Annotated in this window: 48 protein-coding genes and 1 pseudogene (2 of these 49 running past the window's edge); 33 read left to right on the forward strand and 16 right to left on the reverse strand. The window is 73.7% G+C overall.

The window, feature by feature from the left end; genetic code table 11:
- Positions 1–310, forward strand: partial view of a suppressor of fused domain protein gene (locus tag ACSU6Z_RS19320; RefSeq protein ID WP_437047289.1) — the 3' portion only. It extends 287 nt beyond the left edge of the window; 310 of the gene's 597 nt are visible here — the last part of the coding sequence; its start codon lies off the left edge, out of view; its stop codon occupies positions 308–310.
- Positions 311–341: 31 nt separating this feature from the next.
- On the opposite strand, the gene ACSU6Z_RS19325 is transcribed toward ACSU6Z_RS19320, so the two are convergent.
- On the reverse strand, positions 342–1,565 hold the full coding sequence (locus ACSU6Z_RS19325; protein ID WP_437047290.1) for an MFS transporter: 1,224 nt from the start codon (positions 1,563–1,565) through the stop codon (positions 342–344).
- Positions 1,566–1,778: 213 nt separating this feature from the next.
- Between ACSU6Z_RS19325 and ACSU6Z_RS19330 the strand changes: the two genes are divergently transcribed.
- The 3 genes from ACSU6Z_RS19330 to ACSU6Z_RS19340 all read left to right on the forward strand — a co-directional run bounded on the left by ACSU6Z_RS19330 (position 1,779) and on the right by ACSU6Z_RS19340 (position 4,069).
- Positions 1,779–2,420: a DUF6758 family protein gene (locus tag ACSU6Z_RS19330; protein WP_437047292.1), complete on the forward strand. Its 642-nt coding sequence runs from the start codon at positions 1,779–1,781 to the stop codon at positions 2,418–2,420.
- 116 nt (positions 2,421–2,536) lie between these two features.
- The gene (locus ACSU6Z_RS19335) at positions 2,537–3,394 is read left to right on the forward strand and encodes a PHP domain-containing protein (RefSeq protein WP_437047294.1); all 858 of its coding nucleotides are present in this window, start codon (positions 2,537–2,539) and stop codon (positions 3,392–3,394) included.
- Positions 3,395–3,463: 69 nt separating this feature from the next.
- The gene (locus ACSU6Z_RS19340) at positions 3,464–4,069 is read left to right on the forward strand and encodes a MarC family protein (protein ID WP_437047295.1); all 606 of its coding nucleotides are present in this window, start codon (positions 3,464–3,466) and stop codon (positions 4,067–4,069) included.
- A gap of 107 nt (positions 4,070–4,176) precedes the next feature.
- On the opposite strand, the gene ACSU6Z_RS19345 is transcribed toward ACSU6Z_RS19340, so the two are convergent.
- Complete coding sequence (locus tag ACSU6Z_RS19345; RefSeq protein ID WP_216724727.1) at positions 4,177–4,329, reverse strand: hypothetical protein; 153 nt, start codon at positions 4,327–4,329, stop codon at positions 4,177–4,179.
- Between the two features lie 237 nt (positions 4,330–4,566).
- Between ACSU6Z_RS19345 and ACSU6Z_RS19350 the strand changes: the two genes are divergently transcribed.
- Positions 4,567–5,472 (forward strand): NYN domain-containing protein, encoded by a 906-nt coding sequence (locus ACSU6Z_RS19350; protein WP_437050392.1) that lies wholly within the window; start codon positions 4,567–4,569, stop codon positions 5,470–5,472.
- Positions 5,473–5,722: 250 nt separating this feature from the next.
- On the opposite strand, the gene ACSU6Z_RS19355 is transcribed toward ACSU6Z_RS19350, so the two are convergent.
- Entirely contained in the window at positions 5,723–6,616 is an 894-nt protein-coding gene (locus tag ACSU6Z_RS19355; protein ID WP_437047296.1) for an alpha/beta fold hydrolase, read from the reverse strand.
- A gap of 89 nt (positions 6,617–6,705) precedes the next feature.
- Positions 6,706–9,093 carry a DEAD/DEAH box helicase gene (locus ACSU6Z_RS19360; RefSeq protein ID WP_437047298.1) on the reverse strand — a complete coding sequence of 796 codons (2,388 nt, stop codon included), beginning with the start codon at positions 9,091–9,093 and terminating at the stop codon, positions 6,706–6,708.
- 520 nt (positions 9,094–9,613) lie between these two features.
- On the opposite strand from ACSU6Z_RS19360, the gene ACSU6Z_RS19365 reads away from it, so the two are divergent.
- Complete coding sequence (locus ACSU6Z_RS19365) at positions 9,614–10,378, forward strand: ferritin-like fold-containing protein (RefSeq protein WP_437047300.1); 765 nt, start codon at positions 9,614–9,616, stop codon at positions 10,376–10,378.
- 86 nt (positions 10,379–10,464) lie between these two features.
- Here ACSU6Z_RS19365 and ACSU6Z_RS19370 read toward each other — a convergent pair whose 3' ends face one another.
- The 4 genes from ACSU6Z_RS19370 to ACSU6Z_RS19385 form a co-directional block, all read right to left on the reverse strand.
- Positions 10,465–10,734, reverse strand: a complete 270-nt coding sequence (locus ACSU6Z_RS19370; RefSeq protein ID WP_437047301.1) for a hypothetical protein — start codon at positions 10,732–10,734, stop codon at positions 10,465–10,467.
- A gap of 209 nt (positions 10,735–10,943) precedes the next feature.
- Entirely contained in the window at positions 10,944–11,171 is a 228-nt protein-coding gene (locus ACSU6Z_RS19375; protein ID WP_437047302.1) for a DUF3107 domain-containing protein, read from the reverse strand.
- Positions 11,172–11,325: 154 nt separating this feature from the next.
- The gene (locus tag ACSU6Z_RS19380; RefSeq protein ID WP_437047304.1) at positions 11,326–11,970 is read right to left on the reverse strand and encodes a TetR/AcrR family transcriptional regulator; all 645 of its coding nucleotides are present in this window, start codon (positions 11,968–11,970) and stop codon (positions 11,326–11,328) included.
- Between the two features lie 264 nt (positions 11,971–12,234).
- Positions 12,235–12,459 (reverse strand): hypothetical protein, encoded by a 225-nt coding sequence (locus ACSU6Z_RS19385; RefSeq protein WP_437047306.1) that lies wholly within the window; start codon positions 12,457–12,459, stop codon positions 12,235–12,237.
- A 318-nt stretch (positions 12,460–12,777) separates the two neighbouring features.
- On the opposite strand from ACSU6Z_RS19385, the gene ACSU6Z_RS19390 reads away from it, so the two are divergent.
- The 6 genes from ACSU6Z_RS19390 (at position 12,778) to moeZ (ending at position 21,568) form a co-directional block, all read left to right on the forward strand.
- Positions 12,778–13,800 carry an alpha/beta fold hydrolase gene (locus ACSU6Z_RS19390; protein ID WP_437047308.1) on the forward strand — a complete coding sequence of 341 codons (1,023 nt, stop codon included), beginning with the start codon at positions 12,778–12,780 and terminating at the stop codon, positions 13,798–13,800.
- Positions 13,801–13,808: 8 nt separating this feature from the next.
- Entirely contained in the window at positions 13,809–15,350 is a 1,542-nt protein-coding gene (locus tag ACSU6Z_RS19395) for a DUF3152 domain-containing protein (RefSeq protein WP_437047309.1), read from the forward strand.
- A gap of 223 nt (positions 15,351–15,573) precedes the next feature.
- Complete coding sequence (locus ACSU6Z_RS19400) at positions 15,574–17,268, forward strand: DUF3492 domain-containing protein (RefSeq protein ID WP_437047311.1); 1,695 nt, start codon at positions 15,574–15,576, stop codon at positions 17,266–17,268.
- Positions 17,265–18,494, forward strand: a complete 1,230-nt coding sequence (locus ACSU6Z_RS19405) for a hypothetical protein (protein ID WP_437047313.1) — start codon at positions 17,265–17,267, stop codon at positions 18,492–18,494. Before ACSU6Z_RS19400 ends, ACSU6Z_RS19405 begins: the two co-directional genes overlap by 4 nt.
- 244 nt (positions 18,495–18,738) lie before the next feature.
- Complete coding sequence (locus ACSU6Z_RS19410) at positions 18,739–19,821, forward strand: NAD-dependent epimerase/dehydratase family protein (RefSeq protein WP_437047315.1); 1,083 nt, start codon at positions 18,739–18,741, stop codon at positions 19,819–19,821.
- 568 nt (positions 19,822–20,389) lie between these two features.
- A complete protein-coding gene (gene moeZ / locus ACSU6Z_RS19415) occupies positions 20,390–21,568 on the forward strand; it encodes an adenylyltransferase/sulfurtransferase MoeZ (protein ID WP_437047316.1) in 1,179 nt (392 codons plus the stop codon).
- A 275-nt stretch (positions 21,569–21,843) separates the two neighbouring features.
- Here moeZ and ACSU6Z_RS19420 read toward each other — a convergent pair whose 3' ends face one another.
- Positions 21,844–22,101 carry a DUF7660 family protein gene (locus tag ACSU6Z_RS19420; protein ID WP_437047318.1) on the reverse strand — a complete coding sequence of 86 codons (258 nt, stop codon included), beginning with the start codon at positions 22,099–22,101 and terminating at the stop codon, positions 21,844–21,846.
- 522 nt (positions 22,102–22,623) lie between these two features.
- Entirely contained in the window at positions 22,624–23,373 is a 750-nt protein-coding gene (locus ACSU6Z_RS19425) for a glycosyltransferase family 2 protein (RefSeq protein WP_437047319.1), read from the reverse strand.
- A gap of 2 nt (positions 23,374–23,375) precedes the next feature.
- On the opposite strand from ACSU6Z_RS19425, the pseudogene ACSU6Z_RS19430 reads away from it, so the two are divergent.
- The 7 genes and pseudogenes from ACSU6Z_RS19430 to ACSU6Z_RS19460 form a co-directional block, all read left to right on the forward strand.
- Positions 23,376–23,573: pseudogene (locus tag ACSU6Z_RS19430) on the forward strand (site-specific integrase); the annotation flags it as partial.
- Positions 23,574–23,839: 266 nt separating this feature from the next.
- Positions 23,840–24,250 carry a VOC family protein gene (locus ACSU6Z_RS19435; protein WP_437047321.1) on the forward strand — a complete coding sequence of 137 codons (411 nt, stop codon included), beginning with the start codon at positions 23,840–23,842 and terminating at the stop codon, positions 24,248–24,250.
- Positions 24,251–24,552: 302 nt separating this feature from the next.
- Positions 24,553–24,702: a metal-dependent phosphohydrolase gene (locus ACSU6Z_RS19440; RefSeq protein WP_437047322.1), complete on the forward strand. Its 150-nt coding sequence runs from the start codon at positions 24,553–24,555 to the stop codon at positions 24,700–24,702.
- A 441-nt stretch (positions 24,703–25,143) separates the two neighbouring features.
- Positions 25,144–25,746 carry a SigE family RNA polymerase sigma factor gene (locus tag ACSU6Z_RS19445; RefSeq protein ID WP_437047324.1) on the forward strand — a complete coding sequence of 201 codons (603 nt, stop codon included), beginning with the start codon at positions 25,144–25,146 and terminating at the stop codon, positions 25,744–25,746.
- Positions 25,743–26,591, forward strand: a complete 849-nt coding sequence (locus tag ACSU6Z_RS19450) for a hypothetical protein (protein ID WP_437047326.1) — start codon at positions 25,743–25,745, stop codon at positions 26,589–26,591. Before ACSU6Z_RS19445 ends, ACSU6Z_RS19450 begins: the two co-directional genes overlap by 4 nt.
- Before the next feature lie 107 nt (positions 26,592–26,698).
- A complete protein-coding gene (locus tag ACSU6Z_RS19455; protein WP_437047328.1) occupies positions 26,699–27,529 on the forward strand; it encodes a pectate lyase in 831 nt (276 codons plus the stop codon).
- 216 nt (positions 27,530–27,745) lie between these two features.
- Positions 27,746–29,959, forward strand: coding sequence for a family 43 glycosylhydrolase (locus ACSU6Z_RS19460; RefSeq protein ID WP_437047329.1), 2,214 nt, complete (start codon positions 27,746–27,748; stop codon positions 29,957–29,959).
- A 346-nt stretch (positions 29,960–30,305) separates the two neighbouring features.
- Here the strand turns inward: ACSU6Z_RS19460 and ACSU6Z_RS19465 are convergent, their stop codons facing one another.
- The gene (locus tag ACSU6Z_RS19465; protein ID WP_437047331.1) at positions 30,306–33,053 is read right to left on the reverse strand and encodes a lysylphosphatidylglycerol synthase domain-containing protein; all 2,748 of its coding nucleotides are present in this window, start codon (positions 33,051–33,053) and stop codon (positions 30,306–30,308) included.
- Between the two features lie 186 nt (positions 33,054–33,239).
- Between ACSU6Z_RS19465 and ACSU6Z_RS19470 the strand changes: the two genes are divergently transcribed.
- The 5 genes from ACSU6Z_RS19470 to nudC all read left to right on the forward strand — a co-directional run bounded on the left by ACSU6Z_RS19470 (position 33,240) and on the right by nudC (position 43,684).
- Entirely contained in the window at positions 33,240–33,629 is a 390-nt protein-coding gene (locus ACSU6Z_RS19470; RefSeq protein WP_437047333.1) for an MGMT family protein, read from the forward strand.
- Between the two features lie 275 nt (positions 33,630–33,904).
- Complete coding sequence (locus ACSU6Z_RS19475) at positions 33,905–37,270, forward strand: ATP-dependent helicase (protein ID WP_437047334.1); 3,366 nt, start codon at positions 33,905–33,907, stop codon at positions 37,268–37,270.
- A gap of 176 nt (positions 37,271–37,446) precedes the next feature.
- Entirely contained in the window at positions 37,447–41,148 is a 3,702-nt protein-coding gene (locus tag ACSU6Z_RS19480) for a UvrD-helicase domain-containing protein (protein WP_437047336.1), read from the forward strand.
- A 10-nt stretch (positions 41,149–41,158) separates the two neighbouring features.
- On the forward strand, positions 41,159–42,571 hold the full coding sequence (locus tag ACSU6Z_RS19485) for a dipeptidase (protein ID WP_437047338.1): 1,413 nt from the start codon (positions 41,159–41,161) through the stop codon (positions 42,569–42,571).
- 165 nt (positions 42,572–42,736) lie between these two features.
- Positions 42,737–43,684 (forward strand): NAD(+) diphosphatase, encoded by a 948-nt coding sequence (gene nudC, locus ACSU6Z_RS19490; protein WP_437047339.1) that lies wholly within the window; start codon positions 42,737–42,739, stop codon positions 43,682–43,684.
- A gap of 80 nt (positions 43,685–43,764) precedes the next feature.
- Here the strand turns inward: nudC and ACSU6Z_RS19495 are convergent, their stop codons facing one another.
- Positions 43,765–44,007, reverse strand: coding sequence for a mycoredoxin (locus ACSU6Z_RS19495; RefSeq protein WP_358781053.1), 243 nt, complete (start codon positions 44,005–44,007; stop codon positions 43,765–43,767).
- Positions 44,008–44,175: 168 nt separating this feature from the next.
- On the opposite strand from ACSU6Z_RS19495, the gene ACSU6Z_RS19500 reads away from it, so the two are divergent.
- The 4 genes from ACSU6Z_RS19500 (at position 44,176) to ACSU6Z_RS19515 (ending at position 47,724) form a co-directional block, all read left to right on the forward strand.
- On the forward strand, positions 44,176–46,380 hold the full coding sequence (locus ACSU6Z_RS19500) for an ATP-dependent DNA helicase UvrD2 (RefSeq protein WP_437047340.1): 2,205 nt from the start codon (positions 44,176–44,178) through the stop codon (positions 46,378–46,380).
- Positions 46,381–46,543: 163 nt separating this feature from the next.
- Positions 46,544–46,858: a hypothetical protein gene (locus tag ACSU6Z_RS19505; protein ID WP_437047341.1), complete on the forward strand. Its 315-nt coding sequence runs from the start codon at positions 46,544–46,546 to the stop codon at positions 46,856–46,858.
- 174 nt (positions 46,859–47,032) lie between these two features.
- Complete coding sequence (locus ACSU6Z_RS19510; RefSeq protein WP_437047343.1) at positions 47,033–47,401, forward strand: WhiB family transcriptional regulator; 369 nt, start codon at positions 47,033–47,035, stop codon at positions 47,399–47,401.
- Positions 47,398–47,724 (forward strand): hypothetical protein, encoded by a 327-nt coding sequence (locus ACSU6Z_RS19515; RefSeq protein ID WP_437047344.1) that lies wholly within the window; start codon positions 47,398–47,400, stop codon positions 47,722–47,724. Before ACSU6Z_RS19510 ends, ACSU6Z_RS19515 begins: the two co-directional genes overlap by 4 nt.
- 166 nt (positions 47,725–47,890) lie before the next feature.
- On the opposite strand, the gene ACSU6Z_RS19520 is transcribed toward ACSU6Z_RS19515, so the two are convergent.
- Both ACSU6Z_RS19520 and ACSU6Z_RS19525 read right to left on the reverse strand, forming a co-directional pair.
- Positions 47,891–49,258 carry an ABC1 kinase family protein gene (locus ACSU6Z_RS19520; protein ID WP_437047346.1) on the reverse strand — a complete coding sequence of 456 codons (1,368 nt, stop codon included), beginning with the start codon at positions 49,256–49,258 and terminating at the stop codon, positions 47,891–47,893.
- On the reverse strand, positions 49,251–50,486 hold the full coding sequence (locus ACSU6Z_RS19525; RefSeq protein ID WP_437047347.1) for a TOMM precursor leader peptide-binding protein: 1,236 nt from the start codon (positions 50,484–50,486) through the stop codon (positions 49,251–49,253). The genes ACSU6Z_RS19520 and ACSU6Z_RS19525 overlap by 8 nt, the downstream gene beginning before the upstream one ends.
- A 323-nt stretch (positions 50,487–50,809) precedes the next feature.
- Here ACSU6Z_RS19525 and ACSU6Z_RS19530 point away from each other — a divergent pair, with 323 nt between their 5' ends.
- The 4 genes from ACSU6Z_RS19530 to ACSU6Z_RS19545 all read left to right on the forward strand — a co-directional run bounded on the left by ACSU6Z_RS19530 (position 50,810) and on the right by ACSU6Z_RS19545 (position 54,834).
- On the forward strand, positions 50,810–51,406 hold the full coding sequence (locus ACSU6Z_RS19530; RefSeq protein WP_437047349.1) for a M48 metallopeptidase family protein: 597 nt from the start codon (positions 50,810–50,812) through the stop codon (positions 51,404–51,406).
- A gap of 297 nt (positions 51,407–51,703) precedes the next feature.
- Positions 51,704–53,368, forward strand: coding sequence for a TerD family protein (locus ACSU6Z_RS19535; protein ID WP_437047350.1), 1,665 nt, complete (start codon positions 51,704–51,706; stop codon positions 53,366–53,368).
- An 8-nt stretch (positions 53,369–53,376) separates the two neighbouring features.
- Positions 53,377–54,054 carry an AIM24 family protein gene (locus ACSU6Z_RS19540; RefSeq protein ID WP_437047352.1) on the forward strand — a complete coding sequence of 226 codons (678 nt, stop codon included), beginning with the start codon at positions 53,377–53,379 and terminating at the stop codon, positions 54,052–54,054.
- Positions 54,055–54,081: 27 nt separating this feature from the next.
- Complete coding sequence (locus ACSU6Z_RS19545) at positions 54,082–54,834, forward strand: AIM24 family protein (protein ID WP_437047354.1); 753 nt, start codon at positions 54,082–54,084, stop codon at positions 54,832–54,834.
- A gap of 76 nt (positions 54,835–54,910) precedes the next feature.
- On the opposite strand, the gene ACSU6Z_RS19550 is transcribed toward ACSU6Z_RS19545, so the two are convergent.
- Entirely contained in the window at positions 54,911–55,444 is a 534-nt protein-coding gene (locus ACSU6Z_RS19550; protein WP_437047356.1) for an NUDIX hydrolase, read from the reverse strand.
- On the reverse strand, positions 55,441–56,892 hold the full coding sequence (locus ACSU6Z_RS19555; protein WP_437047358.1) for a zinc-dependent metalloprotease: 1,452 nt from the start codon (positions 56,890–56,892) through the stop codon (positions 55,441–55,443). The genes ACSU6Z_RS19550 and ACSU6Z_RS19555 overlap by 4 nt, the downstream gene beginning before the upstream one ends.
- A 192-nt stretch (positions 56,893–57,084) precedes the next feature.
- On the opposite strand from ACSU6Z_RS19555, the gene ACSU6Z_RS19560 reads away from it, so the two are divergent.
- Positions 57,085–57,671: the 5' portion of an SDR family oxidoreductase gene (locus ACSU6Z_RS19560; RefSeq protein WP_437047360.1), read on the forward strand. 535 nt of this gene lie beyond the right edge of the window; 587 of the gene's 1,122 nt are visible here — the first part of the coding sequence; the start codon lies at positions 57,085–57,087; the stop codon falls past the right edge of the window.

A 57,671-nucleotide genomic window follows, 5' to 3' on the forward strand; every position in this document is an offset into this window, starting at 1 on the left:
CGCCGTCCTGGCCGCCTCCCCGCAGGTGGAGGGGCTGGTCGTCACTCCGGGCGCCTCCCTGGACGTCGGCGAACCGCTGTGGCCGGGCGCCCCGTTCACCTCGGTCCTGGTGGCCGAACCGGGCGGCCTGGTGGAGGACCTGGAGCTCGACGCCCCCCTGGACCCGGTGCGCTTCCTGCCGTTGCTGCCCATGACGCCGAACGAGGCCGCCTGGAAGCGGGTGCACGGCGCCCAGGCCCTCCGGGAGCGCTGGCTGACGCACGGCACGGACCTGCGGGACCCCTCCCGCCGGTCCGTGCCGCTCGAGTGACCGATCTCACCGAAGAAGAGCCCGGCGGAGGTCAGTTGGCGAACGCCGATACTCCCTCCCCGGCCGCGTGCTCCGGCTCCGCCCCCTCGGCTCCGTGGCCCAGCGCCCGGCGCCGTACGGCGACCACGGCCGCGCCCGCCAGCGCGGTGACGGCCGCCACCGCGAACGGGACGTGGACGTCGGTCCACTCCTCGATCTTCGGCGCGAGGTACGGGGCGGCGGCCGCCGCGAACCAGCGCACGAAGTTGTAGCCCGCGCTCGCCACCGGCCGCGGCGCGTCCGAGACGCCCAGGGCCAGCTCGGTGTAGACGGTGTTGTTCACGCCGATGAAGGCACCGGACAGGATCGTGCAGACGACGGCGGTGGTGTGGTCGCCGTACCCGAGCACGAGGACGTCGGCGGCGAGCAGCACCAGCGAGCCGCCCAGCACCCTCAGCGAGCCGAACCGCTCCTGCATCCGCGGTGCCACGATCACCGAGAAGACGGCGAGCAGCACGCCCCAGGCGAAGAACACGGCACCCGACTTGTACGGCGTCATGTTCAGCACGAACGGCGTGAAGGCCAGCACGGTGAAGAACGTGTAGTTGTAGAAGAACGCCGAGACCGCGGCGGAGGCCAGCCCGCCGTGGCCCAGGGCCCTGACCGGGTCCAGCAGCGAGGTCTTGCGGGCCGGCCGGGGCTGCTCCCTCAGGAACGCCGTGATGCACAGGAAGCCGACGGCCATCAGGAAGGCGGTGCCGAAGAACGGGTAGCGCCAGCTGGCGTCGCCGAGCAGCGCGCCCAGCAGCGGGCCGCAGGCCATGCCGAGGCCGAGGGCCGACTCGTACAGCAGGATCGCCGCGGCGCTCCCGCCCGCCGCCGCCCCGACGATGACCGCGAGGGCCGTCGACACGAACAGCGCGTTGCCCAGTCCCCAGCCGGCCCGGTAGCCGACCAGCTGGCCGACCGTGCCGGAGGTGCCCGACAGGCCCGCGAAGACCACGACGAACGCGAGGCCGAGCAGCAGGGTCTTGCGCCCGCCGATGCGGCTGGAGACGAACCCGGTGACCAGCATCGCGAAGGCGGTGATGAGGAAGTAGGAGGTGAACAGCAGGGAGACCTGGCTGGCGTCCGCGTCCAGTCCCTTGGCGATGGACGGCAGGATCGGGTCGACGAGTCCGATGCCCATGAAGGCGACGACGGACGCGCCGGCGGTCGCCCACACCGCCTTGGGCTGCTTCAGGACGCTGCCGGCTCCCGCGTCGAACGGGTCCATGCTTGGCTCCAATCCCGACCGGTCCCGAGGGGCGGGCAGACGGTCGGCGCAGAAGGTTACACAGATGGTTGGTGTATACACATAGTAATTTAGAGCTGCTAACTAATGCAAAGTGCATCTAGTTGTCCGGCGGGCGGTTCCGCCGCCGCTCCCACCCCCCGGACGGGTGATCGTCCTTGACGCGGCGGGACAGGGGGAGGACCGTGGAGCCCTATGAGGGGCGAACCCAGTTGCCCGAAGTGCGGTGGCCGGGTCAGGGCTCCCGGCCTCTTCACCGATTCGTGGCAGTGCGATGCGCACGGCTCCGTGTATCCGCTGCAGCCCGTGGTCCCGCCCAGCGTCGAGGCCTTGGGCGTCGTGGTGCACCGCACCCAGGTGCCGGTGTGGATGCCGTGGCCGCTGCCGGTCGGCTGGCTGTTCACGGGCGTGGCCTGCGCGGGCGACGACCGCAGCGGGGGGCGCGCCACGGCGGTGGCCTGCTCCGGCCCCGGCCCCCTCGGCGGCATGGGAGAGCTGATCCTGGTCGCCGAGGAACTCGGTGTCGGTCTCGGCGCGCGGTACGCGGGCATCGACGGCCCGGACCCGGGGCCGTACATGGACGTCGGGAAGCCGGCGCAGGCCAAGGTCCTGGCCGGCGGCCGGCCGACCCCGCTCTGGCACGTCTCCGGCGCCCCGGCCGACCGCGCCGTCTTCGCCGGCGAGGCGCTCGGCATGTGGTTGTGGGCCGTCGTGTGGCCCGAGCAGTCGGGGCTGCTGATGTACGACGAGCTGGTGCTGGCCGATCTGCGGGACGCCGGGGCCGAGGTGGAGCTGGTGCCGTGCGGGGCGCTGTCCCCCCGGCTGATCGAGCCATGACGGAGTGCGCGGCGGTGTAGGGGGCGTGCGGGTGATTCGGGTGTGACAGGGGCGAGTGGGAATCCGGTTATCCTGGAGCGTCCCCTTCCGTACCGTCACCGCCTGGAGTCAGCGTCGTGCGCATCGATCTGCACACCCACTCCACCGCGTCCGACGGTACCGACACCCCGGCCGAGCTGGTGCGCAAAGCCGCCGCGGCCGGTCTGGACGTCGTCGCGCTGACCGACCACGACACCACCCGCGGGCACGCCGAGGCCGCCGCCGCGCTGCCCGAGGGGCTGACGCTGGTCACCGGGGCCGAGCTCTCCTGCCGCCTCGACGGCGTCAGCATGCACATGCTGGCCTACCTCTTCGACCCCGCGGAGCCGGCCCTGCTGGCCGAGCGCGAGCTGGTCCGGGACGACCGGGTGCCGCGGGCCAAGGCCATGGTCGCCAGGCTCAACGAGCTGGGCGTGCCCGTCACCTGGGAGCAGGTCGCGCGCATCGCCGGCGACGGCTCGGTCGGCCGCCCCCACGTGGCCTCCGCCCTCGTCGAACTCGGCGTCGTGGCGACCGTGGGCGACGCCTTCACCCAGGAGTGGCTGGCCGACGGGGGACGGGCCTTCGTGGCCAAGCACGAGACCGATCCCTTCGAGGCGATCCGGCTGATCAAGGGGGCCGGCGGGGTCGCGGTGTTCGCGCACCCGGCCGCCGCCAAGCGCGGCCGTACGGTCCCGGAGTCCGCGATCGCGGAGATGGCCGCCGCCGGGCTCGACGGCATCGAGGTCGACCACATGGACCACGACGCCGACACGCGGGCGCGGCTGCGCGGGCTGGCCAAGGAGCTCGGGCTCCTGGTGACCGGCTCCAGCGACTACCACGGCAGCCGCAAGACCTGCGGGCTCGGCGAGTACACGACGGACCCCGAGGTGTACGGGGAGATCACGCGGCGGGCGTTCGGGGCGTTCCCGGTGCCGGGGGCCGGCGGAGCCTGAGGCCCGCCCCGCACGTCCACGTCAGTACGTCCCTCCCGGACTCCCCGTACCACTTCACAAGGCACACCCATGTTCGACGTCGCCGTCTTCGGCTCCCTCTTCCTCACCCTTTTCGTCATCATGGATCCCCCCGGGATCACCCCGATCTTCCTCGCGCTGACCGCCGGACGGACCGCCAAGGTGCAGAAGCGGATGGCCCTGCAGGCCGTCTGCGTCGCGGGCGGCGTCATCACCGTGTTCGGCGTGTTCGGGCACCGGATCCTCGACTACCTGCACGTGTCCGTGCCCGCGCTGATGATCGCGGGCGGGCTGCTGCTCCTGCTGATCGCGCTGGACCTGCTCACCGGCAAGACCGACGAGCCCAAGCAGACCAAGGACGTCAACGTCGCGCTCGTGCCGCTGGGCATGCCGCTGCTGGCCGGTCCCGGCGCGATCGTGTCGGTCATCCTCGCCGTGCAGAAGGCCCACACCGTCACCGCGCAGGTGTCGGTGTGGGCGGCGATCCTCGCCATCCACGTGGTGCTGTGGCTGGTGATGCGCTACTCGCTGCTGATCATCCGGGTCATCAAGGACGGCGGCGTGGTGCTGGTGACCCGGCTCGCGGGCATGATGCTCTCCGCCATCGCCGTGCAGCAGATCATCAACGGGCTCAGGCAGGTGATCCAGGGCGCGTGAGGCCCGCGACGGCGAAGCCCCCGTACGGCATGTCCGTACGGGGGCCCGGCGTCGTACCGCGGTCGTGTGCGGTGCGGTGGTGTGCGGCCGTGTGCGAAGGCTCCGCGCTACGAGGCCGAGGTGTCGGCCGGGCGGATCCACAGGCGCTGTCCGATGGCGGCGGCCTGCTGGACGATTCGGTTGACGGAGGCGGCGTCCACGACCGTGGTGTCGACGGGCGTACCGTCGACGTCGTCGAGTCGCATGACTTCAAAACGCATGTGTGCCTCTCCCTTCGTCTGGTCATCCTCCGAGGAGAACTACTGGTGAAGGACCGGGGGCAGTGGTGTCCCCGGTTCCGTTCATAGTCAACATGCCCTGTGTTACGAACATTCCCTACGCTAAAGAAATTTTTCGAACAACTAATTACTGATCGGTAAGCGTCCGGGTGCGGACCGGACAGTCACGCGGCGGGACCGATCGGGACCGGTTGTGTTCGCAGCGTGACGGCCAGGACAATGGAGGTGATGAACGACGACCTCGCGGCCCTCAGCGCCCGCATCGACCGCACCAACGAGCTGCTGCAACGCATGCTCGCCGAGGTGGCGAAGACGCCCTCGACCCATGCGATCTTCGTCGACGCCGGTTACCTCTACGCGGCGGCGGGACGGCTGGTGGCCGGGACGGAGGACCGCCGGGCCTTCGACCTGGACGCCGAGGGGCTGATCGAGGCGCTCATCGACCGGGCCCGCACGATCTTCGCGGACAGCAGGCTGCTGCGGGTCTACTGGTACGACGGCGCCCGGCGCCGCATCCACACCACCGAGCAGCAGTCCATCGCCGAGCTACCGGACGTCAAGGTCCGCCTGGGCAACCTCAACGCCAACAACCAGCAGAAGGGCGTCGACTCCCTCATCCGCTCCGACCTGGAGTCACTGGCCCGGCACCGCGCCATCAGCGACGCGGCCCTCCTGGGCGGCGACGAGGACCTGGTGTCGGCGGTCGAGGCGGCCCAGGGCTTCGGCGCCCGTGTCCACCTGTGGGGCATCGAGGCCCCCGAGGGCCGCAACCAGGCCGAACCCCTGCTCTGGGAGGTCGACAGCCAGCGCACCCTCGACCTGGACTTCTTCAAGCCCTACGTCTCCCGCCGCACGGCCTCCGCCTACGAGCCGGCCGGCGCGGCCCGGCCGGCCCGCGAGGACGTCCGCTTCGTCGGCGCGCAGATCGCGGCCAAGTGGCTGGCGGCCCGGGGCAGGGACGCCCTGGTGGAGCTGCTGCCCGGCCACCCCTACCTCCCCGGCTCGGTCGACCAGGACCTCCTGGTGGAGGCGGAGGGCCTGCTGCAGTACTCGCTGCGCGGCCAGGCCGACCTGCGGCGGGCGCTGCGGGACGGGTTCTGGGACCACCTGCAGACGCAGTACTAGGTTCTTTCGTTTGGATCAGGTCGGATCAGGCCCCGCGAGCCCGGCATGATCCGAACGAGAGGCCTAGGGCCCGCCGTTCGGGCCGGGGCACGGGAAGGCGACGTTGCCGGTCGGCGCCGGTGAGCCGGGTCCGGCGCGTGCGGCCGCCGGGCGGCGCGGAGCGTCGGCGGGGGACGACCGGGCGGCGGATGCGCGTGCCGGACCCCGCGTCCGCGGCACGATCCGAACGACGGACCCCCGGCGGCCGGGCCTACCGGCTCGCGGCGGCCGTCCGCGGACGCGGTACGCCGTCCCAGAAGTCGGCGAGGGCACGCGCGGTCGGCAGGGGCCGGTCCGTGTTGGGCGAATGCTCGGCACCGGGGACCACGGTCCGGCGCGCCCGCAGCCGTACGGCCATGTCGTCCAGGAGCGGCACCGGCCAGGTGTCGTCGCGTTCCCCCGACACGACGTGGAACGGCAGCGGCACCGCGGCGAGCTCGGCGACCCGGTCCGGCTCGGTGCACAACTGGCGTCCCGTGGCGAGCAACTGGGCGGGCCGGGTGCCCAGCCAGCGCAGCCGCAGCCGCGCCTCGTCGGCGGCGCCGCGGGCGGGACCGCCGGCCTCCTCGGGCGGGCCCATCGCCTGCATGGTCTCCCAGACCTCCTCCATCGTCATCACGGCGAGCGCGTCCCGCAGCAGCTTCACGCGCTGCTGCTGGGAGACGGAGATCCGGGCCGGACCCGAGGAGACGAGGGTGAGGGAGAGGAAGGGGGAGTGGTCGAGCAGGACGGCCGCGCGGGCGATCTGGCCGCCGAGGGAGTGCCCGAGCAGATGCACGGGCGTTCCGAGCGCGGCGGCCTGCGCGAGGACGTCCCGCGCCAGTTCCCGCTGGGCGTAGGCCGCTTCGTCGTGCGCGGGCCCGTCGGACTCGTACTGCCCCCGCCCGTCCACGGCGACGGTGCGGTAGCCGCGCGCCGCGAGCGGCTCGTGCAGCAGGGTGAAGTCCTCCTTGCTCCCGGTGAACCCCGGCAGCATCAGCGCCACCCCCTTCGGTTCGGCGTCGCCGGCCACGGGTGACTCGACGACGGCGAACTCGCCGCGCGCCGTCCGCATCCGGTACGTGCGCGCGTTCGGCGGCGGGGTGAAGACGGCGTTCCTGCTCACGGGCAGAGCGTATCGGGCGCCGCGGTGGCCCGTACGCCGCCGGCCCGGCCCCGCGCGAGGCGGGACCGGGCCGACGGGAAGCCGGGGGATCAGCCCTCCACGGACTCCACCGGCTGAGCGGTGCCGGCCGTGGCCTTGCGGGTCCGGCGGACCTTCGGCTTCGCCTCGGCCGCGTCCCCGGGGTCGGCAGCCGCCGCGGCCTTGCGGGTCCGGCGCCGCGGCGCGGCCTCCGGCGCCTGCGCCACCTGCGCCGGGATGCCGGCGGTGACGGTCTCCGCCTCGGCGGTGGCCTTGCGGGTGCGGCGGCGCGGCTTGGCCTCACCGGTTTCCGTGCCCTCGGCCGCGTTGTCGGTGGTGGTTTCGGTCTTGGCGGTGGTCTTGCGGGTGCGGCGGGGCTTGGTGGCTTCGGGGGCCTCGCCGGCCTGCGGGGTCTCCGCCTCGGTGGTGGTCTTGCGGGTGCGGCGGCGCGGCTTGGCGGCGGGTGCCTCCTCGGCCGGGGCCGCCTCCTCGGCCGGGGCCGGGGCCACGGGGGCCTCGCCGGTCTGCGGGATCTCCGCCTCGGCGGTGGCCTTGCGGGTGCGGCGGCGCGGCTTGGCCTCACCGGTTTCCGTGCCCTCGGCCGTGTTGTCGGTGGTGGTTTCGGTCTTGGCGGTGGTCTTGCGGGTGCGGCGGGGCTTGGTGGCTTCGGGGGCCTCGCCGGTCTGCGGGGTCTCCGCCTCGGTGGTGGTCTTGCGGGTGCGGCGGCGCGGCTTGGCGGCGGGTGCCTCCTCGGCCGGGGCCGCCTCCTCGGCCGGGGCCGGGGCCACGGGGGCCTCGGTCGCGGGAGCCTCGACGGCCGGTGCCTCCGCCGGCTTGCGCGTGCGCCGGCGGCGCGGCTGCGCCGGAACCTCGGCGGTCTCGGGGGCCGGGTCCACGGTGGCCTGTGCGGCGGGGGCCTCGGTTGCCGCCTCGGCGGCAGCCGGAACGGCACCTTCCCCGGTCGTCGCCGCCACCGGCTGCTGCGTCGGCGCCCCGTTGCGGGTGCGGCGCCGGCGGCGCAGCGTACGGGCCGGCTTGGCGGCGTCCGCCTCCGTCGTACCCTCCGGGTCGCCGGCGGTCACGGCGTCCTGCGCCGCGGTTCCGGCGGTCGCGGCGTCCAGCGGTGCCCCGCCGCGCGTACGGCGACGTCGGCGCGGCGTACGCGCGGAACGCTCGTGGTCGTCCGAACGGGAGTCGCCCCGGCCGCCCCGCTCGGCCCGGTCACCGCGCTCGCCCCGGCCGCCGCGTCCGCGGCCACCGCGGCCGCCCGGCTCGCCGAGGTCCTCCAGCTCCTCCGCGTCCAGACCGGCACGCGTGCGCGCCGAACGCGGCAGGACGCCCTTGGTGCCCTCGGGGATGCCGAGGTCGGAGAAGAGGTGCGGGGAGGTGGAGTACGTCTCCACCGGGTCGTTGAAGTCCAGCTCCAGCGCCTTGTTGATCAGCTGCCAGCGCGGGATGTCGTCCCAGTCGACGAACGTGATCGCCGTGCCCTTCGCGCCCGCGCGGCCCGTACGGCCGACGCGGTGCAGGTAGGTCTTCTCGTCCTCCGGCGACTGGTAGTTGATGACGTGGGTCACGCCCTCGACGTCGATGCCGCGCGCGGCGACGTCGGTGCAGACGAGCACGTCCACCTTGCCGTTGCGGAAGGCGCGCAGCGCCTGTTCGCGGGCACCCTGGCCGAGGTCGCCGTGGACCGCGCCGGCGGCGAACCCGCGCCGCTGGAGCTGCTCGGCGATGTCGGCCGCCGTCCGCTTGGTGCGGCAGAAGATCATCGCCAGCCCTCGGCCCTCGGCCTGCAGGATGCGGGCGATCATCTCCGGCTTGTCCATGGAGTGCGCGCGGTAGACGAACTGCTTGATGTTCGCGACCGTGGCGCCCTCGTCGTCCGGCGCGGTGGCGCGGATGTGCGTGGGCTGCGACATGTAACGGCGGGCCAGCCCGATGACCGCGCCCGGCATGGTCGCCGAGAACAGCATGGTCTGGCGCTTGGCCGGGAGCATGCCGATGATCTTCTCGACGTCGGGCAGGAAGCCCAGGTCGAGCATCTCGTCGGCCTCGTCGAGGACCAGGCACTTGATGTGCTTCAGGTCCAGCTTCTTCTGGCCGGCGAGGTCCAGCAGGCGGCCCGGGGTGCCGACGACCACGTCGACGCCCTTCCTCAGGGCCTCGACCTGCGGCTCGTACGCCCGGCCGCCGTAGATCGCGACGACGCGCACGTTGCGCACCTTGCCCGCGGTCAGCAGGTCGTTGGTCACCTGGGTGCACAGCTCGCGCGTCGGGACGACGACGAGGGCCTGCGGGGCGTCGGTGAGGTCCCCGGGCTCGGCGCGGCCCGCCTCCACGTCGGCGGGGACGGTCACGCGTTCCAGGAGCGGAAGGCCGAAGCCCAGCGTCTTTCCGGTGCCGGTCTTGGCCTGGCCGATGACGTCCGTGCCCGTCAGGGCCACGGGGAGCGTCATCTCCTGGATGGGGAAGGGGGTGGTGATGCCGACGGCGTCCAGGGCCTCGACGGTCTCGGGGAGGATTCCGAGGGATCGAAACGTCGTAGTCAGGGTGCTGCCTCTTCTGTGTGCGCGGCGCGAGGCGAGCGCGGGGGTCGTGTCGTGTGACCGTGCCGGGGACGCCGGCCGCCCACGCGGGCGGGCCGTTGGCACGGGACCACAGCCGACGCTCTAGCGCTCGAACCGCTGAGGGTCCCCCCTCCGGTCGCCGTACGCGCGGTGTTGCCGTACGGCCGGAGAGGGCTGTCGGGTCGGAGCCGATCGGGCCACCGACCGGGCATCCTCATACGTGCGGCCCGCTCCATACATGACGTACGCGACGCGTACTCGACGTACTTGTACGTCACCTACTCGGCAGGCGCATTACCACCATACCCCGGATTCGCGCACACGCGATGGCCGATTTGGTCACGTAGTCGTCGTCACACTGATCGGCCGGGGCCTTTCGTGCGACGGAGGGCGGGCTATTGTGCGCTTCATGACGAGCTCTGACAAGCCTGGCAACGCAGCAGACGCCCCCGCCGAACCCACCGGGAGCACCGGAGCCACCGGAGTCGCGGCCCTGGACTGGGGCACGGCCGCCGCCGACCCGCACTACCGTGCCGCGGTCGTGGACCTGCTCGGCGCGCTCGCGTACGGGGAGCTCGCGGCGTTCGAACGGCTCGCGGAGGACGCCAAGCTGGCGCCGACGCTGGAGGACAAGGCGGAGCTGGCGAAGATGGCGTCGGCGGAGTTCCACCACTTCGAACGGCTGCGCGGCCGACTCGCCGAGATCGGCGAGGAGCCCACGGCGGCGATGGAGCCGTTCGTCGCCGCCTACGAGGGGTTCCACCGGCAGACGGCGCCCTCGGACTGGCTGGAAGGCCTGGTCAAGGCGTACGTCGGCGACTCCATCGCCAGCGACTTCTACCGCGAGGTCGCGGCCCGGCTGGATTCCGACACCCGCTCCCTGGTGCTCGCCGTGCTCGACGACACCGGCCACGCCACCTTCGCCGTGGAGAAGGTGCGCGCGGCGATCGACGCCGATCCGCGCGTGGGCGGGCGCCTGGCGCTGTGGGCGCGGCGTCTGATGGGTGAGGCCCTGTCGCAGTCCCAGCGGGTGGTCGCGGACCGGGACGCGCTGTCGACGATGCTCGTGGGCGGCGTCGCGGACGGCTTCGACCTCGCCGAGGTCGGCAGGATGTTCTCCCGGATCACCGAGGCGCACACCAAGCGGATGGCGGCCCTGGGACTGGCCGCCTAGGACCGCTTTCGCGCGGCCCGGTCGCGGGCCCTCCGGGCGCCGCGCGCCGTCCGGTCCCCTCCCGGGCCGCCGCCACCGGCGGCCGGTCAGGCGGTCGCCGACCGGCGGCGGACCCTCCCCTCGGGGCGCAGCAGCAGCGACAGCGAGGCCAGGGAGACGGCCGCCGCCCCGAGGAGCACCACCGGCAGGTTCCCGGCGTCCAGCGCCGTGTGCGTGACGAACGCCCCGAACAGCGCCCCGGCGGTTCCCGTCGGCAGGACGAGGACGCGGGCCGGCAGCCGGTGGGGCAGGCGGTGGGCGGCGGCCCCGGCCAGGATCAGACCGAGGATCGCGGAGCTGAGTGCTTCCAGGAGCATGTCGGGGTCCCTCCCACACGGCCGGCCTGCCCAAAACGGTCGTATGCCGTCCTACCCCTGACCTGCGGAATCCAATCCCCACCTGTGGAGGGCGTGTGCTCCGGACGTGTGTTCCGGACGTACGGCCCGAACGTCCCCGCGTCCACGCGCGACGACGGCGGGGCCCGGCGATCCACGGATCGCCGGGCCCCGCCGTCGTCGCGTCGCGGCTACAGCGCGCCGAAGCCCACCTTGCGCGGAGTCGGCTCGCCGATCTCGACGTATGCGAGGCGGTCGGCCGGGACCAGCACCTTGCGGCCGTGCTCGTCCACGAGGCTCAGCAGCTGCGCCTTTCCGGCCAGGGCGTCGGCCACCACCCGCTCGACCTCCTCGGCGCTCTGACCGCTCTCCAGAACGATCTCGCGGGGCGCGTGCTGCACGCCGATCTTGACCTCCACGGCTATGTCCCTCCGACGGTCAGTGAAGTGCGCGACCTTCCGCGCCGTACCCAGCACACATTAGCCCGCGTGAGCGTGGCGTACGCTCCGCCCGGGAACGCCACGAGCGAACACGGGCGAACAGGCGGCGGGGACAAGGGCCCGGTGAGCCCCGTCAGTGGTGCTGCTCGCTGCCGTGCAGCGGGAAGCCCGCGATGCCCCGCCACGCCAGCGAGGTCAGCAGCTGGACCGCCTGGTCGCGCGGCACGCTGCGGTCGCTGTGCAGCCAGGAGCGGGCCACCACCTGAGCGAGGCCCCCCAGGCCGGACGCGAGCAGCATCGACTCCGCGCGCGAGAGGCCGGTGTCCTCGGCGATGACGTCGCAGATCGCCTCCGCGCACTCGTTGGTGACCTTGTCGACGCGCTCGCGCACGGCGGGCTCGTTCGTCAGGTCCGACTCGAAGACCAGGCGGAAGGCTCCGCCGTCGTCCTCGACGTACGCGAAGTAGGCGTCCATCGTCGCCCGGACGCGCTGCTTGTTGTCGCTCGTCGACGCCAGCGCGTTGCGCACGGACTGGATCAGGGACTCGCAGTGCTGGTCCAGCAGGGCGAGGTAGAGGTCGAGCTTGCCCGGGAAGTGCTGGTAGAGCACCGGCTTGCTGACGCCGGCGCGCTCGGCGATGTCGTCCATCGCGGCCGCGTGGTAGCCCTGCGCCACGAAGACCTCCTGCGCGGCGCCCAGCAGCTGGTTCCGTCGGGCACGGCGCGGCAGGCGCGTGCCCCGCGGGCGTACCGCCTCTGTCTGCTCGATGGCTGTCACGCCGCCTCCCAAAATCGTCCACTCGCGGTGTGCGCCGCGCCGCCATCGTACTTTTCGGTAACCGTGGTGTGCGCGGTGCGGGCGCAGGATTTCACGTACCGGACGGTGACGAAAGCCGCGCGGAAGGTTTCAAACAAGTTCAGACCGGGCAAATATCAGGCCCTTTCCTGCTCGGCGGCGCCTTCCGCCGCTCCTGTCACCGGTCACCCGGTCCCTCCCGGCCGCCCCGGGGGAGCCGGGCCGCCGGTCACCGGGTCACGCGGGTCACCGGTAGTCGTCCTCGTCGAGGGTGACGATCCGGGTCTGCTCCATCAGATCGGCCTCGCTGGCGCGGTCCGGGTCCACGTCGGTCAGTGGGTCGTCGCGCTCGGGTGCGATGTCCGCGTGCTGCTCGGCGGCGTCGACCTCGGGGGCCTCGACACCGAACTCCCGGTCGTCCCGGGTCTCCTCGTCCTCGAAGGTCTCGGGGTCGGTGGGGTCTACGGCCATGGTGGGCTCCCTTTCTACGAACGTCCCTGAACACATGCAGGGGCCACATGCGGGTGCCCTCCCTACGAGCCTAGGAGACACCCGGTCCGGACGCTATGCGATCTGCTTGCGAACCGTGACGGAGCGCTGCGACGCCGGTTCGCCGTCGCCGTCGCCGTCCGTCACGGTACGTCACGGTGGTTCCTTCGCCCCCGCACTTCTCGTGTACCTCTTGTATGCGCAGGTACGGCCACTCCATGCGCGGGAGCGCCCGCGCGGGGGGCCGGCTGTGAGGGCGAACACATGAACCGCTGTGTGATCATCTCGTAACATTGCCGCATGTCTTCGACCGAGCTGCCCTTCGTGCCGCCCGCCAACGCGCTGTCGGAGGCGGCCGCCCTCAGGGTCGAGGAAGGCGAACGGCTCAGGTCGGTCCGGCTGCCCGGGATCACGCTGACGATCCGGTCGAGGCAGCCGGCGCGCGAGGGGCTGCCGCCCGCGCTCTACGTCCACGGCCTCGGCGGTTCCTCGCAGAACTGGTCGGCGCTGATGCCGCTGCTGGACGACGTCACCGCCAACGAGGCCCTCGACCTGCCCGGCTTCGGCGACTCCCCGCCACCGGACGACGGCGACTACTCGATCACGGGGCACGCGCGCGCGGTCATCCGGTACCTCGACGCGTGCGGACACGGCCCCGTGCACCTGTTCGGCAATTCGCTCGGCGGCGCCGTCGCGACCCGCGTCGCCGCGGTGCGGCCCGACCTCGTGCGCACCCTGACCCTCGTCTCGCCCGCGCTGCCGGAGATCCGGGTCCAGCGCTCCGCCGTGCCGACGGGACTGCTGGCGCTGCCCGGCGTGGCCGCGCTCTTCACGCGGCTCACCCGTGAGTGGACGGCGGAGCAGCGGGTCCGCGGTGTCATGGCGCTGTGCTACGGCGATCCCGGACGGGTCACGCCCGAGGGGTTCCGGCACGCGGTGGAGGAGATGGAACGGCGGCAGCGGCTGCCGTACTTCTGGGACGCGATGGCGCGCTCCGCGCGGGGGATCGTCAACGCCTACACGGTCGGCGGCCAGCACGGGCTGTGGCGGCAGGCCGAGCGGGTCCTCGCGCCGACCCTGCTCGTGTACGGCGGCCGGGACCGGCTCGTCGGCTACCGCATGGCCCAGCGGGCCGCCCGCGCCTTCCGCGACTCCCGGTTGCTGACCCTGCCGGACGCGGGACACGTGGCCATGATGGAGTATCCCGAGACGGTGGCCACGGCGTTCCGCGAATTCCTCGCGGACACCGGGAAGTCGGCGGCCGGTACGGATACACGCAGGGCCGCGGACGGCGCGCCCGCCAACGAGAAAACGGGAGGCTGAGGCGCGACGTGGGACGCCACAGCCGCCGCGGACCGGCGCCCGAGGGCGACGCCGCGGACACAGCTGAAGTACGGGAGAGCGGGCCGGGGCGGCCGGGTGCCGGACAGTGGCCGGGGCCGGACGGCGCGCCGGGGCCGGGGACGGGCCGCCGGCGGATGCCCGGACCGCAGACGGATGGACGGACGCCGCCGAGGGGCGGGCCGCCGGGGTACGCGGGGGCGCGCCTTCCGGACGGGACACCGGCGCACGGGGTGCCCCGCGTCCCCGGCGGCACGCCGGCGCACGGGGTGCCGCACCCGGCGGGAGAGGGCACGCCCGCGGGGGGTGTGCCCCGCGTCTCCGGCGATACGCCGGCGCAGGGTGTCCCGCAGGTCCGCGGCGGCCACCCCGAGCAGCATGAGGACGGGGGCGGCTGGGGCCGGTCGAGCGGGGCGCGGGGGCGGTCCGCGGGTCCCGGCGCTCCCACGGGTCCCGGCCCGGGCGCCGCCTTCCCGCGGCAACAGGGGCGGGGACGGCGGTGGGCGGACCTCGCGGGACCGCGGCAGGACTACGTGGACGCCTTCGCCTCCGGCGAGGACGACGACGCCTCCGCCACCCGCCCCCACGGCCGTACCGGCGCCTTCGCGCGGACCGCCGGCCCGTACGCCTCCGCCACCGACCGGGACTTCGGCCGGACCGGCGGTGCCGGTGCCGCGTACGGCACGGACGGCGCGCCGCCCACCGGCGGGCCCGCCGCCAGGGACGGCAAGGGGCGGACCCTCGTCGGCATCGCGGCCGCCGTCGTCGCCATCGTGCTCGCGGTCGTCGTCGCCGGCCAGGTCGCCGAGGGGCGGGACGGCCGGGGCACACAGCCGCGGTCCGCCGGTGACCGGACGCGGGAGGTCCGCGATCCCGCCTCGCGCACGGACGGGCGGCCGACGCCGCCGGTGTCCGCCGAGGCGTCGCCGTCGACGTACGAGCAGAAGATGGACGAGAAGTACCCGCTCAGCGCCACGCTGGAGGGCCCGGGCACGTTCGACGCGGTCCCGGGCGTCGACAGGGCGCCGGGCAAGGGACGGAAGCTCGCCTACCGCGTGGACGTGGAAGAGGGGCTCGGCCTGGACGGCGAGCTGTTCGCGCAGGCCGTGCAGAAGACGCTCAACGACGACCGGAGCTGGGCGCACGGCGGCGCCCTCACGTTCGAGCGCATCCACTCCGGGCACCCCGACTTCGTGATCACCCTCGCCAGTCCCGGGACCACCGCCGACTGGTGCGCCAAGTCGGGCCTGGACACCACCATCGACAACGTGTCCTGCGACTCGGCCGCCACCGAGCGCGTGATGATCAACGCCTACCGGTGGGCGCAGGGCTCGGAGACGTACGGCGACGAGATCCACGCGTACCGGCAGATGCTGATCAACCACGAGGTCGGCCACCGTCTCGGGCACTCCCACGTGACCTGCGACAAGGACGGCGAGCTCGCCCCGGTCATGCAACAGCAGACCAAGTTCCTCGACCCCCGCGAGGGCATCCACTGCCTCCCCAACCCATGGCCGTACCCGGGCGGCTGACGGGCGCCGGCGAGCGGACGGACCGGCCTGCGGCACTCCGTGACCGCTCGGCCTCCTAGCGCGGCGGAACGTCTCCCGCACCGAAAAGTTACGGCCGTTCACCCCTTTCGGTGGCGCGACGGACAACCGTCCGCCGCGCCACCGCCATGTCCGCATACGTTCGTCCCGCTGCGGGCCGCCGGACCAACGGTGGCTCCTCACATGGGAGATCGGGGGTGCACACGTGCGCATCGGACTGCTTACGGAGGGTGGTTACCCGTACGTGAGCGGTGGCACCGGGCTCTGGTGCGATCGACTCGTGCGCGGGCTCGCGCAGCACGAGTTCGACCTCTACGCGCTCAGCCTCAGCGAGCGCCAGGAGGACGAGGGCTGGGTTCCGCTGCCGCCCCGGGTCAGCCGCGTGCGCACCGCACCGCTGTGGGGCACCGAGGACGACGGGGTGGTGTACGGGCGGCGCGCGCGCCGGCGCTTCGCCGAGTGGTACGGCGAACTCGCGGACGTCCTGTGCGCGGGTGGCGCCGTCCAGGACCCGCCCGGCGCCTGCGGGGATCCCGCGACCTCCCAGGCGGACCGTTTCGCCAGGGCGCTCTACGGTCTCGCCGAACTCGCCCGCGACGAGGGGGGCCTGGCCGGCGCGCTCCGCTCCGACACCGCCGTACACGCGTTGGACCGCGCCTGCCGCGCACCCGGTGCGACGCGCCCCGCTCGCGAGGCGCGCGTGCCGGACCTCCTCGCCGTCGCCGCGCATCTCGAACGCGCCCTGCGCCCCCTCTCGCTCGACTGGTACGGGCACGACGGGCTCGGCGCGGTCGACCTGTGCCACGCGGCCTCCGGCGGGATCGCCGCCCTGCCCGGCCTGCTCGCCCGGCACCTGCGCGGAGTGCCCCTGCTGGTGACCGAGTACGGCGTGCACCTGCGTACGCACTACCTGACCGCCCAGGAGTCCCCCCCGGCCGTACGGTCCCCGCTCGCCGCCTTCCACCGCCTGCTCGCCGCCGAGACCTACCGGCGGGCCGCCCTCGTCACCCCGGGCGACGCGCACGCCCGCCGCTGGCAGGAGCGCTGCGGAGCCGACCGGGCCAGGATCCGCACGGTCCACCCGGGCGTGGACGCGTCCCCCTTCGCCGAGGTGGGGGAGGCCCCGGAGCGCGCGGACGCGCACACCCTCGTCCGGGTCGGCCGCATCGAGCCCGCCAGCGGTCTGGTGACCCTGCTGCACGCCTTCGCCGGGATCCACGAGGAGGAACCGAGGGCCCGGCTGCGGATCATCGGCTCCCCCGCCGGGCCCGGGGACGCGGCCTACCTCCGCCACTGCCGTGAGCTCGCGGACCGGCTCTTCCCCGCCGCGCCGCGCCGCCCGCGCGCGGGCGGCGGCGACCCGGTGGCGTTCGGGGAGATCGGCGGACCGGAGTTCCCGACGCCCGCCGACGCGTACGCCGCCGGGGCCCTGGTCGTCCCCTCCAGCGCGGTCGAGGACTTCCCGGCCGGCCTGGTCGAGGCCATGCTCTGCGGTCGCGCGACGGTCTCCGCGGACGTCGGCGCGGTGGCGGAGGTCGTCGGCGGCACCGGCCTCGTCGTCCCTCCGTGCGATCCGCGGGCGCTCGCCGAGGCGTGCGTGACGCTGCTGCGCGACCCCGAGCGCCGCGTGCGCCTGGGCGGCGCCGCCCGCTCCCGCGCCCTCGAACTGTTCACCGTCGAGCGGAACACCGCGGCGTTCCACGGCATCTACCTGGAAATCGCCTCGCGCTCCCCGGTCCGCCGCGTCCTCCTCGACGACGCCGGCGAACCCCGCCCGTTCGCCACCCCGGCCGAGGCCCACCTCCTCGGCCACCGGACCGGCTCCGCCCTTCCCGCGGCGGACCGGGGCGGCCCCCGCTGGGCCGCTTGCCCACCGGTCGCCGTCGAGGGGGCGCGATGAGCGACCCCGGCGGACCGAACCGCTCCGGCGCCCCGGGCCACCCGGCCCTCCTGGATCACCCGAGCTCCTGGGGCGACCGCTCGGGGCAGGGCCCGGACGACCGCCGCACCCCGGGCGCCCGGCCGGCCGGCGACCGCGCCACCGCCCCCCGCCGCACCTCCGCGGACCCGGTGAAGGCACTGATGGACCACCACCGGGCCCTGTGCGAACGGGCCGTGGACCCGCTGGAGATCGCCGCGGGCCTGGAGGCCCACGGCATCACGGACCGGACCGCCGCGCGCTTCCGCCACCGGGACGTCTTCTCCCTCGCGGAGGAGATGTACGCCCGCACCCCGCGCGCCGGTGCCGCCGGCCCGCCCACGGTCCCGCCGCCCCGGGCACCCGCCGCCTGGCTCGCCCGCACCCTGCTGCCCGGTGCCCTGTGCGCCGCGACCGTCATCGGCCTCCACCTCACCCACGGCGGGCCGCGCCTGACCACCGCCGTCGTGGGTGCCCTCACCATCGGCCCGGCCGCCCGTGCGGCCGTCCGCCGGGGACCGCTCCGCGTCCCCGGCCGGTCGCGGCCCGCCGGACTGTGCGCCTGGTGGCTCGTCGGCTACGCCCTCCTCGGCGAGGGACTGCTCCGCGCGGCAGTCGCCGGAGGACCCGACGGCCTGCCCACCGGCACCGCCGACGGCCCCTGGCCGGTCACCACCGCCCCGTTCCTGGCCCTCGCCCTGGCCTGCGCGCCCGCGGCCTGGACGGCCCACCTCTTCGCCAGGGGGGCACGCCGCGGACTGACGGCCAGCCGCGGCCTGGACGACTTCGCCGCCACCGTGCGGCCCCTGCTCCTGGGCGCCCTCGCCGTGTTCCTGGCCGCCCTGACGCTCCTGCTCACCCTGACGGGCGCGGTCCTCGGCGAACCCGCCGCGTACCCGCAGGCGCTCACACTCGGCGCCCTGCTCCTGCTCGCCCGTCTCCTCGCCGTCCACGGCTTCACCCACGCCCCCGCGGTCGTCCTCGCCGTCACCGCCACGGCCCAGGCGACCGCCGTCGCCCTCCTCTTCGCCGCCCGCCTCCCCGGCTGCGACGCCCTGGCCGCCCCGGTGGAGGCCCTGATCACCGCCTGGGGACCCGCCGCGGTCCCCGTGACGACCTGTGGCGCCGGCGCCCTGGCGCTGTTCGCCCACGCGATCCGCCGCCTGGCCACGGCATCGGCCCACGCCCGGACGGAGCTCCCGTGCTGAGGACATCCACGGGCGGAACGGTCCAGGCCCGCACAGCCGCCCGCGGCGGACGGGGGAGGCGCCGCAGGGCACCCGCCCGCGGTGGCCGGCACGCCGGCCCGGGCGCCTCTGCGGACGGCCGGTTCCGCTCCGTCCCGACGACGTACCTCCCCCGGCACGACCCCGCACCACCCCTTTTAGGAGAACCCCGCATGACGACCCCCGCCCTCCCCGCCCCCCTGGCCGTCCTTTGGGGGGCCGCCCGATGAGAGTCCTGCTGATCGGAGCCAACGGCTACATCGGCCGCTTCGTCGCCGACCGCCTGCTCGCCGACCCGGCCGTCCAGCTCACCACCCTCGGCCGGGGCGACGACGCCGACGTCCGCTTCGACCTCGCCACCGGCAGCCCCGGCGCGCTCACCCGCTTCCTCGACGCGGTCCAGCCCGGTGTCGTCATCAACTGCGCCGGCGCGACCCGGGGCGGCGCCCGGGAACTCACCCGCCACAACACCGTCGCGGTCGCCACCATCTGCGAGGCCCTGCGCCGCAGCAGTTGCAGCGCCCGCCTGGTGCAGATCGGCTGCAGCTCGGAGTACGGTCCCAGCCAGCCCGGCTCCTCCACCGCGGAGGACGCCGTCCCCCGCCCCGGCGGCCCCTACGGCGTCAGCAAACTCGCCGCCACGGAACTGGTCCTCGGCTCCGGCCTGGACGCCGTCGTCCTCCGCGTCTTCTCACCCGCCGGACCCGGCACCCCCGCCGGCTCCCCCCTGGGCCGCCTGGCCGAGGCCATGCGCCGTGCCATGCAGTCCGGCGACGGGGAGCTGAGGCTCGGCGGTCTCGGCATCCAGCGCGACTTCGTCGACGTCCGCGATGTGGCCCGTGCCGTCCACGCCGCCTCGCTCTCCGCCGCGCAGGGCGTCATCAACATCGGCTCGGGCCGCGCCGTCCGCCTCCGCGACGCCGCCACCACCCTCGCCCGGGTGGCCGGTTACGGCGGTGCCCTGCACGAACCGGACGGGCCGCACGGCAACCCGCTCAGGCCGGCCATCGGCCACCCGCGCACCGAATCCCTCAGCCACCGCGCCGAACCCCTGACCCACCCCCGCTCCGAACTCCCCGGCCACCTCGGTCATTCGGGGCACCCCGGACAGCCGGGCCACTCCGCCGGCCTTCGCGCCGAGGCCGACCACCCGGTCGCGCCCCCGGTCGCCCACCCCTATCCGGATGGCTGCGGCAGCTGGCAGCAGGCCGACGTGCGCACCGCGCGGGACCGTCTGGGCTGGCGGCCCCGGATCAACCTCGAGGAGTCCCTCGCCGACATCTGGATGGAGGCGGCTTGCCGCATCTGACCGGTGCGCCGACCGGTACCGGGCCGACGGCTTCCCGCCGGACCGCCGCCCCTCCGGGCGGACCGGGCTCCCCGGGATCCGCCGCACGGCCCCGCGCTCCGCGCGATCCGTGGCCGGGCCCACATCGGGCCCGGCCACGGCACCCGCCCCCACCCCGGCTCCGGGGCCGCCGACCGGCTGATCGCCTTCGGCGGGCCGTGGGGCGACCACCGCCGATCCGGAGGGCCGAGTGGACCGCAGGCCACCCGCCCGAGCGCTTCCGCCCCCCGTCCACGAGACGCCCCCGGCGCCATCTCGGCGAGGCGCTGCGCCTCGCGCGCCGGCGGGGCGCCGCGACGGCCCGCTCCACCGGCCGCACGGACCGGGGCACGCGCGCGGACGGCCGCGACGGCATCGACGGGGCGCGGGACATACGGGAAACGTAGGGGCACATCGCTCCCGGGAAGACCGTGCCCGGTTACTGGGACGACATCGTCTCGCGCATTGGAACAGGTGTCTCGGAATGAAAAAGCCCATGGCAGTGTTACCGGAGAACAACCGTAATGACTGACCGACCAACGGAGTCCCCGTGTCGCTGCCACCCCTGGTCGAGCCGGCCCCCGAGCTCACCGTAGACGAGGTCCGCAGGTACTCCCGCCACCTGATCATCCCCGATGTGGGGATGGACGGGCAGAAGCGGCTGAAGAACGCCAAGGTGCTCTGCGTGGGCGCCGGCGGCCTGGGCTCGCCGGCCCTGATGTACCTGGCCGCCGCGGGCGTCGGCACGCTCGGCATCGTGGAGTTCGACGAGGTCGACGAGTCGAACCTGCAGCGCCAGATCATCCACAGCCAGTCCGACATCGGCCGTTCCAAGGCGGAGTCCGCCCGTGACACCGTCAAGGGCATCAACCCGTACGTGAACGTGGTCCTCCACGAAGAGCGGCTCGAAGCCGACAACGTGATGGACATCTTCGCCCAGTACGACCTGATCATCGACGGTACGGACAACTTCGCGACCCGCTACCTGGTCAACGACGCCTGCGTGCTGCTGAACAAGCCGTACGTGTGGGGCTCGATCTACCGCTTCGACGGTCAGGCCTCCGTCTTCTGGTCCGAGCACGGTCCCTGCTACCGCTGCCTCTACCCGGAGCCCCCGCCCCCCGGCATGGTCCCCTCCTGCGCCGAGGGCGGCGTGCTGGGCGTGCTGTGCGCGTCCATCGGCTCCATCCAGGTCAACGAGGCCATCAAGCTCCTCGCGGGCATCGGCGAACCGCTGGTCGGCCGCCTGATGATCTACGACGCCCTGGAGATGCAGTACCGCCAGGTCAAGGTGCGCAAGGACCCGAACTGCGCGGTCTGCGGCGAGAACCCGACCGTCACCGAGCTCATCGACTACGAGGCCTTCTGCGGCGTCGTCTCCGAGGAGGCCCAGGCGGCGGCCGCCGACTCGACCATCACTCCCAAGCAGCTCAAGGAGTGGATCGACGACGGCGAGAACATCGAGATCATCGACGTCCGCGAGCAGAACGAGTACGAGATCGTCTCGATCCCGGGCGCCCGGCTGATCCCGAAGAACGAGTTCCTCATGGGAACCGCCCTGGAGGGACTCCCGCAGGACAAGAAGATCGTCTTGCATTGCAAGACGGGTGTCCGCAGTGCGGAAGTCCTGGCGGTCCTGAAGAACGCCGGTTTCGCGGACGCCGTGCACGTGGGCGGCGGCGTGATCGGCTGGGTCAACCAGATCGAGCCGCACAAGCCGGTGTACTGATCACCGGTCCCGCTCACCAGCGGGACTGAAGAAGCCCACGGCTCCGACCAGGTCGGAGCCGTGGGCTTCTGTCGTTGTCGGTCGACGCTGGCTGACCTCGGACGGCCCAGAGGCGGCCCAAGGCCCGCAGTCACCGTCGCCAGCTCGGAAGATCGCGTATGCGGACCTGGCCTGAGCTGGCGAGACACTGACCTGCGCGTTCCTGCGACGCTTGCCGCTGTTCCCCGATGCTCGCCGCTCGGTCGGGCACGCGAGGGGCACGTTGCCCGCCAGGGCTATTCGTAGACCCGAGCGGCAGTGAGGGCCCGGGCGAAGAACGTCCAGTCACCTTCGGGTGGTAGATCGTGCCGGAAGTTCCGGTACCACTGCGGAGACGCTGCGACCCAGGCTTCCAGGGCTTCCAAGAACCTGTCCAGCGTCGCGTTCTCCCACTGCTGGCCGTTGGCTGCGTGGTCTGCGCGAAGACGCGCCAGGAAGGCGCTGAAGGCCTCACGATCGCCAATGTGATCGTCGGGCGCCAGAGGGCTGGTCATGGCTGTGATCTTAAGAGGGTCCTCAGGTGACTGGCATGAGTGTCAGTGATCACATCGCCCCCAACCCACCACTCGCCCCAGCTCCCATCCCGTCCGCCATCGACCCACACACCGTGGAGCGGGCGTGGTTCCTGGCGTCCAGGTGGAGCGCGCCACTGTACGAACGACCTGGACGCCAGGGGCCGCGTCTGCTCGGCTCTGCCTGGGTCGATGGCGGACGGGATGGGAGCTCCCACACGCACGCCCCAATGTGCCCGCAGTCGGCGACGGCGCCCCCTCCATCCCGGTGCCGGCCGATCCCCCGCCGGAGGCATGGCCTTGACCGCGGGCCGCTCCATGCGGTGATCGACTCATGGCCACCGGCCCTATCCACATGTGGGCGCGCGTCGGCGCAGCGCGGGCGGAGCGGGCCGGAGGCAGGAGCGGCGCCCGCAGCGGAGCCGGGAGCGCGCCCGGCGGAGCGGAGCGCAGCCGGGGCTTGATGAAGTAGAGAAAGTTCTACCGCGCACCCATGGGACGCAGTCAGAGGTGCCACGTGCTGAGCTTGCCAAGAGCCTCGGCGCGCTCCTCAATGACCTTCATACGGGCGCGCCGCTCAACGTCGTCGTGATGCCCGCTCTGTGCGGTGCTTTGTCCGGGCCATTTGCGGTACAGCAGACCGCATTCCTCGATGAACCATCCGGTGCTGACTGCGTTGAGGGCCATGAGCAGTCCCGTGTCCTCCGAGGAGGGCAGCGCCATCCAGCCGCCCAGCGCGGTCACCAAGTCGCGACGCGCGCACAGCGTCGCCGGGTGGACCTGCGCCCTGTAGTCGTGTGTCCGCCACCGTTCCAGGACAGCGCCCTGTGCGATCGGCCCTGCCGGCGGATCGCCCTCGAAGCCGACCGTGGAGCCATCCGGCAGAAGGTCGAGAACACGTGAGGTCGTCCATGCGACGCCGGTCTGCTCGGTCAGGACCTCGATGTCTCGCCGCAGGGCTCCGGGTGTCAGCACGTCGTCGGCATCCAAGACCTTGATCAGGTCGCCCCGCGCCCGCGCGAGCGCCAGAGTCCGGGCCATGCCGGCGCGGCCCTGCCGCCCCTGCTCGAAGCTGATCCGCGGATCCGAGGGGACGTGTGGTCGTACGTCCGCCGTCTCGCCATCCTCTTGGATGATCCATTCCCAGTCCCAGCCCGGAGGCATCTCCTGGCCGATGAGGGAAGAGTGAGCCTCCGTGAGGTAACGCGCGCTCGGTCCGTGGACCGGCGTGATCACCGATACGAGGTTCGTCATGCGCCCCCGTCCTGCTGGACGCGGGGGAGAGCATCAAGGCCCTGTCCGAGTACCTCGGGCACCACGATCCGGGCTTCACGCTGCGCACGTACACGCACCTGATGCCCAGCAGCGAGAAGCGGACCCGGGAAGCGGTGAACCGTGCCTTCGCGGACGGCCCGGACACCGACGACGGCCCCACGACGGCCCAGGGGGAGTGAGGACGGAGTAAACCCGCAGGTCAGGCCAAGGACCGTCTGACTTGCCGGTGTACTGATCAGCCCTTCCGCCGACCGGCGGAACAGAAGCCCACGGCTCCGGACAGCTCAGACGCCGTGGGCTTCTGGCGTTGTCGGTTGGCGTCGGGGGCCTCGGACGGCCCAGCCGATGGGGGCGAAGCCCCCCGGGACCTTCCGTTTCCCCACCTCGGAGAAACCGTTCAGAGCATGTCTCGAAGCCGGGTGCGGGCTTGTGGCAGGATCCCGGGATGCTGCGACTCACCGATTTCATCATCGACTGCCCGGACACGATGGAGCTGGCGGCCTTCTACTCCGAGGTGACGGGCCGTCCGGTCAAGGAAGGCAGCTCCGAGGACTGGGCCGGCATCCAGTTCGGCGAGATCGAACTGGCATTCATCCGGGTGGACGACTACCGCGCTCCGCAGTGGCCCGACAGCGAGCACCCCAAGCAGTTCCACCTCGACTTCGAAGTGGACGAGATCGAGCCCGAGCAGCGCCGCGTCCTCGACCTCGGCGCGACGCTGAGGCAGGACTTCGTCGGCCCCGACGGCTACGGCTGGCAGGTCTACACCGACCCGATCGGTCACCCCTTCTGCCTGTGCCGCAACAAGGGCGTCATCTGGACCGACCAGGGCCCGGTCTGGCCCAAGCGCGGCTGATCGGCCGCCCACTTCCTCACCCACCACTCCCCCCGGCTCCCGTCCCGTCCGCCGTCGGCCCGCACGCATGCGGAGCGGCGTGCTCCATGGCGTCCAGGCGGAGCGCGCCACTGCACGAACGACCCGGCCGCCATGGGTTGCCTCCGCTCGGCTTCGCCCGGGTCGACGGCGGACGGGACGGGAACTCCCCGCGCGCCCCTGCGGACCCGCGCCCACGTGCGGCGCCCCATCCACCCCGGTGCCGGCCGATCCCCGCCGGAGGCGTGTTCCCGATCGAGCCGCGCTATGCCGGTGATCGGCTCATGGCCACCGGCCCCGCCGGGCGGCCCTTCGACTTCGACACCCGGATCGACGAGATCCTGGTCCGCTGCGAGCCGGGCAGCGAGGCGCACAACGCGATCAGCGAGGCACGGCGGTACCTCCGGGACGCTTCCGACTTGCCGGTGTGCTGAACAGCCGGCTGACCGGCACGGCTCACAAGAGGCCCGCGGCTCCGACCCGCTCGGAGCCGCGGGCCTCCGCCGTCGCCGGCCGGCGACGTCCGACCCCGCACGGCCCCGGGCGCGACGGCCACCGGGACCCCCTCCCCGGCAGGCGCGGGGTCACTCCACGGTCGCGCCGCCCGCGACGGCCGGCGGATGCGGACCCGTGGCACCGGCCCGCCGCCGTACGGGCGCGGCCCCTTGACGCCGGACGTCCCGCCGCCGAAGTTAGGGGTCCAAGTTCCGGCCCGCCAGACGCCGTTCGACCCTCCGCACGAACCTGGGAAAGATCACTGATACGCTCCGGAACCCGCGCCGGTCCACTCCGGACGTTCACATGTCATCTACATGACACACACCGTCACCGGTGCCCGGTCGGGTGCCCGACGCCGCTGCGAGGGGAGGTCGCCCGTGGGCACCGTCGTCGACGATGCCGCCTCCGTGGAGTTCCACGCGTTCTTCGAGCGCCACTACGCCGAACTGTCCCGGCTGGCCCGTCTGCTGACGGGTGAGCCGGACACCGCCGACGATCTGGCGGCGGACGCGCTGCTGGCCCTGTGGCACCGCTGGGACCGGGTGCGCGACGCCGACCATCCGGCGGCCTACGCCCGCGGTGTGGTGGCCAACCTGGCCCGTACCCGGATCCGCAGCGCGGTGCGCGAGCGCCGGCGGATCGCGCTGTTCTGGTCGCCGCGCGAGGAACGGACGGAGAACCCCGACGTGCCGGGCGTGGTGGACGTGCAGGAGGCACTGCGCCGGCTGCCGTTCCGCAAGCGGGCGTGCGTGGTGCTGCGGCACGCCTTCGACCTGTCGGAGAAGGACACCGCGCTGGCCCTGGGCATATCGGTGGGTACGGTGAAGAGCCAGACCTCGAAGGCGATGGCCGAACTGCAGCGGCTGCTGGGCACCCAGGAGGTGCCCCGGCGGGTGCACGCGGCGGCCGCGTCCGCCCGCGGGGACGGGGTCGGCAACTTGCGCGAACAGGCCGACGGGGCCACGAGAAGGGACCGGTGACGATGCGGCGGGACGTGCACGAGGAGCTGCGCGCCCGGCTGCACGAGGCGGCCGGGGCGCACGAGCCCGACCGGGAGTACATCCTGGCCCGGGTGGAGCGCGGCATGGCCGGCCCGGCCCGGCCGGCCCACCGGGCCGCGCGCCCGCCGCTGTTCGGCTGGGTGCGGGTGGCGGGCGCGACGGCGGCGGTGGCCGGGGTGCTCGCGGTGGGCGGGTACGCGGTGGCGTCCGCGGTGAAGGGCGAGGAGGCTCCCCCGCAGCGGCAGGTGGCGGTCTCGCCGACGCCGACGCCGACGCCCACGCCGTCACCGGAGGCCACGAGCCGGGCGCCCGAGCCGCCGGCGGACCCCTCACCGGGCCCGGCGGACGGTCCCCGGGACGACGCCGCCCGCCCGGCCGGCACACCGGACGCGTCCGGCGGCGGCAGCCGGCCGCCGGCCGGGGTCGAGGACGGGCCGCTGTGGTCGGACGGCTCGGTCGACCCGCACAGCAACGAGTTCTGGGCGCAGAGCAACGTGACGCTCAAGACGCGCGCCGAACTGACCGCGCTCACCGTGGAGCTGCGCATCCGGCAGACCGGCGGGGTGTCCTCCACGGGTGCCTGGCGCTCCCTGCCCGAGGACGACTTCGAGCTGCGCGTCGCGGAGCGGGACGGCTTCCTCGTCTACACGTGGACCCTCAAGGAGGGCCGCACCGTCGCACCGGGCGAGTGGGTGTTCGCGGGCCAGTACGACCACGAGCGCGGCGGCCGGGACGCGGGCGGCGACAGCTACGCGGTGACGGCCGCGACCGGGTCCGGACGAGCCGCGGTGGGCGGTGACTTCGCGGCGCGCGACGACGAGTGAGCCGCGGGCGACGGGGGCGCGAAAAAAAGATCGCGAACGGCGGCAACCCCCCGGGTCCCGGCGGCGACCAGGAGACGCAAAGACTCTCCGCACGCAAGGACATTGCGATGACTGCACAACCCGAACAGCGCGCCTCCCACCGCCGCCGCACCACCAAGCGGCGGGCCGTGATCGCCGGAGTCTCCGCGCTCGGCCTCACGGGCGCGGCGATCGTCACCTCGTCGATGCTGTCCACCGCGGGCGCCGCCGCGTCCTGGCCCTCCGGCACCGACAGCAAGCCGGTCTCCCGGACCATCCCCGTCTCCGGCGTCTACGACGGCGGGATGAAGAAGTTCTACGGCGCCGGCGCCCTGGGCGGCGACGGCCAGGACGAGGGCCAGGACCCGATCTTCGAGCTGGCCGACGGCGCCACGCTGAAGAACGTCGTCATCGGCACGCCGGCCGCCGACGGCGTGCACTGCAAGGGCAGCTGCACGCTGCAGAACGTGTGGTGGCTGGACGTCGGCGAGGACGCCGCCAGCTTCAAGGGCACGTCCTCCTCGGCCCAGTACCGGGTGATCGGCGGCGGCGCGAGGAAGGCCGACGACAAGGTGCTCCAGTTCAACGGCGCCGGCACGCTGACGGTGAGCGGCTTCCAGGTGGAGGACTTCGGCAAGCTGGTGCGCTCCTGCGGCAACTGCAAGAAGCAGTACAAGCGCACCATCGTGCTGAACGACATCGACGTGACCGCGCCCGGCAAGTCGCTCGTCGGCATCAACACCAACTACGGCGACACGGCCACGCTGTCGAAGATCCGCATCCACGGCGACAGCAAGAAGAAGATCAAGACCTGCACCCGTTACCAGGGCAACAGCTCGGGCAAGGAGCCGAAGGAGCTCGGTACCGGTCCCGACGGGACGTACTGCAAGTTCTCGGCCTCGGACATCACCTACAACTGAGCCCGCCGAGCGCGTGAGCCCCGGGCGCCCCGCCGGTCCGCACCGGCGGGGCGCCCCCGCTCGTTCGAGGCTCCGAACAGCGGAAACACCCGAAAACTTTCGGCGCGTCCGGCCCCTGTCGCATCGGTTGACGGCCCCCGCTCCACTGGTGACACTCCGAGGGCACACCACCCAACAGAATCCCTCACGCTCCGACAGGAAGTGTCATGGGCCGCCATGCCGCACGCCGCACGCCGCACGCTTCTCGTCCCCCTCCTCGCCTCCCTCGCTCTCCTGCTCACCCTGCTCGCCGCCCCGCCGGGCGCCGCACACCCCGGAGCGCCGCCCGTGAGGAAGCCCACGTACGCCGGTTACCTCTTCGCCTACTTCACCGGCGAGGGCACCGCGGACGGCGAGCAGATCCGCTACGCCCTCAGCCGCGGCAACGACGCCCTGCACTGGCGCGAACTGAACGGCGGCCGGCCCGTGCTGACCTCGACGACCGGCGAGAAGGGCCTGCGCGACCCGTTCGTGATCCGCTCCCCCGAGGGCGACAGGTTCTACATGATCGCCACCGATCTGCGGATGTACCGCAACAGCAGCGGCAGCTGGGACGAGGTCCAGCGGCACGGCAGCAAGTCGATCATGGTGTGGGAATCCACCGACCTGGTCCACTGGACGGACCAGCGGCTGGTGAGGGTCTCCCCGGACAACGCCGGCAACACCTGGGCGCCGGAGGCCTACTGGGACGACGAGCTCGACGCGTACGTCGTCTTCTGGGCGTCCAAGTTGTACGCCGACGACGACCCGGACCACACCGGATCGACGTACAACAGGATGCTGTACGCGACCACCGAGGACTTCCGCACCTTCAGCGAGCCGAAGGTCTGGAACGATCCGGGCCACTCCGTCATCGACTCGACGGTGGTCCGGCACGGGGACACGTACTACCGCTACACCAAGGACGAGCGCGACCCGTCCTCCGGGGCGCCCTGCTCGAAGTTCGTCACCGGCGAGAAGTCCACGTCGCTGACCGACACCTCGTACGACTTCGTCTCCGACTGCATCGGCCGCGGCGCGATGGAGCGGGGCGAGGGGCCGACGGTGTTCAAGTCGAACACCGAGGAGAAGTGGTACCTGTTCATCGACGAGTACGGCGGCCGGGGCTACCTGCCCTTCGAGACCACCGACCTCGCCTCCGGCGAGTGGACCCCGTCGACGGACTACCAGCTGCCCGCGAGCCCGCGGCACGGCACCGTCATCCCGGTCACGCGGGCCGAGTACGACCGGCTGCTCGCCGCCTACCCGCAGAGCCCCACGTCGATCGTGGACGCCACCGCCCCGGGGCAGAAGGGGTACGCGATCGTCAGCGAGGAGACGAGCAGGGTCGTCCTGCCGATGGAGCCGGACGCCGACCTGCGCCGACTCGCGCCGAGGCTGTGGACCGCCGCGGGCGCGACGGTGCGCCCGCGGGCCGGTGCCCGCCGCGACTTCCGCGAACCGCGGACGTACACGGTGACGGCCGCCGACGGCACCCGGCGCACCTGGACCGTCGAGGCCGTACCCACCCGCAGCCCCGTCCTGCCCGGCCTCACCGCCGACCCCGACGTGCGGTACATGGACGGCCGCTACTGGATCTACCCGACCACCGACGGCTTCCCGGGCTGGGGCGGCACGCGGTTCACGGCGTACTCGTCGAAGGACCTGGTGCACTGGACGGACCACGGCGTGATCCTGGACCTCGGGCCGGACGTGTCCTGGGCCGACCGGCACGCCTGGGCACCGGCGATCGCCGAACGCGACGGCACGTACTACTTCTACTTCTGCGCCGACCAGCAGATCGGCGTGGCGGTGGCCGACTCGCCGGCCGGCCCGTTCAAGGACGCGCTGGGCCGACCGCTCATCGGCAAGGGGCGGTTCAGCGGCCAGATGATCGACCCGGCCGTCTTCACCGACGACGACGGCCGCTCGTACCTGTACTGGGGCAACGGGCGCGGCTACGTGGTCCCGCTCGACGACGACATGGTGTCCTTCGACGCCTCGCTGGTGAAGGACATCACGCCGGCCGGCTTCCGCGAGGGCTCCTTCGTGGTGAAGCGCGACGGCACCTACTACTTCATGTGGTCCGAGGACGACACCCGCAGCGAGAACTACCACGTGGCCTACGCGACCGGTCCGTCCCCGCTCGGCCCGTGGACCGAACGGGGCACCATCCTGTCCAAACGCCCCGGGTACGGCATCCTCGGCACCGGCCACCACTCCGTGGTCAACGCCCCGGGCACCGACGACTGGTACATCGTCTACCACCGGTTCGCGCTGAACGGCCCCGGCCGGCCGGGCGGCGACGGCACGCACCGGGAGACCACCGTGGACCGCCTGGAGTTCGCGGCCGACGGCGCCATCGAACCGGTGGTGCCGACCCTGGAGTCGATCCGGCCGGTACGGCGCTGAACCGCGCCCGGCTCACCCGCTCCTCCGGCCGGGACCCGTCACCGCCGGCACCTGCGCCGAGACGGCCCCCGGCCGGCCCGGTCCCCTCGACCCGGCCGGCCTCGCCGTCCTTCGGTGCCGCTCCGTCCAGCCGATACGCGCCGGCCGCCGCGCCGGCGCGGCCACGGCCGCAGCCGCTGCCGTACGCCCCGGGCCCGTGGCCCTTCCAGGTGGGCACCACACCGGTGTCCCCGCCCGGCTCGTCCGCCGTCCCGCGTGCTCCCTCGCGGGGCGCGACCGGCGGGGCCGCCGGTGGGCGGGCGTCACGGAGGAGGGGGACACCCGCGCGGGTGCCGGGTGCCGGGTGTCACAGGGCTTCCTTCCGTGTCAGGTGGCTGAAGGCCAGCCAGCCCGGCAGCACCGGGAGCCACAGCGTCAGCAGCCGGAACAGCAGGACCGCCGGTGCGGCGACCTCCTTGGGGAGGCCGACGGCGATCAGGCCGACCGTCAGGGTCGCCTCCACCGCGCCCACACCGCCCGGCGTCGGTGCCGCGGAACCGAGCGCGTTGCCCGCGAGGAAGACCACGGCGACGCTGGCGAGGCTGATCGACGTCGACTCCTCGCCGAAGGCGCGGATCGAGGCGTCCAGGCACATCACGAAGCAGGCGGTCAGCAGCAGCATGCCGCCGATGCCGGTGATCAGCTTCTGCGGGCGCTGGAGCACGTCGAGCATGCGCGGCACGACACCGGCGAACAGCGACCTCACGCGCGTGACGACGAATTTCCGCAGGAACGGCACCGAGGTGACCACGAGGACCAGGACCGCCACCGTCAGCAGACCGGCGATGACCGTCCGGGACGGCGACAGCGACGGCGTCTTCTCCGTGCCGGTCAGATAGCCGAAGGACAGCAGCATCAGGATGTGGCAGCCGAGCCCGAACAGCTGCGAGGCGCCGACGCTCGCCACCGCGAGCCCCGGCCGCACCCCCGCGCGCTGCAGGAAGCGCGTGTTGAGGGCGACGCCGCCGACCGCCGCCGGGGCGACGATCTTCACGAACGACCCGGCGACCTGCGCCGCCACGGTCCGCAGGAACGGCACCCGCTCCGGCACGAACCCCAGCAGCGCCATCGCCGCCGCGAAGTAACTGCCCGCCGAGAACAGCACGGCCGCGATCACCCAGCCCCACTCGGCGTTGGCGATCAGCGGACCGAACTCGATGTGCGTGAGCTGGGTGAGCAGGAAGTACGCGCCGATCGCACCGGCGATGAAACTGATCAGGGTCCGCGGACGCACCCGTTCCAGCCGGGCCGGCTCGATCGGCGCCTGCGGCCTGATCCGCAGCACCTCGTACCGGATCTGCGTGAGCAGGTCCTCCTCGCGCGCCTCCTCCAGCGCCTCGTCGATGGCCCTCTTCTCGGCCCGCTGCTCGGCGCGTGCGGCCTTCTTGTCCGGCTTGTCCCGTACGGCCCCGGTGTCGGCCCCGGCCGCCTCCAGGCGGGCCTGCTTGGCTTGCCGCGAGGCCTCCAGGACCGCGTCCCGTTCGCGCTGCGCCCGCTCCCGGGCCAGTCTGCGCAGCGTCGCGCGCGTGGCGCGGCTGAGCGCGATGGGCTGGAGCATCGGCAGGCAGTCCGCCACGGCGTCGGGGCCGAGCACGCTCACCGCCGAGGCCACCGCCCGCTCCGCCCCGACCCGCAGGCCGAGCGTCACCAGCAGCTGGGAGACGTCCATGCGCAGCAGCAGGTCACCGGCGGCGATCTCGCCGGCGCGCAGGTCGGTGAGGATCACGGTGCCGGACCGGTCCACCAGAATCGCGTCACCCACCAGCCTGCGGTGCGCGATCCGCCGGGACTGCAGCGCCCGCACCTGGTGCCAGGTGTCGCGCAGCAGGTCGTCGGTGATCTCCTCGTCCGCCAGCGAGTCCAGGGTGCGTCCGCCGGTGTGCTCGTAGACCAGCATCACGGCGTCGGGGCCCAGCTCCGAGGTGGCGATCAGCTTGGGCGCGTGGGCGCCGGCCGCGATCGCCGCGTAGGCGAGCAGCGCCTCCTGCTCCAGGGCCTGGCGCAGCGACGGGAGGCTGCTGCGGGTGGCGAAGCCGCGCAGGGTCAGATTGCGCCACGCGCGGTAGAAGAAGCCCTGCGCCTGCTGTTCCCGGTCGACGACCGTCACGTCCAGTGGAGGGCCGTTCTCCAGTGTGACGAAGTAGCGCCGGCCGCGGTCGCCGCTCTCGGCCGTGTCCGACGGCACCGCCTCCACGCGGGAGGCGGTCACCGGGTGGAAGCCGACGGTCCGCAGGCCCGCCATGAGGGTCCGGCCGGTGGGCCGGACGTTGGGGGAGCCGACCGCGTACAGCGTCCCGTAGGCGACCGTCCAGCCGATCAGCACCGTCAGGATGATCGAGAACGGCGTGGTGTAGCCGGTGACGAGCATCGAGAAGGCGTCGAGGAGCAGCACGATCCACAGCACCGCGCGCCAGCGCGGCCTGCGTGACATGCCCACCGCCGTCATATAGGCGATGACGGGGGCGAGGTAGCCGTGCACGGGGTCGGTGAGGGCGTGGATGTCGTCGGGGGAGGGCTGGGTGAGCGCCTCCTGGATGGAGTCGGGGGCGGCCTTGGCGACCCAGAGGTCGGTGGCGAGGGTCACTCCGTGCGCGAGGACCGCCGCGAGGACGCCGTCGGCGATGCGCAGCCCGTCCCGTTTGATCAGGCGTTCGATCGCGAACGCGACCGGTACCAGGAGGATCGTGATGCTGGAGGCCAGACCCGCGATCTTGATCAGCAGGTCGGGCGCCTGCCCGGTGCCCTTGTTGATGTCCTGTTCCAGGCCCGAGGTGGTGCCGTGCGCGAACGCGGCGACGGCCAGCAGCACGGCGACGGCGAGTACGCCCACCAGCAGCCGCATCAGGTCCGAGGGACGGTGCACGCGCGCGGGGAGCAGCGGTTCGTCGCCCTCGACCTCGTCGATGTGCGTGGTGTCCGCGGGCCCGGCGCCCGGCGGGGTTCCGCTCCCGGTGGCCCGGCCGTCGGCCTTTCCGGCGGTGACGGGGCGCGACGAAGCGTCAGAGGTGCCCTCCGTGCTCCCCGGGTCCCCGGGCTGCACACCCTGCTGCTTCATCGTCTCTTCTTGCTCTCGTATCACTGGTCACCGCCCGCATGATGGTGGCATGCCGCACCGACACACGGGGGCGCCAGGGTGCGCACGCGGGGCCGCACAGTCTGCCCGAAGCGCTGCGCGCGGGCGAGGGCCCGCAACCGCCGGAAAGGCGCCGCGCCGCCGGCGGGGTGGTGCAGGATGGGGCGGATGAACGAGGCGCGCCTTCCGGACGACGACACCCGCGCGGACGACGCGGGTCCCCTGCCCGAGTACGCCGAGCGGGTCCTCGAGGTCACCGAGCTGATCCCGCCGGGCCGGGTCATGACGTACGGGGACATCGCCGAGTGGCTGGGGGAGGGCGGCCCCCGTCAGGTGGGCCGCGTGATGGCCCTCTACGGCGGGGCCGTGCCGTGGTGGCGCGTGGTCCGGGCGGACGGCGTGCTGCTCGCCGGCCACGAGCTGGAGGCCCTCGCACGCTACCGCCGGGAGGGCACCCCGCTGAAGGAGGCCGGCAGGGCCGCGGAGGGCCACCTGCCGCGCCTCGACCTGGGACGTGCCCGGTGGGACGGTGCTGCGCGCGCGGAGGGTCACACCTGACAGCTTCCGCCATCGGGCCGGTCGATGTGTGACCCGTGATCCGTATGAGGGAATCGGGGCATTTCGAAGATCTTCGTGGCATGACGTACGTTCGTGGGTCGAGGGACACACGTGCCACGAGGGACCCGAGGGACACGAGGGAAGAAGGGGAAACCCTGCTTCCGTCTCATCCGTCGGCATGGCGTCGGCTGCGCGTGCCCCCCTCACCCCGCGGCCACCGCGCTCCCCGAGGGACGGCCGCACTCCCACCACACCCACCAGGACCGGCGAACCACGTGAGCTCCTCCTCCACCACCAGGCGTCCGCCGCACCCCCAGGCGCGGCGGGGGACCCGTGGCGCCTACCGTCTGGTCCGCACCCCGCCCGCGCGGATGGACCCCCCTCGTCTGGACGCAGCGCAGCGCGCCGTGGTTGACCACAGGACCGGACCCCTGCTGGTTCTCGCGGGTCCCGGCACCGGGAAGACCACCACGCTCGTCGAGTCCGTGGCGGCCCGGATCGACCGGGGCGGCGACCCGGAGCGGATCCTGGTGCTGACCTTCAGCCGCAAGGCGGCCGTCGAGCTGCGGGACCGCATGGCCCTGCGCATCGGCGCCGCCCGCGCCCCCCGGGCGACCACCTTCCACTCCTTCGGCTACGCCCTGGTCCGCGCCTGCCACGACAGCGACCGGTCCACGCAGCCGCCGCGGCTGCTGTCCGGCCCCGAGCAGGACGTCACCGTGCGCGAGCTGCTCGCCGGCCAGGCGGACCTGGAGCGGCTCGGGCTCGCACACGTGCGCTGGCCCGACGAGCTGCGTGCCTGCCTGACCACCCGCGGCTTCGCCGACGAGGTCCGCGCGGTCCTCGCCCGCAGCCGCGAGCTCGGCCTGGGCCCCGGTGCCCTGGACGCCTTCGCGCGGCGCATCGGCCGCCCCGACTGGCGGGCCGCCGCCGCCTTCCTCGCCGAGTACCTCGACGTCCTCGACCTGCAGGGCGTCCTCGACTACGCCGAACTGGTCCACCGCGCGGTGCTCCTCGCCGGCCGCCCCCGGGTCGCCGAACGGCTCGCCGCGCAGTACGACGCCGTCTACGTCGACGAGTACCAGGACACCGATCCGGCCCAGGTACGGCTGCTGCGGGCGCTGGCCGGCGGCGGCCGCACCCTGATCGTCTTCGGCGACCCCGACCAGTCGATCTACGCCTTCCGCGGCGCGGACGTGAACGGCATCCTGGACTTCCCGCACACCTTCCCCCGCGTGGACGGCCGCCCCGCCCCCGTCCAGGTCCTGCGCACCTCCCGCCGCTCCGGCGCCGCCCTGCTGGACGCCACCCGGCAACTGGCCCGGCGCATGCCGCTGCCCCGGCTGCCCGCCGACAAGGCGCGCGCCCACCGCGAGCCGGTCCCCGTACGGGAGGGGGGCCGCGTCGAGGCGTACACGTACCCGACGCCCGGCACGGAGCTGGACAACATCGCCGACCTCCTGCGCCGGGCCCACCTGGAGGACGGCGTCCCCTGGAGCGAGATGGCCGTCCTGGTGCGCGCCGGCTCCCGCATCCCCACGCTCCGCCGCGCCCTGACGGCGGCAGGCGTCCCGCTGGACGTGGACGGCGACGACCTGCCCCTGCGGCACGAGCCCGCGGTGGCACCGCTGCTGACGGCGCTGCGCGCGGTGGCGACGGCGGAGGCGGCGCGGCGGCCCGGCACCGGCGACCCCGGGACCGGCGCCGACGGTCCCGGACCGGACGCCGACGCTTCCGGAACCGGTGCCTGCTGGCTCGACACCGGGACCGCCCTGACCCTGCTCACCTCCCCCCTCGCCGGCATGGACGCCGCCGACCTGCGCCGCCTCGGCCGGGCCCTGCGCGACGAGGAGCGCGCGGCGGGCAACCCGCTGCCGCCGCCCTCGGACGAACTGCTCGCGCGGGCGCTGGCCGAGCCCGAGCGCCTCGCCGTGCACGACCCCGCGTACGCGCGGGGCGCCCAGCGCCTCGGCGCGCTGCTCCGCACGGCCCGCGAGCGCCTCGCGGCCGGCGGCACGGCCGAGGAGGCGCTGTGGGACCTGTGGCAGGGCACGCCCTGGCCCGGGCGCCTGGAGCGGGCCGCCCGGCGCGGCGGCGCGGCCGGGCGCAACGCCGACCGCGACCTGGACGCCGTGTGCGCGCTGTTCGCGACCGCCGCGCGCGCGGAGGAGCGCACCGGCGGCCGGGGCGCCCTGAACTTCCTGGAGGAGATCGAGGCCCAGGACATCGCCGCCGACACCCTCACGCGGCGTGCCCTGCGCCCCGAGGCCGTCCGCCTGATGACCGCCCACCGGGCCAAGGGCCTGCAGTGGCGCCTGGTCGTCGTCGCGGGTGTCCAGGAGGGCCTGTGGCCGGACCTGCGCCGCCGCGGCTCCCTCCTGGAGGCCGACCGCATCGGCCGGGACGGACTCGCCGAACCGCTCACCCCGGGAGCGCTGCTCGCCGAGGAGCGCCGCCTGTTCTACGTGGCCGCCACGCGCGCGCGTGAGCGTCTCGTCGTCACGGCGGTGAAGGCGCCGGCCGACGACGGCGACCAGCCCTCCCGCTTCCTGACCGAGCTCGGCGTCGAGCCCAAGGACGTCACCGGCCGCCCCCGCCGCCCGCTGTCGGTCGCGGCACTCGTGGCCGAACTGCGCGCCACCACGGTCGACCCGCACGCGTCCGACGCCCTGCGGGAGGCCGCCGCCCACCGGCTCGCCCGCCTCGCCGCGCTCGCCGACGAGGACGGCCGCCCCCTGGTGCCGGCCGCCCACCCCTACCGCTGGTGGGGCATGTTCGAGCCCACCGAGAGCAAGGTGCCGCTGCGCGACCGCGACAAGCCCCTCGTGCTGTCCGGCAGCGCCCTGGAGCAACTCGCGCGCACCTGCGCCCTGCAGTGGTTCCTGGGCCGCGAGGTGAAGGCCGACGCGCCCGCGACCGCCGCCCAGGGCTTCGGCAACGTGGTGCACGTCCTGGCCGACGAGGTCGCCTCCGGGCGCACCCCGGCCGACCTCGACGTCCTCATGGAACGCCTGGACTCCGTGTGGAACGCGCTCGCCTTCGACGCGCCGTGGAAATCGGCCCAGGAGAAGGAGAGCGCGCGTCTGGCGCTCGAACGCTTCCTGAAGTGGCACGTCGACGCGCACGGCGCCCGCGCGGGACGTACGCCGGTCGCCACCGAGCACGACTTCGACGTGACCCTGGAGGCGGGCGACTACGAGGTGCGCATCCGGGGCCAGATGGACCGGGTCGAGACCGACGGTGAGGGCCGTGCCTACGTCGTCGACTTCAAGACCGGCAAGCAGGCCCCCAGCGCGGCCGAGGTGGCCCGTCACCCGCAGCTCGCCGTCTACCAGCTCGCCGTCCGCGAGGGAGCCGTCGACGACGTCTTCGACGGGGCGCGCCCCGAGCCGGGCGGCGCCGAACTCGTCCAGCTGCGCCTGGGCGCGGCCAGGAAGGACGGCGGTGAGGCGCTGCCCAAGGTGCAGGCGCAGCAGGCCCTGGAGGGGGAGGCCGGGGAATGGGTCGGCGAGCTGCTGGCCACGGCCGCCGGCAAGGTCCTGGACGAACGGTTCACCCCTGCCACGGGCCAGCACTGCACGCACTGCGCCTTCCGGGCGTCGTGCAGCGCGCGGCCCGAGGGCCGGCACATCGTGGAGTAGGACGGCGGGAGGCGGAGCCATCGGCGCGCGGGGGCGAAGTGGCGGGACGCGGAGCCGTCGGTGTGCGGGAAGTCACCGGTGTGACGGACAGCACCACCCGTTCCGACCTGCGCTTGTTCCCGCGTCCGGGACCGCCGCGGCCTCCCCTGTCGGTGGCCGCGGCTAGCCTCTTGGACGTGCCCACCCGTATCACCGATCCCGAGCAGCTCAAGGAGCTCCTCGGGATCCCGTTCACCCCCGAGCAGACGGCCTGCATCACCGCCCCGCCCACCCCCCAGGTGATCGTGGCCGGCGCCGGGTCGGGCAAGACGACGGTGATGGCGGCGCGCGTGGTGTGGCTGGTCGGCACCGGCCAGGTCGCGCCCGAGCAGGTGCTCGGCCTCACCTTCACCAACAAGGCCGCCGGCGAGCTCGCCGAGCGCGTCCGCAAGGCACTGGTCAAGGCCGGTGTCACCGACCCCGACACCATCGACCCGGACAACCCGCCGGGCGAGCCGGTGATCTCCACCTACCACGCCTTCGCGGGGCGCCTCCTGGCCGACCACGGCCTGCGCATCGGACTGGAGCCGGCCTCCCGCCTGCTCGCCGACGCCACCCGCTACCAGCTCGCCGCGCAGGTGCTGCGCGAGGCCCCCGGCCCCTACCCGGCGCTCACCCGCTCCTTCCCCGACCTGGTCGGCGACCTCCTCGCCCTCGACGCCGAGCTCGCCGAGCACCTCGTACGGCCCGAGGACCTGCGCGCGTGGGACGCCGCACTGCTGCGCACCCTGGGGAGCGCCAAGCTCACCAACGCCGACCTGCGCAAGGTCCCCGAGGCCGCCGCCGCCCGCCGGGAACTCGCCGACCTGGTGATCCGCTACCGGGCCGCCAAACGCGAACGCGACCTGCTCGACTTCGGCGACCGGATCGCCCTGTCGGCGCGGCTCGCCGCGATCCCCGAGGTGGGCCGCGTCCTGCGCGACGAGTTCCGCGTCGTCCTCCTGGACGAGTACCAGGACACCTCGGTCGCCCAGCGCGTCCTCCTCGCGGGCCTCTTCGGCGGCGGCACCGGCCACCCCGTGACCGCCGTCGGCGACCCCTGCCAGGCCATCTACGGCTGGCGCGGCGCGTCCGTCGCCAACCTCGACGACTTCCCCGAGCACTTCCCCCACGCCGACGGCCGCCCCGCCACCCGCCGGGCGCTCAGCGAGAACCGCCGCAGCGGCGGACGCCTCCTCGACCTCGCCAACGGCCTCGCCGAGCCCCTGCGCGCCATGCACGCGGGTGTGGAGGCCCTCCGCCCCGCCCCCGGCGCCGAACGCGAGGGGACGGTCCGCTGCGCCCTGCTGCGCACCCACGCCGAGGAGATCGACTGGATCGCCGACTCCATCGCCCACCTCGTACGGACCGGCAAGGCGCCCGGCGAGATCGCCGTCCTGTGCCGCACGGCCACCGACTTCGCCGAGATCCAGGGCGCCCTGGTCGCCCGTGACGTGCCCGTCGAGGTGGTGGGCCTGTCCGGCCTGCTGCACCTGCCCGAGGTGGCCGACCTGGTCGCCGTCTGCGAAGTCCTCCAGGACCCCGGCGCCAACGCCGCCCTCGTCCGCCTGCTCACCGGCCCGCGCTGGCGCATCGGCCCGCGCGACCTCGCCCTCCTCGGCCGCCGCGCCCGCCTGCTCGTCTCCCGCGCGCGCGTGGACGGCGACGACGACCCCGACCGCCGGCTCGCCGCGGCCGTCGAGGGCGTCGACCCGGCCGAGGTGATCTCGCTCGCCGACGCCCTCGACACCTTCCTGGAAACGCCGCTGGACGGCACGGGGGACGACGACGGGCTGCCGTTCTCCCCGGAGGCGCGCGTGCGGTTCGCCCGCCTCGCCGCCGAACTGCGCGACCTGCGCCGCTCCCTGTCCGACCCGCTGATGGACGTCCTGCACCGCGTCCTGGCCGTCACCGGCCTGGAGGTCGAGCTGTCGGCGTCCCCGCACGCCCTGGCCGCCCGCCGCCGCGAGACCCTGTCGAACTTCCTGGACATCGCCGCCTCCTTCGCCGCGAGCGACAACGAGGCCACCCTGCTCGCCTTCCTCGGCTTCCTGCGCACCGCCGCCCAGTACGAGAAGGGCCTCGACAACGCCCTCCCCGGCGGCGAGAACACCGTCAAGGTGCTCACCGCCCACAAGTCCAAGGGCCTGGAGTGGGACGTCGTCGCCGTCCCCGGCCTGGTCACCGGCACCTTCCCCAGCAGCCAGGGCCGCGAGAAGTGGACCGCCCAGGGCAAGGTGCTGCCGCACGGGCTGCGCGGCGACGCCGACACCCTGCCCGACGTCACCTCCTGGGACGCCAAGGGGCTCAAGGCCTTCCACGAGGCCATGAAGGACCACCAGCACACCGAGGAGCTCCGCCTCGGCTACGTCACCTTCACCCGCCCCCGCTCCCTCCTCCTGGGCTCCGGGCACTGGTGGGGGCCCACCCAGAAGAAGCCCCGCGGACCGTCCGCCTTCCTCCGGGCCCTGTACGACCACTGCGCCGCCGGACACGGCGAGATCGAGGTCTGGGCGGACGAACCCGCCGAGGACGAGGAGAACCCCGCCCTGCACCGGGCGGCCGCCGACCAGGTCTGGCCACTGCCCCTCGACGAGGCGTCCCTGGCCCGGCGCCGGGCCGCCGCCGAGACGGTCCTGGCCCACCTGGACGCGCTCGCCGCCCGTCCGGACGGGCACCCGGCCGCCGTACACGACCCGGACGGCCATGACGATCCGGACTGGCCGCCGCCCCCGGACGACGAGCCCCCGTTCGACGACGAGTCCCCGTTCGGCGACGAGCCCCCGTTCGACGACGAGCCCTCGTTCGACGGTGGCGACCCGTTCGACGACACCCTCGGTGATGAGGACCCCTTCGACGACGGCGCCCTCCGCGGCGAGGACCCGTTCGACGGGGACCCGCTCGACAGCGAGGTCCTTCACGGCGAGGACCCGTTCCACGACGACACCCGGTACGGGGAGCACGGCGCCCCGGCCGGCCGGGACCCCCGGGCCACCGCGCGTCCGACCGTCCCCCACCAGGCCACGGCTCCGGAGCAGCACGGCGGGGCCGGCATCCCGCGCCCCCACCCCGCGCACCCGGAACCGGAACCGGGCTCGTCCCGCCGCCGGACCCACGCCCCGGCCGGTCTCACCCCGGAGGAGGCCCGCGCCGTCGCGTCCTGGGACCGCGACCTCGACGCCCTCACCGGGGAACTGCTGCGGGCCCGGCAGAGCGTCACGGAGGTGCCCCTGCCGGCGTCGCTGACCGCGTCGCAGCTGCTGCACCTGGCCGCCGACCCCGACGGCTTCGCCCGGGAACTGGCCCGCCCCATGCCCCGCCCGCCGCAGCCCGCCGCCCGCCGCGGCACCCGCTTCCACACCTGGGTGGAGACCCGCTTCGAGGAGCTGACGCTGCCCCTGCCGGAACCGGACGAGCCGCCCGCCGCCGACGCCGGGATCGCGGACGAACACGACCTGGAGGCCCTCAAGGACGCCTTCGAGCGCACCGAGTACGCCCGCCGCACGCCCTACCGCGTCGAGGCACCGTTCCAGCTCGCCCTCGCCGGCCGCGTCGTACGGGGCCGTATCGACGCCGTCTACAAGGAGGGCGACGGCCCGGAGGCGACGTACGAGATCGTCGACTGGAAGACCGGCCGCACCCCCACTGCGGACCCGCTCCAACTGGCGGTGTACCGCCTGGCCTGGGCGGAGCAGCAGGGAGTGCCGCTGGAGTCGGTGACGGCCGCCTTCCTGTATGTGCGCACCGGCGACGTCGTACGCCCCGACGACCTCCCGGACCGCCCCGCCCTGGAACGCCTGCTGCTGGGCGGGCCGTCCGGTGACGAACCGCACGACCGGGCCGCCGGCGCGGGCCGATAGGCTCGTGGGCATGAGCCAGCCCGTTGACAGTGCCGTCAGCGCCGTCCGCGCGTACGTCGCGCAGCACCGCGCCGCCTTCCTCGACGACCTCGCCGAGTGGCTGCGCATCCCGTCCGTGTCGGCGCAGCCCGCCCACGCGCCCGACGTCCGGCGCAGTGCCGACTGGCTCACCGCCAAACTGAGGGAGACCGGGTTCCCGGTCGCCGAGGTCTGGGAGACGCCGGGCGCCCCCGCCGTCTTCGCCGAGTGGCCCGCCGCCGACCCCGCGGCGCCCACCGTCCTCGTCTACGGCCACCACGACGTGCAGCCCGCCGCCCGCGAGGACGGCTGGGACAGCGAGCCCTTCGAGCCCGTGGTGCGCGGAAACCGCCTCTACGCGCGCGGGGCGGCCGACGACAAGGGCCAGGTGTTCTTCCACACCCTCGGGGTCCGCGCCCACCTGGCCGCCACCGGCCGCACCGCCCCCGCCGTGCACCTGAAGCTGCTGATCGAGGGGGAGGAGGAGTCCGGCTCCCCGCACTTCCGCGCCCTGGTCGAGCGACGGGCCGAGCGGCTCGCCGCCGACGCCGTGATCGTCTCCGACACCGGCATGTGGTCGGAGGACACCCCCACGGTCTGCACCGGCATGCGCGGCCTGGCCGAGTGCGAGATCCGGCTGTACGGCCCCGACCAGGACATCCACTCCGGTTCCTTCGGCGGCGCGGTGCCCAACCCGGCCACGGCCGCCGCCCGCCTGGTCGCCGCCCTGCACGACGAGCACGCGCGCGTGGCGATCCCCGGCTTCTACGACGGCGTCGTCGAGCTCACCGACCGCGAACGGGCGCTCTTCGCCGAGCTGCCCTTCGACGAGCGGCGGTGGCTGCGCACGGCGAAGTCCCACGCCGCCCACGGCGAGGCCGGGCACACCACCCTGGAACGCATCTGGGCCCGCCCCACCGCCGAGGTCAACGGGATCGGCGGCGGCTACCAGGGACCCGGCAGCAAGACGATCATCCCGTCCTCGGCCATGGTGAAGCTCTCCTTCCGGCTGGTCGCCGGCCAGGACCCCGGCCACGTCGAGAAGGCCGTCCGCGCCTGGGCGGCCGAGCAGGTGCCCGCCGGCATCCGGCACGAGATCACGTTCGGCGGGGCCACCCGCCCGTGCCTGACGCCGCTGGACCACCCGGCCCTGCAGTCGGTGGTCCGCGCCATGGGCCGCGCTTTCGGCAAACCGGTCCTGTTCACCCGTGAGGGAGGTTCCGGACCGGCCGCCGACCTCCAGGAGGTCCTCGGCGCACCGGTGCTCTTCCTGGGCATCTCCGTCCCCTCCGACGGCTGGCACGCCCCCAACGAGAAGGTGGAGCTCGACCTGCTGCTCAAGGGCGTCGAGACCTCCGCCTACCTGTGGGGCGACCTCGCGGAGAACTGGCGCCGTGCGCCCTGAGCCCGACCCGCCCGCCGGACGGGTCCGCCGCGCGGGGCACACTGGAAGAACCGCCCCGTACCGCCCGGCCGCCCCCCACCGCCCGGGCCCGGCCGCCTCCCGCCGCACGTCCCGCCGAACCGCCGCCGAACCACAACCGCCGCACCGGGGGAGTTGGAAGCACCCGTGACCACCTGGACCGACGACCACACCACCGACCGCCCCATCTCGCTCACCGCCCCCAGCGGAATCGACCGCGCCGCGCACCACCGGCTCGACGAGGCCTGGCTCGCGGCGGCCTGGAGCCACCCCTCGACGCGCTGCTTCGTGGTCTCCGGCGGCCAGGTCCTCATCGACGAGACGCCCGACGGGCGCACCGAACTCGTCATGACCCCCTCCTTCGAGGCCCCCCTCACCGAGGCGCACCGCTACTTCCTCGGCATCGACGAGGACGGCGTGAGCTACTTCGCCCTCCAGAAGGACGCGCTGCCCGGCCGCATCGACCAGTCCGCCCGCCCGGCGGGGCTGCGCGAGGCGGGGCTGCTGCTGTCGCCCCGCGACGCGGGCCTGATGGTGCACGCCGTCGGCCTGGAGAACTGGCAGCGCACCCACCGCTTCTGCTCCCGCTGCGGTGAGCGCACCGTCATCGCCGCGGCCGGCCACATCCGCCGCTGCCCCGCCTGCGGCGCCGAGCACTACCCCCGCACCGACCCCGCGGTGATCATGGCCGTCACGGACGGGGACGACCGCATCCTCCTCGGCCGCCAGGTCCACTGGCCCGAGGGCCGCTTCTCGACGCTCGCAGGCTTCGTGGAGCCCGGTGAGTCCATCGAGCAGGCGGTGCGCCGCGAGGTCCACGAGGAGGTCGGCATCGCCGTCGGCCCCGTCGAGTACGTCGCCAGCCAGCCGTGGCCCTTCCCCTCCAGCCTCATGCTGGGCTTCATGGCCCACGCCGTCTCCACCGACATCGACGTCGACGGCGACGAGATCCACGAGGCCCGCTGGTTCTCCCGTGACGAGCTCACCGCCGCCTTCGAGTCCGGCGAGGTGCTGCCGCCCTACGGCATCTCCATCGCGGCCCGCCTGATCGAGCTGTGGTACGGCAAGCCGCTGCCGACCCGCGGCTTCGTCTGAGCACACGGCCGAGGGGTGGCCGTCCCGCACCGGGACGGCCACCCCTCGGCCGTTTCTGGATCGCTGGGCCGCTGGACCGCTTACGCGCCGATCTTCTGCTTCACCTGCGCCAGCGACGGGTTCGTGAGCGTCGTGCCGTCCGGGAACAGCACGGTCGGCACGGTCTGGTTCCCGCCGTTCGCCTTCTCCACGAACGCGGCGGACTCCGGGTCCTGCTCGATGTTGATCTCGGTGTATTCGATGCCCTCGCGGTCCATCTGGCTCTTCAGCCGACGGCAGTAGCCGCACCACGTGGTGCTGTACATCGTCACAGTGCCCGGCATGTCTTTCGCGCTCCTTCGGCGATGGGGATGTCTCGCAGGGAGAGAAACGCCCGGGGGAGCGGCACCATTCCCGGAACGGGAGCGACTCCCCTCGCACCGGTACGACTGTCATACCCCACCTGTGGACAACCGGCGCACCCGTCACCGACGACCTGGCAGCATGGCTGTGTGACAGCAGCAACGCACTCCACCCTCTTCCCGCAGGTACCGGACTCGGCCGACGCGGTGCTCGAAGGGCTCGACCCCGAGCAGCGCGAGGTGGCCACCGCCCTGCGCGGTCCGGTGTGCGTGCTCGCGGGCGCCGGCACGGGAAAGACCCGGGCGATCACCCACCGCATCGCCTACGGGGTGCGGACCGGCGTCCTCCAGCCCTCCAGCGTGCTCGCCGTCACCTTCACCAACCGTGCCGCCGGGGAGATGCGCGGCCGGCTGCGCCAGCTCGGCGCCGCCGGCGTCCAGGCGCGTACGTTCCACTCGGCGGCCCTGCGCCAGCTCCAGTACTTCTGGCCGAAGGCGATCGGTGGCGCCATGCCCCGGCTCGTCGACCGCAAGCTCCAGCTCGTCGCCGACGCGGCGGCCTCCTGCGGCTTCCGGCTCGACCGGGGCGAGCTGCGGGACGTCACCGCCGAGATCGAGTGGTCCAAGGTCACCCAGACCGTCCCCGCCGACTACGTCCTCGCCGCCGTGAAGGCCGGCCGGGAGGCGCCCCGCGACCCGGCCGAGATCGCCCGGGTGTACGCCGCCTACGAGGAGCTCAAGCGGGGGCGCGGCGTCATCGACTTCGAGGACGTGCTGCTGCTGACGGTGGCCGTCCTCCAGGACCGGCCCGACGTCGCGGAACAGGTCCGCGCCCAGTACCAGCACTTCGTGGTCGACGAGTACCAGGACGTCAGCCCCCTCCAGCAGCGCCTGCTGGAGCTGTGGCTCGGCGACCGCGACAACCTGTGCGTGGTCGGTGACGCCAGCCAGACGATCTATTCGTTCACGGGAGCAACCCCCGATCATCTGCTCGACTTCCGTGCCCGTCATCCCGGAGCCACCGTCATCAAGCTGGTCCGTGACTACCGCTCCACCCCGCAGATCGTCCGGCTCGCCAACGGGCTGCTCGCCCAGGCCCGCGGACGGGCGGCCGACCACCGCCTGGAGCTGATCTCCCAGCGCCCGCCGGGCCCCGAACCGGTCTGCACCGAGTACGCCGACGAGCCCGCCGAGGCCGAGGGCGCCGCCCGCCGCATCCGCGAACTGATCGACTCGGGTGTCCCGGCCGCCGAGATCGCGGTCCTCTTCCGCACCAACGCCCAGTCGGAGACCTACGAACAGGCCCTGGCCGACGCCGGGATCCCCTACCAGCTACGGGGCGCTGAACGGTTCTTCGACCGTCCCGAGGTGCGCAGGGCCGGGGTCGCCCTGCGCGGCGCGGCCCGCTTCGGCGGCAACGACTCCCTCCTCGACGACGCCGTCGACCTGCCCTCGCAGGTGCGGGCGGTGCTGTCGGGGGAAGGCTGGACCCCGCATCCGCCGGCCGGTTCGGGCGCCGTCCGGGAACGCTGGGAGTCCCTGGCGGCCCTGGCGAACCTCGCGCAGGACCTCGCCGCCGTCCGGCCCGACGCCACCCTGAGCGACTTCGTCACCGAGCTCGACGAGCGGGCGAGCGCCCAGCACGCGCCGACCGTGCAGGGCGTCACCCTCGCCTCCCTCCACTCGGCCAAGGGCCTGGAGTGGGACGTCGTCTTCCTGGTCGGGGTCGCCGAGGGCATGATCCCGATCACCTACGCAAAGACCGACGAGCAGATCGAGGAGGAGCGCCGCCTCCTCTACGTCGGCGTCACCCGGGCGCGCGAACGCCTGCACCTGTCCTGGGCGCTGTCCCGCTCGCCCGGCGGTCGTCCCGGCCGCCGTCCCAGCCGCTTCCTCGACGGGTTGCGCTCCGGCTCCTCCGCCGCGGGCGTCCGCCCGGCCGCGGGCGGGCCGGGGGGCGTGGAGCGCGGCCGGGCGGCCGGCACGCCCTTCGGCGCCGCCGTCCCGCGGCGGACCCAGCGCACCCCGGCCCGCTGCCGGGTCTGCGGCCGTCCCCTCACCGACGGGGGCGAGATGAAACTCATGCGCTGCGAGGACTGCCCCTCCGACATGGACGAGGGCGTCTACGAGCGGTTGCGCGCCTGGCGCGAGATCCAGGCGCGGCGCAGCGGACAGCCCGCCTTCTGCGTCTTCACCGACAAGACGCTCATGGCCATCGCCGAGTCCGTCCCCGAGGACGAACGCGAACTCGCGCGGATCCCCGGCGTCGGCGCGCGCAAACTCACCCGCTACGGAGCCGATGTCCTGGCCATTTGCGCAGGCCGCAACGTCGACGGGCTTGACGAACCGGGCTGATGCCGACTCGTCGAAAAAATAGTTTGCGCATGCCCCAGCAATCCCCATAGGTTCTTGGGCACGGGACAGCGGCCTTCCAGGAGGCCCTGATTCCGTGTTGTACTTGCATATCCAAGGACTGGCTCACCCCAGTCCCCCGAGACGCCGAGAGGAGGCGAGTCCAGTGATCAGCATCAACACCGGCATCACCGTCAAAACGACCGATCGCTCGGCCGTCTCCCTGCGCATGCTCGGCGTTCCCGGCCTGGGCACCGGTCTGTCCGGCATTCGTGCCGTGCGTCCGGCGTCCTGCCCTGCCCTGACGGACCTCCCTGTCCGTGAGCGCAGCGAGCGACCGACCGAGGCACTGGAAGCAGTAGCGGCGCAGGCCCAGGCCTATGCCTTTGCGGCGACCGGTGCCGGATTCCGGAAGCAGACGACGCAGCACCACCTGATGTGGGCCTTCCGTGGGCCAGAACCCTGGAGTGATCCAGCCTGATCGCCGATCAGGCCGGCGCCTTCAGGGCCGCGGAACCCCATCCGGGATCCGCGGCCCTTCTGTTTTCCCCGAACGGGGCGAGCAGACCGAAGGAGCCTCGGGACAGCAAGAGAACCCGGTACCAAGCCGCCCACCGGCCGACCGGCCGGAACGACCAGACGAGGAAGACCAGCCGTGCAACTCGAAGCGCACGCCCCGTCCGTACCGCCTTCCGACCCGATCCCCAAGTCCGGCCCCACGGAGGACTCCACCTTGAGCCCGCTGACCGCGCTCACCGCGCTCGACGACGCCATCGAGAACCTCGGTGTACCCGTCCCCTGCCGTTCCTACGACCCGGAGGTCTTCTTCGCCGAGTCGCCGGCGGACGTGGAGTACGCCAAGTCCCTCTGCCGCACCTGCCCGCTGATCGAGGCCTGCCTCGCCGGCGCCAAGGAGCGGCGTGAGCCCTGGGGCGTCTGGGGCGGCGAGCTGTTCGTCCAAGGTGTCGTCGTCGCCCGGAAGCGACCGCGTGGCCGCCCGCGCAAGAACCCGGTCACAGCATGAACACCGCCGGAACGATCGATCGCCCCCTCACGCACGACCCCAAGAAGCAGGCCCCGATGAAGCCGTCCACCCACGAACCCGCCGCAGGCTCCGCGCCTGAGGACTTCACCACCAGCGGCGCGAGGGACTCGCGCCAGAACAGGACACGAGAGATGCAACTCATCCCAGAAGCCCTGGCCCGTGCGCATATGCACGACCGCCTGCGCGAGGCGGAGCGGGAACGCCAGGCCGTACGCCTGGCGACCGCCCGCCGGATGCAGCGCCGGGCCGAGCGCGCCTCGATGCGCGCCCGCCGCGCGCTCGCCATGGCGGTCATGCAGTAGCCGGTCGCATCCCACCCGCAGCGGTGGCCTCCCGGCCCAGGGAGGCGGAGCTCTCCCTCGTGGGGGGCCGGTCCGTCCCGGACGGACCGGCCCCCCACGGCGTGTGTCGCGCATCCGGGCAGGGGCCCTGTTCAGCGGGGGACGAGCCGGCCGTCCGCCGCTCCCCTCACGCCTGCGCCACCGTGCCCTCGGGCTCCTCCTCGTCGATGACGAATCCCGGCAGCCACTCCTGCAACTCCTGGCGCAGCCGCACCGTCGCCCCCAGCTGGCACAGCACCCCGATGGTGCTCAGGGTCACCCGGTGGATCAGCAGATACGCCGGGGGCAGGTTGAGCTGCTTGCCGAGCTGGTAGGCGGGGGAGCGGGGGTCGGCGATCCGGGCCGCCTGGCTGCGCATCCACCCCCGGGTGAAGGTGAACGCCTCGACCCGGGCCGGCTCGATGATCGGCAGGAGGTAGTCGAGCACGGCATCGGGGTCCAGCTCTATCGACTCCTTGACGAAGCCCTCCGCGCGGAGCAGCTCGTAGACGGTCTCCGCCTCGCCGTCCAGCGTCATGCGCAGGGACTCGCCGATGGGGGTCGGCAGACCGCCGGGCAGGCGGTCCACGGTGCCGAAGTCCAGGACGCCCAGGCGCCAGTCGTCCTCGCCGTCCGGGCCGCCGGGCAGCAGGCGGAAATTGCCCGGGTGCGGATCGGCGTGCAGCAGGCCGGTACGGGCCGGGCCGGAGAACAGGAAGTGGGCCAGGAGCTGACCGGCCCGGTCCCGCTGCCCCGGAGTGCCGTCGGCGATGATCTCCGACAGCGGGACACCGTCGATCCACTCGGTGATCAGGACCTGCTCGCACTGGTGGACCACGCCCGGGACCACGATGTCCGGGTCGTCCGCGAACTCCTCGGCGTGGGCTTGCTGGGCCTGGGCCTCCAGGGCGTAGTCCAGTTCCTCCGAGACCCGGTCCTTCAGTTCCGTGATCAGCGGCTTGACGTCCAGGCCCGGGACCAGCGGGCCCAGCAGGCGGGCGAAGCGGCTGAGCTGGTTCAGGTCGGACACCAGGGCCTCACCGGCGCCCGGATACTGCACCTTGACCGCCACCTCGCGGCCGTCGCGCCACACGCCCCGGTGCACCTGGCCGATCGAGGCCGCCGCGGCGGGCTTGTCCTCGAACTCCAGGAACAGGTCGTGCCAGTCCTCGCCGAGCCGTTCCGCGAGCACCGCGTGCACGGTTCGCACCGGCATCGGCGGCGCCGCCTCCTGCAGCTTGGTCAATGCCGCCCGGTAGGGGCCGGCGACCTCCTCGGGCAGGGCCGACTCGAAGACGGACAGGGCCTGCCCGAACTTCATCGCCCCGCCCTTGAGCTCGCCGAGCACCTTGAACAGCTGCTCGGCCGTGCGCTGCTGCAGCTGCTGGCCGACGAGCTCGGCGGATTCACCGACGATCCGCTTGCCCAGACCCCAGGTCGCCCGTCCGGCGAAGCCGAGCGGGAGCGCGGCGAGCTTGGCGGTACGGGTGACCGCCTTGCGGGGAAGATCAGACATGCGCCCTCCAAGTCCCAGCCGGCCGGGTCGCCCCTGCCTTACGGCGTACTCGTGCCGACGGCCGTTGCTCCGCCATTGTCTCGCGCCGCTCCCCGTCCTCGGAGGCGTGATTTCCCGCGCATTCCCCCGCACCCCCCTCCACGCCTTTGCCCGAGGCCCCGCACGAGCACTCCGGATGCGGCCACACCGGCCGTGCGTGCCAGTGGAGAGCGGGCAGCGCGACCTCCCAGCGGGCGCCCGCGCTCGACGGCGTCCGGCCGTCCAGGAAGGCGAGCGCGTGGGCGGCGGCGAGACCGGCGACGGTCATGGCCAGCGTGAGGTCGCAGGAACGCACGTGGCGCGGTCTGCCCGAGCGCCACTGGGCAACCAGACGGGGCCAGGTCGCGTCCCGGTCGGTGCGGGCCTCGTGCAGGCAGCCCGCGCAGCCCGTCTCACCGGGCAGGACGAGCGGGCCGACGACACCCGTCGCCTCCACCACCCCGGCGTACAGGTGAGGGGTGCCCGAGGCGACGAGGTCCTCGGGCGGGGCGGGGGCGTGCACGGCGACGTCGTCCCGCGGGGCGAGGACCACCAGGGAGAACCCGGGGTCCCCCTCCTCGGACGGCGCCGCGGCGGGGCCACGGCGCGGCGGGCGGCCGGGGGCGGCGCGCCGCACGGCCCGGCGGGCGGCCTCCTCGCGCCGGTCGCCCACGGCGTCGGCGGGCAGCCCGCCCGGGGCGACGTCCCACGCCTCGACCCGGCCGACGTCACGCACGTCGACCTCACCGACCCCGGCACCCGACAACAGCGAGGCCAGGACCGCGCCCACCCGGCCGGCGCCCCGCACCTGCACGCGCAGGGAGCGCCGGGCGGCCAGGCGCCGCAGCGCGTCACCCGGTTCCGAGGTGGTCAAGGACAGCGAGGCCAGCTCCGGGCGGAGCCGGTCGAGCACGTCCGTCCTCTCGCGCAGGGCGTCGGCGTCCGGGCCGCCGCCGCGGGCGTCGTCGAGCAGGCCGGCCCGCGCCAGCCGCTCCACCAGTCCGTCGACATGGCCGTCGGGCAGGTCCGTCCCACGTGCCTCCTCGCGCAGCAGCGGCAGTCCGCGGGTACCGTCGAGCAGGTCGAGGAAGCTGCCCGTCGCCGTGTCCATCGGGCCGAGGGTCATCGCGTGGGCCGGCGTCATCCCGAACTGCACGGTGTTGAGATCGCGCCAGCCGCGTCGGAACGCCGGCTTCACCATCGGATGCATGACTGACCCCCGTACATCACGTGACTCCCCGTGTGCCGGCTGTGCCGCTGCCGGCCGTGGACGCGGCGGTTTCGCCGGTGACAGCCAGCATGCCCGGACCCGGCGCCGGGCGTCGAAAGTTGTCCACAGGCGACCGCGTTGGTCGGATGGTCGTACCGATTCGCCCGCGGCCCGGTCCGTCCACAGCCCGGTCCGTCCGCGGTGCCGGCCGGTTCGGCCGGGGCCCCGCCGATCGGCCGCACGGGACGGGTGCCGGGCGGGACCGCGCCGCCGAACCGCCCCGGAGCCGGGACTTCCCCGTGCGCAAGGGGTAACGTCGGGACGTGTCCGCCGACCCACTGCACCGCGCCGGAACACCGCAGCGCGGCACGACGCCCCCGCTCCCGGGCGGTTCGAAGGCGAGCGCAATCGAGGTCCGCAGGAGCACCCGTCGACGCAGGACGGTCTCCGCGTACCGCGAGGGCGATCGCACCGTCGTGCTCATCCCCGCCCGGATGTCCGAGGCGGAGGAGCAGCGCTGGGTGAGCGTCATGCTCGACAAACTGGCCGCACAGGAGAGCAAGCGGCTCCTCGGCGACGCCGAGCTGGCCGAGCGCGCCGAGCGGCTGTCGGCCCAGTACCTCGGCGGGCGGGCCCGGCCTCGTTCCGTCCGCTGGGTCGCGAACCAGAGCACCCGGTGGGGGTCGTGCACCCCCGCCGAGGGCAGCATCCGCCTGTCGCACCGCCTGCAGGGCATGCCCGAGTACGTCGTCGACTACGTCCTCCTCCACGAGCTGGCGCACCTGCTCGTACCGGGGCACGGGCCCCGCTTCTGGCGGCTGCTGGACTCCTACCCGCGGACCGAGCGGGCGCGGGGCTACCTGGAGGGCGTGGTCGCCGCCGGCCGGCTGCCGCACGTCCCCGGCGCGCACGGCGAGTAGGCCCCCGGCCCCGGCCGGCGGAACCGGGCGCCGGCGCCGCCCGCGCGCATGCGCGGGCTTCCGCGGCGGGCACACGCGCGGTGACCGGTGCGGCGCCGCCCACGGGCGCGGGCCCCCCGTCACCCGGTCACCGGCCCCGCGCCCTCCCTCCACGCGCGCGTGCGCGGGCTCTCCCGTGACCGACCGGGGACCGGCCGGGGGTTCTGTACCGGATCCGTACCGGCTTCGTCCGGTGTCCGGGATTGCCGTTAGCCTGACGCGACGCACTCGCACTCGGATGGGGGACGGTCGTTACGCATGGCCAGGGAATTCCAACGCGGCCACAAGGCCAGGATCAGTGACCTCACCGCCGGTACGGATCTGTACGTGGGCGTGCAGATCTCCGGCCCCGGACTGACCTTCGACATCAGCTGCTTCGGCCTGGACGCCGACGAACGGCTCTCGGACGACCGGTACTTCGTCTTCTACAACCAGCCGAAGTCCCCCGAGGGGTCCGTGCAGCTCCTGGGCGCGCAGGCGGGCGACACCGAATCCTTCCGGGTCACGCTGGACCGGATCCCGCCGCGGATCCACAAGCTGTCCTTCACGGCGACGATCGACGGCGCCGGGCAGATGTCCCAGATCGCTCCCGGCTGCCTGCGCATCGTCGCGGGCGGGGAGGAGGTGGCCCGGTACCCCTTCGACGGCTCGGAGTTCTCCACCGAGCGGGCCGTGATGCTGGGTGACTTCTACCTGAAGGACGTGTGGCGGTTCGCCGCCGTCGGGCAGGGCTTCGACGGCGGCCTGGAGGCGCTGCTGAAGCACTTCGGCGGCGAGGTGGCCGAGGAGGCCGGGGGAGCCGGGGAGGGGGCCCCCGCCGCACCTCCGTCGCAGCCGGGCGCCGCGCCGGGCTTCGCCCCGCCCCGGCAAGCCCCCGCCCCGCCCGCCTTCGGCACGCCGCCCGCCCCCGCGCAGGCGCCCGTACCGCCGCCCGCCCCCGTGCCGCAGCAACCCCGGCCGCAGCCGGCCGCGCAGGGGCACGCGGCCCCCGCGGGAGCCACCCCGCCGTCGGCCCCCGGCCCCTGGGTGCCCGCCGCGCCGACCGTCGCGGCGGGCGTACCGGCGCCGCCCGCCGGCACCGTTCCCCCTCCCGCCCCGGCACCGCAGGGCGCCCCCTTCACGCCCCCCGGCGGCCCGTTCACGCCGCCCCCGGGCACCCCGGCACCCTCCGGCGGCCCCTTCACCCCTCCGCCCGGCGCTCCCGCCTTCCCCGGCCAGGCCCCGGCCTTCGGGGGCGCCGCGGCGCTCGCGCCCGTCCCCGCGGAGGCCGGCCTGCGCGCCGTCCTGACGAAGTACGCCGAGGCCCCCGTGGGCGACCGCTGGACCGAGCAGAACCCGCAACTGGTCCGGGCGACTCTCACCAAGGGCGCCGACATCCTCGCCAAGCAGGGCAGCATGGTCGCCTACCAGGGCGACGTCGACTTCGCCCACAAGGGATCCGGGCTGCTCGGCAAGTTGACCGGACAGCTCACCGGCCAGGGCATGTCCCTGATGCGGTGCTCCGGTGACGGCGAGGTGTTCCTCGCCGACGAGGCCAGCCGCCTGTTCGTCATCCGGCTCCAGGGCGAGCAGCTCTACACCAGCGCGCGCGGTGTCCTCGCCTTCGACGAGGGGCTGGAGACCGAGGTCCGCCGCATCGAGGGCGCGGGTCTGCCGGGCGGCGGCCTGTTCAGCATGCTCTTCTCCGGCACGGGCGCGGTCGTCGTCAAGACGCGGGGCACCCCCGTGGTGCTGCCGGTCGGCCCGGCGACCTACGCCGACGGCAATGCCGTCATCGCCTGGTCCGCGGGGGCACAGGCCGTGACCACGACGTCGGTGCGGCTGCGCCGTTCCGGGTACGCCCGGCAGTCCTCGGAAGCCGTGAACCTCCAGTTCCGGGGCGCCCCCGGCAATTTCGTCGTCGTCCAGCCCTTCGAGGTGTGAGGCACTCCATGGACCTCCAGACACTCAACGCGCACCGCCCCGCGGCCACCGGCGTCCGGATGAGCGTGCACAGCTCCAAGACCCTCAAGGTCACCATGGTCAGCGGGCAGGACCTGTACGCGAAGGCCGGCTCGATGATCGCCTACGACGGTTACGTCCAGTTCGAGGCCGCCCCGGCCGGCCTGCGCCGCACGGCGGAGGAGATGGTGACCGGCGAGGGCGGCAGGCTGATGCTCTGCCGCGGCGACGGCGACCTGTACCTCGCCGACTACGGCGGTGAGATCCTCGTCGTCCACCTGGACAACGAGGCCCTGTCCGTCAACGGCCCCACCCTGCTGGCCTGCGACACCTCCCTCCAGCTGGCCATCGAACCGGTCAAGGGCCTGGCCAAACTGTCCGGCTCGGGCCTGACCAACCTCGTGGTCCGGGGGACCGGATGGGTGGCCCTGGTCAGCCGGGGCACGCCGATCTCCCTCGACTGCGCCGAACGGGAGACCTACGTCGACCCGGACGCGCTGATCGCCTGGACCGACGGCCTTCAGATGAAGGCCCGGCGCACGATCAAGGCGAGCGCCCTGATCGGCCGGGGGAGCGGCGAGGCGTTCCAGATCGGTTTCAAGGGGGAGGGCTTCGTGGTCGTCCAGCCCAGCGAGGACACCGGCGACCGCTTCAAGATCCGTGGCTGACCGGGGCTGAGGGGAGCACCAGCACACATGCACAGCACACTCTTCGCGCACATCCCGGTGGAGTCCACCGGACGCTACACGCTGCAGAACCCGCAACTGCTCAGGACCGCCGTCGAGCAGGGCGGCACCCCCGTCCTGGCCCGCCAGGGCGCCATGGTCGCCTTCGAGGGGCACATCGAGTTCGACAGCCAGTACCGCAGCCGCAGCTGGCGCAACGTCGAACGCATGACCGGCGAGCAGCTGGAGCTGATGCGCTGCAAGGGCAACGGCGTCGTCTACCTCGCCAACTTCGCCCAGTACCTGCACGTCATGGACGTCGGCCGCGGCATCACCGTCGACTCCTCGGCGGTCCTGGCCCTCGACGGTTCCCTCGACGTCGGGATCGTCGCCGTGGACAGCGCCGTCGAGATCGCCTCCGCGGGCTCGTACAACCTGGAGCTCTCCGGCCCGGGGCAGGTCGTCCTGATGACGTCCGGCGAGCCGCTGGTCCTGGAGGCGACGCCGGAGCGGAACGTCTGCTGCGACGCCGACGCGGTCATCGCCTGGTCGACCTCCCTGCGCACCCAGCTCCAGGCGCCCACCTCCACGTCCGCGGTGTGGCGCCGCCGCGGGTCCACCGGCGAGGGCTGGGAGATGCAGTTCTCCGGCAGCGGGTACGTCCTGGTGCAGCCCAGCGAGCTGCTGCCGCCGCAGCACCTGCGCAGCTCCGGACTGCTCGGCCAGTTCGGCATGGGCTCCGGCGGGCTCGGCGGGAACTCGCTCGGCGGCAGCCGCAGCTGAGCGGCGCGCCCCAAGCACGGGTGAGGGGCGCGCCGCCACGGCGGCACGCCCCTCACCCGTGTGGCTCACCGCCGGTTCAGGAGCCGAGCCGCTCGCGGGTCGCCTCCACCAGCCGTACGACCGACTCGTCGGCCACGTCCGCGACCCGGGCGTACGGGAACCAGCGCAGGTCCAGGGACTCGTCGCTGATCGCCTCGACGGCCCCGTCCGGAGCCAGCGCCGCGTACTGCACGTCCAGGTGCCAGGCGCAGGGCGTGCGATGACGGTCCAGCCGCACCGGGCCGCCGGGCAGCAGGACCAGGCCGGTGATGCCCGACTCCTCGGTCGCCTCCCGCAGGGCGGAAGCGGCCAGAGCCGTGTCACCGGGCTCGCAGTGGCCGCCCATCTGGAGCCACATGCGCAGCTTGCGGTGCAGGGTGAGCAGCACCCGCCCGCGCTCGGGGTCCACGACCAGCGCGCTCGCCGTGATGTGTCCGTCCGCGCAGGACTTCCACATGCCGTCCGGATGGGCCGCCAGGTGGTCCAGGTACGTCTGGCGCAGCTCGGCCTGACCCTCGTACCGGTTCTCGTACCCCTTCAGCACGAGGACCGCGTCGTCGTGCAGGCTCACTCGGCGCCGTCGCCCTTGCCGTCGCCCTCGGCCTCGTCCCCGGACGGCTTCTCCTTCGGACCGGGCTTCTTGCCGGCGGCCTCGCCGAGCATCTTGTCCAGCTCGGAGAAGTCCAGCTGCTCGCGGTGGACGAAACCGTCCGGATCGTCCAGGTCGGTCGCGGTCGGCAGCATGTCCGGGTGGGCCCACAGGCCGTCCCGGCCGTCGACGCCGCGCGCGTCCGTCAGGGACGCCCACAGGCGGGAGGCGTCGCGCAGGCGGCGCGGCCGCAGTTCCAGGCCGATCAGCGTGGCGAACGTCTGCTCGGCCGGGCCGCCCGAGGCACGGCGCCGGCGCAGCGTCTCGCGCAGCGCGTCGGCCGATCCCAGGCGCGGCTTGGCGGCGGCGTGCACCACCGCGTCCACCCAGCCCTCGACGAGCGCCAGCGCCGTCTCCAGACGGGCCAGGGCCGCCTTCTGCTCCGGCGTGTCCTCCGGCTGGAACATGCCCTGCTGGAGGGCTTCCTGCAGCTGCTCGGGGTTCTGCGGGTCGAACTGGCCGACCACGTCCTCCAGCTTGGCCGTGTCGACCTTGATGCCGCGGGCGTAGCCGTCGACGGCGCCGAACAGGTGCGAGCGCAGCCACGGCACGTGCGCGAACAGGCGCTGGTGGGCGGCCTCACGCAGGGCGAGGTACAGCCGCACCTCGTCCCTGGGCACACCCAGGTCCTTGCCGAACGCTTCGATGTTCGCGGGCAGCAGCGCGGCCTTGCCGGCCGGTCCGAGCGGCAGGCCGATGTCGGACGAGCCGACGACCTCGCCGGCGAGCACACCGACGGCCTGCCCGATCTGCGTGCCGAACATGGCGCCGCCCATGGAGCGCATCATGCCGATCAGCGGGCCCGCCATGGCCTGCATCTCCTCCGGCAGGACCTCGCCCATGGCGTTGCCGACGCGCTCGGCGACCGGGTCGACCAGCTCCCGCCAGGCGGGCAGGGTCGCCTCGACCCACTCCGCGCGGCTCCACGCCACCGCGGAGCCCGCGCCGGAGGGCAGGGCGGTCGCGTCGTCCAGCCACAGGTCGGCCAGGCGGACGGCCTCCTGGACGGCGGTGCGCTCGGCCGGGCCGACGCTGGCGTCCTTGGTGCCGTCGGGAGCGCCCTGGGCGACGGTCTGGCGGGCGATCTGCTTGGCCATGTCCCAGTTCACCGGGCCGCCCTCGTAGGAGAGCATCTGGCCCAGCTGCTGGAACGCGGCGCCCAGGTCGGTGGGGTTCAGCGAACCGAACATGGCGGCGAACGGATTGTCCGCACCGGGGCCACCCAGGCCTCCGGCGCCGGGCAGCGACCCGAAACCGAACGGATTGGCCGGTCCCTGCCCACCACCGCTCTGCTGGTCCTTCTTCTTGCCCTCGTCGCCGTCGTCCGGCTCCTCCGGCGGAAGGCCGAATCCGAATGGGGTGTCACTCACGGGGTTCCTCGGCTGGTAGGGCCACCGGTTCTTTCCGGCGGCACGGCTGCCCGACAACACCACCCAGCGTAGACACCCGCGGCGCATCGGGCCTCGGTGCTTGGCCGGCCAGCGGCCTGCGGCAGGATGGATGCCACCTGGTACGTACGCGTCACCCGCGCCCGTACTGAAGACAACCGCTGGAGACGCCCGGTGAGTTCCCCAGATCCGCAGGTTCGCGCAGCGCGAAACCAGTCAACCAGTCCTTCCGGCCCCGGCGCACGCGGACCCGTCGTCGCGGTCACCGGTGCCGCGTCCGGCGTCGGGGCGCTGCTCACCGCGCGGCTCGCGGCATCGTCCGAGGTCAGGAAGGTCATCGCCCTCGACGAGCGGCGCGGCGAGTGCGCGACCGCGCAGTGGCATGTCCTGGACGTACGGGACCCGGCCATCGCGGACAGACTGCGCGGCGCGGACGTGGTCGTGCACCTGGCGCTCGACCTCGACCTGGAGACCGACGCGGCCGCCCGGACGGCCTACAACGTCCGGGGGACGCAGACCGTGCTGACCGCCGCGGCGGCGGCCGGCGTCCACCGGGTCGTGCTGTGCACCTCGGCGATGGTCTACGGCGCGCTGCCCGACAACGAGCTGCCGCTGTCGGAGGACGCCGAGCTGCGCGCCACGGCCGAGGCCACCGGTGTCGGGGACCTGCTGGAGATCGAGCGGCTGGCCCGCCGCGCCCCGCGCGCCCACCCGGGGCTCAACGTCACCGTCGTCCGGCCGGCCATCCTGGTCGGCGGCAC

Source organism: Streptomyces sp. enrichment culture, from assembly GCF_964273145.1.
Taxonomy (GTDB): domain Bacteria; phylum Actinomycetota; class Actinomycetes; order Streptomycetales; family Streptomycetaceae; genus Streptomyces.

Bases quoted from the DNA above. Each gene is read 5' to 3' on its own strand.
- ACSU6Z_RS19325 (WP_437047290.1), bottom strand. From the start codon at position 1,565: ATGGACCCGTTCGACGCGGGAGCCGGCAGCGTCCTGAAGCAGCCCAAG.
- ACSU6Z_RS19330 (WP_437047292.1), top strand. From the start codon at position 1,779: ATGAGGGGCGAACCCAGTTGCCCGAAGTGCGGTGGCCGGGTCAGGGCT.
- ACSU6Z_RS19340 (WP_437047295.1), top strand. From the start codon at position 3,464: ATGTTCGACGTCGCCGTCTTCGGCTCCCTCTTCCTCACCCTTTTCGTC.
- ACSU6Z_RS19345 (WP_216724727.1), bottom strand. From the start codon at position 4,329: ATGCGTTTTGAAGTCATGCGACTCGACGACGTCGACGGTACGCCCGTC.
- ACSU6Z_RS19350 (WP_437050392.1), top strand. From the start codon at position 4,567: ATGGAGGTGATGAACGACGACCTCGCGGCCCTCAGCGCCCGCATCGAC.
- ACSU6Z_RS19360 (WP_437047298.1), bottom strand. From the start codon at position 9,093: ATGACGCTCCCCGTGGCCCTGACGGGCACGGACGTCATCGGCCAGGCC.
- ACSU6Z_RS19365 (WP_437047300.1), top strand. From the start codon at position 9,614: ATGACGAGCTCTGACAAGCCTGGCAACGCAGCAGACGCCCCCGCCGAA.
- ACSU6Z_RS19370 (WP_437047301.1), bottom strand. From the start codon at position 10,734: ATGCTCCTGGAAGCACTCAGCTCCGCGATCCTCGGTCTGATCCTGGCC.
- ACSU6Z_RS19385 (WP_437047306.1), bottom strand. From the start codon at position 12,459: ATGGCCGTAGACCCCACCGACCCCGAGACCTTCGAGGACGAGGAGACC.
- ACSU6Z_RS19390 (WP_437047308.1), top strand. From the start codon at position 12,778: ATGTCTTCGACCGAGCTGCCCTTCGTGCCGCCCGCCAACGCGCTGTCG.
- ACSU6Z_RS19405 (WP_437047313.1), top strand. From the start codon at position 17,265: ATGAGCGACCCCGGCGGACCGAACCGCTCCGGCGCCCCGGGCCACCCG.
- ACSU6Z_RS19410 (WP_437047315.1), top strand. From the start codon at position 18,739: ATGAGAGTCCTGCTGATCGGAGCCAACGGCTACATCGGCCGCTTCGTC.
- ACSU6Z_RS19420 (WP_437047318.1), bottom strand. From the start codon at position 22,101: ATGACCAGCCCTCTGGCGCCCGACGATCACATTGGCGATCGTGAGGCC.
- ACSU6Z_RS19425 (WP_437047319.1), bottom strand. From the start codon at position 23,373: ATGACGAACCTCGTATCGGTGATCACGCCGGTCCACGGACCGAGCGCG.
- ACSU6Z_RS19435 (WP_437047321.1), top strand. From the start codon at position 23,840: ATGCTGCGACTCACCGATTTCATCATCGACTGCCCGGACACGATGGAG.
- ACSU6Z_RS19440 (WP_437047322.1), top strand. From the start codon at position 24,553: ATGGCCACCGGCCCCGCCGGGCGGCCCTTCGACTTCGACACCCGGATC.
- ACSU6Z_RS19455 (WP_437047328.1), top strand. From the start codon at position 26,699: ATGACTGCACAACCCGAACAGCGCGCCTCCCACCGCCGCCGCACCACC.
- ACSU6Z_RS19460 (WP_437047329.1), top strand. From the start codon at position 27,746: ATGCCGCACGCCGCACGCCGCACGCTTCTCGTCCCCCTCCTCGCCTCC.
- ACSU6Z_RS19465 (WP_437047331.1), bottom strand. From the start codon at position 33,053: ATGAAGCAGCAGGGTGTGCAGCCCGGGGACCCGGGGAGCACGGAGGGC.
- ACSU6Z_RS19470 (WP_437047333.1), top strand. From the start codon at position 33,240: ATGAACGAGGCGCGCCTTCCGGACGACGACACCCGCGCGGACGACGCG.
- ACSU6Z_RS19485 (WP_437047338.1), top strand. From the start codon at position 41,159: ATGAGCCAGCCCGTTGACAGTGCCGTCAGCGCCGTCCGCGCGTACGTC.
- ACSU6Z_RS19495 (WP_358781053.1), bottom strand. From the start codon at position 44,007: ATGCCGGGCACTGTGACGATGTACAGCACCACGTGGTGCGGCTACTGC.
- ACSU6Z_RS19515 (WP_437047344.1), top strand. From the start codon at position 47,398: ATGAACACCGCCGGAACGATCGATCGCCCCCTCACGCACGACCCCAAG.
- ACSU6Z_RS19520 (WP_437047346.1), bottom strand. From the start codon at position 49,258: ATGTCTGATCTTCCCCGCAAGGCGGTCACCCGTACCGCCAAGCTCGCC.
- ACSU6Z_RS19525 (WP_437047347.1), bottom strand. From the start codon at position 50,486: ATGCATCCGATGGTGAAGCCGGCGTTCCGACGCGGCTGGCGCGATCTC.
- ACSU6Z_RS19535 (WP_437047350.1), top strand. From the start codon at position 51,704: ATGGCCAGGGAATTCCAACGCGGCCACAAGGCCAGGATCAGTGACCTC.
- ACSU6Z_RS19540 (WP_437047352.1), top strand. From the start codon at position 53,377: ATGGACCTCCAGACACTCAACGCGCACCGCCCCGCGGCCACCGGCGTC.
- ACSU6Z_RS19545 (WP_437047354.1), top strand. From the start codon at position 54,082: ATGCACAGCACACTCTTCGCGCACATCCCGGTGGAGTCCACCGGACGC.